Below are 42600 nucleotides of genomic sequence, written 5' to 3' on the forward strand. Positions count from 1 at the left end.
GGCTGAGGACAGACACGGCGGGCACGGCGGACGATGGGGCGGCACCGAGATCCGGTGCCGCCCCACCCGTACGCTCCGGTCAGCGCTCCGGGGGTTCGTGGTGACCGCGGGGGTGGCGCCAGTGCTCGTGGGGTTGCTCGCGGTCGGGCGCCGGCTCCTCCGGGGCGTCGGTCTCCTCGAAGCTCGGCCGGCGCACCTCGTCCGGCTCCGGCACGTCCACCGGGCGGGCGCCGGACTGCGGCGCGGGTTGGTACGCCACCGCCTCCCGCGCGCCGTGCGCGCCCTCGGCGCTGGGCGACTCGGGCGGGTGAGGCTCGCGGTGCAGCTCCTCGCGGAACTCCTGCGGTGGCCGGGTGGTCCGCTGTGGAAGGTCCCGGCCCAGGTCGGCGACGAGCTGGCCGTACTTGGCGTCGAAGGCCGGGCGCTCGGAACGGATCCGGGGCATCCGGTCGAAGTTGCGCAGCGGCGGCGGGCAGGTGGTGGCCCACTCCAGGGAATTGCCGAAGCCCCACGGGTCGTCCACGGTCACCAGCGCGCCGTACCGCCAGGTCTTCCAGGCATTCCACATGAAGAACAGGGTGGAGGCGCCGAGCACGAACGAGAAGATGCTGGAGATCGTGTTCAGCGTGGTGAAGCCGTCGGTCGGCAGGTAGTCCACGTACCGCCGGGGGAACCCCTCGTTGCCCAGCCAGTGGTGCACCACGAAGGTGCCGTGGAAACCGATGAACATGGTCCAGAAATGCAGCTTGCCGAGCCGCTCGTCGAGCAGGCGGCCGGTCATCTTCGGCCACCAGAAGTAGAAGCCGGCGAAGAGCGCGAAGACCACGGTGCCGAAGACCACGTAGTGGAAGTGCGCCACCACGAAGTAGGTGTCGTGGGTGTGGAAATCTGCCGGCGGGCTGGCCAGCAGTACGCCGGTGAGCCCGCCGAGCAGGAAGGTCACCAGGAACCCGATGGAGAACAGCATCGGGGTCTCGAAGGTCAGCTGTCCCTTCCAGAGGGTGCCGATCCAGTTGAAGAACTTCACCCCGGTGGGTACGGCGATCAGGTAGCTGAGGATGCTGAAGAAGGGCAGCAGGACCTGCCCGGTGGCGAACATGTGGTGCGCCCAGACCGTCATCGACAGCACGGTGATCGCGATGGTGGCCAGCACCAGCCCGGTGTAGCCGAAGATCGGCTTGCGGGAGAAGACCGGGATGACCTCGGTGATGATGCCGAAGAACGGCAGCGCGATGATGTAGACCTCGGGGTGCCCGAAGAACCAGAACAGGTGCTGCCAGAGCATCGGCCCGCCGGTCGCCGGCTCGAACACCTGCGCGCCGAGCAGCCGGTCGGCGCTCAGCGCCAGCAGCGCGGCGGCCAGCAGCGGGAAGACCAGGATCACCAGCACGCTGGTGAACAGCATGTTCCAGGTGAAGATCGGCATCCGGAACATGGTCATGCCGGGCGCGCGCAGGGTCAGGATCGTGGTGATCAGGTTGACCGCACCGAGGATGGTGCCCAGACCCGAGATCACCAGGCCGACCACCCACATGTTCGCCCCGACGCCGGGGGAGTGCTCCGGGTTGCTCAGCGGTGTGTACGCGGTCCACCCGAAGTCGGCCGAACCCTGCGGGGTGAAGAACCCGCCGATCACCATCAGCCCACCGAACAGGTAGAGCCAGTACGCGAGGGCGTTCAGCCGGGGGAACGACACGTCCGGCGCGCCGATCTGGATCGGCACGATGTAGTTGCCGAATCCGAACGCCGCGGGCGTGGCGAACAGCAGCAGCATCACCGCGCCGTGCGAGGTGAACAGCTGGTTGTACTGCTCGGGCGAGAGGAATTGCAGGCCGGGCCGGGCCAGCTCGGCGCGCATCAGCATCGCCTCGATTCCGGCCACCAGGAAGAAGCCGAACGAGGTCATCAGGTAGAGCAGCCCGATCTGCTTGTGATCGGTGGTGGCCAGGAACTTGAGCAAGGTGCCGCCGCGGACGGGCTTGCGTACCGGGCCGGGGTAGCCGCCGAACCGGGCCGGCGCCAGGATGGCCGGCCCGCGGTCCTGTCCGGGTTCGGTGGTTACCCGCTTGGGCATGAGTCTCACCCCGCTGACGACGGAAAGGACGGGCGTAGCCACCCGCCCCGCCGACCATGTAACCAGGCGAGAGGGGGAATTTCGGTCAATTCGCGGGTAGTGTGGCCCAGACGGCCTTCCCGTCGCCGGCCGGCGCGCTGCCCCAGCGCTCGGCCAGCTGACGTACCAGCAGCAGGCCCCGGCCGCCCTCGTCACGCTGGTCCGCCTCGCCGGGCTGGGCCGCCGCCCGGCTGCCGTCGAGCACGGTCAGGTGCAGCCACGGCCGGCGCAGCGTCACGGTGACCTGCATCGGGGTGCCGGCGTGCCGGACCACGTTGCCGACCAGTTCGCTGAGCACCACCGAGGCCGGGCCGACCGCCTCGGGCAGGTTCCACCGGGCGCAGGCGTCGGCGACCAGTTCCCGGGCCCGCCGGCAGGCCGTCGCCACCGGCTCCAGGCGTACCCGCAGCCGGGGCACGGCCCAGGCGACCGCGACCCGGGTCGCCTCGGCGCGGGTACGGCGCACCGGCACCAACCGGCACGCGGTCGATCCGGCCAGTGCGGCGGCCACCTCCGGGTGCGGTGCGGAGAGCACCATCGGCACCACCGGCCAGTCGGTGGCCCGTCGGGCCGCGGCGGCGAAGACCGACAGCGCGAGCTGGTCCCGCACGGCCAGCTCGGCCAGGTCCACCACCAGCGCGTCGGGCTGGCCGGCCAGGGACCGGTCCAGGACCGCGTAGACCTGGCGCATGGTGGTCACGTCGAGGGCGCCGGCGAGCCGTACGACGGTGATCGGTGCCCCGTCGCGTACCTGGCAGGTGATCCGGCTCGTCATCTCCGCCCTCGTCTCGCCGGCTTCGCGGAGCCTGCCAACTACCCCGGCCCTGACCCGGCGAAACCGCACCGTGACGGCCCCGACAGCCGGGCACCGGGGGTCATGCCGCCTGGAGCGTGGGGGCGGTGCTGCGGCGACGCAACTGGTCGTAGAGGGCGACGTAACGTCGGGCCATCACGGCCGGGGTGAACCGGGCGGCGGCCTCCCGGCGGCACTCGTCGGGCTCCACCAGGTCGGCGGCGAGCACGAGGTCACCCAGTTCCTCCTCGTCGGCGGTGAGCAGCCCGGTGCGGCCGTGCTCGACCAGCTCGGGCAGGCAGCCCCGGGCGATTGCCACCACCGGCGTGCCCAGCGCCAGCGACTCCACCACCGCCGTGCCGCCGGGCTCCTCCCAGCGCAGTGGGAACAGCGTGGCCCGGGCCCCGGCCAGGAGCTCGTCGCGGTCCCGGCCGGCCACCGTGCCGACCCACCGCACCCGGTCGCCGTCGACGTACCGGGCCACCTCGTCGTGGAAGAACCGCACGTCCGGGTTGAGCCGTGCGTCGTCGCCGGCCGCCGCGAGGTCCGCCGGCCGGTGGTACGGGCCGACCGGCCCGGCCAGCACGAGCGGGAACCCGACCCGCTGGGCCAGCCGGGCCGCCAGGTCCTGCCCCTTGCCGGGGGTGATCCGGCCCAGCACCAGCACGTGTTCGCCCTTGGCCACGCCGGGGCGCCGGTGCGCGTCGATCGCCAGCGGGGTGGCCAGGTGCACGTGCCCGACCGAGTGCTCCCGCAGCGCCTTCGGTGCCCGGGCCAGCTGCGCGGCGGAGACCCCGTTGACCCGGACCCGGTCCCCGCCGTCGAGACCGCCGTAGAGCTCTGGATGCTTGGCCAGGTCCCAGTGCAGGGTGTGCAGCACCGGCGGGGCGTCCGGGCCCATCGCGGTGAGGGTGGCCAGGCCGACCGCCTCCACGTGATCGTGTACCAGGTCGATGTCGTCCCGGGCGTGCAGCTCGCGGACCACGCCGGCCAGGTGCGCCTGGGAGATGCCGCAGACCTGGTTGTACGGCCGTTGCAGGGCGGCGAACTGGCCGTCGGCGAAGACCGAGATCCGCTCGTCCACCGGCAGCGTGCTGCTGCCCACCGAGGCGAGCACCACCCGGACGCCGAGGCGGCGCAACGCGGGCACCAGGGTGGCGACCACGTTCTCGATCCCGCCGTAACCGGGCGGCGGCACGGACAGCCAGGGGCCGGCGTTCATCAGGACGGTGAGACTCATCGTGTCGCGTCCCTCTCGTCGGCGAGCCGATGACCGGCCCGTACCCCGGTCGCCGGAGGCTCCGGCGACCCACCGGTCACGCCGCGGCCACCCGCCGGCGGGGCACCCGGTGCCGCAGCTCGGCCAACGGTGGCCGCTCCTCCACGGAGACGTCGCTGACCACGATCTCCCGGTCCAGGTTCGGCAGCGTGTCGGAGCCACCCCGACGGAACTGGGTCAGCAGGGCGGTGGGCAGCACGTCCTGGTTCGCCCAGCCCCGCCGCTGCAACCGGGACCAGGCGGTCAGCATGATCTGGGCGGACATCCGGCCCAGCGCGGCGGTGTCCTGGTGCCGGTGCTTGCGTTCGCCCAGGTCGACCTGGGCCAGCGCGTCCAGCCCGACGAGTTCGAGCAGGTCGATCATCATCGCGGTCTCGACGCCGTAGCCGGAGACGAACGGCACCTGCGCCAGCACGTCGCGGCGGCCGGCGTACTCACCGGCGAGGGGTTGCACGAAACCGGCCAGTTCCGGCCAGAACAGATTGAGCATCGGTCGGGCCATCAGCTCCGTCACCCGCCCGCCGCCGTCGGCCTCCACCCCGCTCGTGCTGACCAGCGGCCGGTGGTAGAACCCTTTCACGAAGTCGACCGACGGGTCGGTGAGCAACGGGCCGAGCAGCCCGGTGACGAAGTGCGGACGGAACTCCCGCAGGTCGGCGTCGACGAACGCCACCACGTCGCCCTCCGCCGCGGCCAGCCCGACCCACAGCGCGTCGCCCTTGCCGGTCAGCCGGGGCAGGCCGCGGGTCATCTCGTCCTGGCTGACCACCTCGGCGCCGGCCGCCCGGGCCACCCGCGCGGTCCGGTCCTCCGACCGCGAGTCGACCACGATCAGCTCGTCGACCAGCGGCACCCGGTCCATCAGGTGCTCGCGGATGGTCGACACGATCGCCCCGACGGTGGCTTCCTCGTTGCGTGCCGGCAGCACCACGCTGACCCGGCTGTCCCCCTTGGCCCGCAGCAACCGCCGCGTCGGCCAGTCGGCCGCCGAGGTGGTCCGATAGGTGGCCCAGGCCTCGACCACGGGCGAGACCAGAGATTCAGTGTTCCGCACAGGCACCCCCTGATCGCGGGAAGACCGGGAGATGGCTTTCCCCGCACCCCGCACGCTAACCGGATCCGTCCCCCCAGCTTGATCAGCACCGTGCGCCGGGCACGTTCCGGGGCGATGAACGTTTGGTTGCGCGCGGCCGGGGGAGGTGCCCAGACGCGACGGAGCGGGGGCGGAGAGGCTGGTTGGCATGCGGCTGTGCCGGGTGGGACTGGTGGGAGCCGGCGGGGTGGCCCGGCGGCACGCCGGGGTGCTGTCCGGGTTCGACGACGTCGAGCTGATCGGCGTGGTCGACGTGACCTCGGGGGCGGCGGCCGACCTGGCCGCGACGCACGGGGCCCGGTCCTTCGGCGCCATCGAGCAGCTGCTCGCGGCCGGCCCGGACGCGGTGTACGTCTGCGTGCCGCCGTTCGCCCACGGTCCGATCGAGGAGGCGATCGTCGCCGCCGGGGTGCCGATGTTCGTGGAGAAGCCGGTGGCCGTGGACCTGCCCACCGCCGAGCGGATCGCCGGCCTGGTGGCCGACCGGGGCCTGCTCACCGCGGTCGGCCACCACTGGCGCTACCTGCACGTCGTGGCGCAGGCCCGCGAACTGCTCGCCGGTCGGGCGGTGCGCCTGGTCACCGGCGTCTGGCTGGACCGGGTCCCGCCGGTGGACTGGTGGGCCCGGCGGGAGCGCTCCGGCGGTCCGGTGGTCGAGCAGGCCGCGCACGTGCTGGACCTGATCCGCCTGCTGGCCGGCGAGGTGACCGAGGTGACCGGGTACGGCGACGGCAGCCCGCCATCGGTCGACGGAGCCGACGTCGACTCGGTGACCGCGGCGACCCTGCGGTTCGCCGGTGGTGCCGTGGGCACCCTCAGCGCCGCCTGCGTACTGGGCTGGAAGCACCGGGCCGGGGTGGAGATCCTGGCCGACGGGGTGGCGCTCACCCTCACCGAGGACGCGCTGGTGGTGTGCGACGCCGACGGGCCGCGGCGCTTCGACGCCGACCCGGACGGTGCCCGGGCGGCCGTCGACCGGGCGTTCATCGACGCGGTACGCGGCATCGGTGACGACGTGCGGGTGCCGTACGCCGAGGCGCTCGGCACGCACCGGCTCGCCCTGGCGGTGGCCGAGTCCGTCCGCACCGGTGGCGCCGTCCGGCTGCCGGACCGGGCCCGCCACCCGATCCAGGGCGTCCCGGCGGACGTCGATGGCTGACCGGGTGCTGGTGGTCAGCGGGCCGGGTCGGGTGGAGCTGGTCGAACAGGACCCGCCGCCGCTGCCGGCCGGCGGCTTCCGGGTGCACACCCTGTTCAGCGGGGTCTCCGCCGGCACCGAGCTGAGCTACGTCAAGGGCACCAACCCGTACCTCACCGCCACCTGGAACGCCGACCTCGGCCTGTTCCAGCCCGGCGCGGCGAGCACCCCGTACCCGGTCCGGAGCCTCGGCTACATGCAGGTGGCCCGGGTGGTGGAGAGCGACACGCCGGCGGTGCCGGTCGGCGCGGTCGGTGCGATGACCTACGGCCACCGCACCGCCGCGGTGGCCGACCCGGTCGCCCAGCGCTTCGTGCCGCTGCCCGAGGACCTCGACCCGCTGCTCGGCGTCTACGTCGCCCACCTGGGGCCGATCTGCGCGAACGGGCTGCTGCACGCCGCCGCCGACCTGTACGGCGCCGGCGCACGCGAGCTCGCCGACGGGGTACGCGGCCGGCGGGTGGCGGTCGTCGGTGCGGGGGCGGTCGGCCTGCTCACCGCCCTGTTCGCCCGCCGGCACGGCGCCGCCTCGGTGGTGCTGCTCGACCCGACGCCGCAGCGCCGCGCGGTCGCCGGGGCGCTCGGGCTGGACCCCGTCGACCCGGGCGACGGCGACCCGGCCGTGCTGCTCAAGACCCGCTGGCCGCACGGTGCCGGGGACCGGGGCGCCGACGTGGTGTTCCAGTGCCGGGGGCAGGGCTGGGCGCTGCACCTGGCGCTGCGCCTGCTGCGCCCCCAGGGCACCGTGATCGACCTGGCCTTCTACCAGTCCGGCGCGGACGCGGTCCGGCTCGGCGAGGAGTTCCACCACAACGGGCTGTCGGTGCGCTGCGCGCAGATCGGCCGGGTGCCCCGGGGGCTCGCGCCGACCTGGGACCGGGAGCGGCTCTCCGCCGAGACGATCGACCTGCTGCGCGCCGACGGCGCGGCGATCCGTACCCATCTGGTGTCGGCGGTGGTCCCGTTCGCCCAGGCCCCGGCCCTCTTCGCCGACCTGGCCGCCGGCTGCCGCCAGGAGCTCCAGGTGGTGCTCACCGGCTGAGCGGACCGGGCGCCGGAGGCGGCTCGGGTGAAGGCATCCCGGCCGGGCCGCCACAACCGGCCTCCGGTCGCGTACCGTTGCCGCTCATGGGTGTGTCGCAACGGTTGAAGACCAGGTTCCGCCGGTTCCTCCAGCGCCCGGGGACCACGGTCGACCTGGCCCCGCTGGAGAAGCTGCTGCCGGCCATCGAGGCCCGCGCCGAGGAGATGTCGGCGCTCGACGACGCCGAACTCACCGAGGCGGCCGCCGCGGCGTCGAGCTATGAGGAAATCTGCGCGCTCGGCCGGGAGGCCGCCCGCCGCGGCCTCGATCAACGGCCGTACGACGTCCAGCTGCTCGGCGCGATGTCGCTGCTGTCCGGCAAGGTCGCCGAGATGGCCACCGGTGAGGGCAAGACCCTGACCGCCGCGATCGCCGCGTACGGGCACGTCCGGCTGGGCAACGGCCCGGTGCACGTGCTCACCGTCAACGACTACCTGGCGCGCCGCGACGCCCAGTGGATGGAGCCGGTCTACACCCTGCTCGGGCTCACCGTCGGGTGGGTCAACGAGGCGTCCACGCCGGTGGAGCGGCGCGCCGCGTACGCCTGCGATGTGACCTACGTCTCGGTCAGCGAGGCCGGCTTCGACTTCCTGCGCGACCAGCTCGTCACCGACGTCGAGGACCGGGTCCAGCCCGCGCTGCGCACCGCCATCGTCGACGAGGCCGACTCGATCCTGATCGACGAGGCCCGGGTGCCGATGGTCCTCGCCGGTTCGGTGCCCGGCGAGCAGGACCCGGTGCACGCCGCCGCCGCACTGGTGCGCGGCCTGCGCAAGGGCAAGCACTACACGGTCGCCGAGGACGGCCGGAGCGTGGCGTTCACCTCCGCCGGCCTGGCCGCCGTAGAGGCCAAGCTCGGCATCGACCTGTACGACGAGGAGAACGTCGAGCAGCTCTCCGCGGTGAACGTGGCGCTGCACGCGCACGCCCTGCTGCACCGGGACGTGGACTACATCGTCCGGGACGGCACGGTCGAGCTGATCGACGAGATGCGGGGCCGGGTCGCCCAACGCCGCCGCTGGCCCGACGGGCTCCAGGCGGCGGTCGAGGCCAAGGAGGGGCTGGACGCCACGGCCGAGGGCGAGGTGCTCGGCACCATCGCCGTGCAGGCGTACGTCGGCCTCTACCCGAAGGTGTGCGGCATGACCGCGACCGCGGTGCTGGTCGGCGACCAGCTGCGGGAGTTCTTCGGCCTGGAGGTCGCGGTGATCCCGCCGAACACCCCGTGCGTGCGGGTGGACGAGCCGGACCGCATCTACGCCACCCGGGCGGAGAAGGAGGAGGCGCTGATCGACGAGATCAAGCGCTGCCACGCCGACGGGCGGCCGGTGCTGGTGGGCACCCTGGACGTGAAGGAGTCCGAGCAGCTGGCGGCCGGGCTCAACGCGGCCGGCGTGCCGTGCGTGGTGCTCAACGCCAAGAACGACGACGAGGAGGCGTCGATCATCGCCGAGGCCGGCGCGTACGGCGCGGTGACCGTCTCCACCCAGATGGCCGGCCGGGGCGTGGACATCCGCCTCGGTGGCAGCGACCAGTCCGACCGGGACCGGGTGGCCGGGCTCGACGGCCTGTTCGTGATCGGCAGTGGTCGCAACGACAGCCGTCGGGTCGACGACCAGCTGCGCGGGCGGGCCGGCCGGCAGGGCGACCCGGGTGGGTCGGTCTTCCTCGTCAGCCTGGAGGACGACCTGGTGGCCCGGCACGCCGGTGACACCGTGCCGGCCTCGCCCCGGATGAACGCCGACGGCCTGGTCACCGACGCACAGGTGGACTACGCCGTCGAGCACGCCCAGCGGGTCGCCGAAGGGGTCAACCACGAGATCCACCGCAACACCTGGCGCTACAGCGTGGTCATCGAGCAGCAGCGCAAGGCGCTCGCCGAGCGCCGGGAGCGGCTGCTGACCAGCGACGTGGCGGCGCTGATGCTGCTGGACAAGCTGCCGGAGAAGGCCGGCGAGATGGACGAGGACCTGCTCGCCCGGGTGGCCCGGTCGATCGCGCTCTACCACCTCGACCGGCTGTGGGCCGCCCACCTGGCCGAGCTGTCCGAGGTCCGCGAGGGCGTGCACCTGCGGGCCCTGGGCCGGCTCGACCCGCTCGACGAGTTCCACCGGGCCGCGGTGCCGGCGTTCACCGACCTGGTTCCGGAGATCGAGGCGCGGACCCTGGCCACCTTCACCGACACCGAGTTCGACGAGGACTGGGAGCCGGACGAGGCCGAGCTGGTCCGCCCGAGCGCGACCTGGACGTACCTCGTGCACGACAACCCGTTCGGCTCCGAGCTGGACCGGCTGATCGCCTCGGTCGGCCGCCGCCTCGCCGGCTCCGGCGCCCGCTGAAAAAGTCCGGCAACAGGGCCGACCCTGTTGACGGTCTGGTTAAGCCGGGCACGCCCCTCCCAGCCGCACCCGTACCCTGGGAGGGGCCCCGGTTTGCGCCGTTTCGACCGTTGTCGGCGCGGGTAGTAGGGCGGGTCCGTGACGTCAGGGCCGCCGCTGAGCCGGGGCGCAAGCCGAGGAGGAGACAGGTGACGACGCTGGCCGGGCGTACGGGGGCTGGGAGCGCGTGAACCTGGAGACCACTCCACCGCTGACGGAAACTCTCGGCGTACTGGAGACGGCGGCCCTGCTGCGGGAGCTGACCGCCGGGCTGATCGCCCTGGACGACTTCGACGAGGCGCTGTCCGCGCTGGTACGGACCACCCGGGACGCTCTGGCCGGGGTGAGCTGGTGCGGCTTCACCGCGCTGCGGGCCGGCGAACCGGCCGGCGTGGCCGCCTCCGACGCCCGGCGCGGCGGCCTGGACGACCTGCGGTACGGCCCGGACACCCCGGCGATGGACGCGATCCGGCGGCGGGAGATGGTCGGCGCGGATGACCTGGCCGCGGAGCCGCGCTGGCCGGCCTGGACGCCCCAGGCCCGCGAGCTGGGGGTGCGCGGGGTGATCTCCGCCCCGGTGGACATCGACGACCAGGTGATCGGGGCGATCAATCTGTACGCCGGCGAGTCCGACGCGCTGACCACCGGCCACCAGTTGACCGCGATGCTGCTCGCCGAGCATGCCGGCCTGCTGCTGGCGGCCGTACGCGACCGCGAGCGGCGGGCCGCGCTGGCCGGGGAGCGGGACGCCTCGCTGCTCGGTGACGGCGTGATCGGTCACGCCGTCGGCGTGATCATGACGCAGCGCGGCTGCCCCGCGGAGGACGCGCTCGACGTGCTGCGCAGCGCGGCGTCGTCGCTGTCGATCCCGCTGCGCGAGGTGGCCGAGCGGCTGGTGAGCACGGTCTCCCGCCCCCGGGACAACTGACCGGGCGGGTCGTTTCGCCCGGCTGGCACCCGGGTAGCACCCTGGACTGACGGGCCAACCGACGCCAGGGGGACGCGATGCAGAGCCGGCTGCGGGTGCAGGGGCACCCGATCCAACCGATGCTGGTGACCTTCCCGTACGGGCTCTTCGTCTGCGCCACCATATTCGACCTCGCCGACGTGGCCGGCGGTCCGGCCTTCCTCGGCGAGGTCGGCTACTGGACGACGGTGGCCGCCCTGGTGGCGGCGGCGTTGACCGCGGTCGCCGGGATGGTCGACCTGTGGGACGTGCCGCCGGACCGCACCCGGCACACCGCGATCACCTTCAACCTCGTCAACGCGGGCATGGCCGGGCTGTTCCTGCTCGCCTGCCTGATCCGGGCCGACGGGCCGAACCGTGGCGCGTCACCGATCCTGCTGGTGACCGAGCTGGTCGCGCTCGCCGTCGGCGGGGTGGGCGTACGGCTCGGCGCGCGGCTCATGCGTCATTTCGAGGCCAGCCGCGCCGAGCCCACCAGCTTCGACGCTCTGCGTCGGGGCGGCGGCCCGACCGTGGAGGTCGTCCGGCCGGCCCCTAGCCGACGAGGCGTGCGGTCAGCAGGAGGTACTCCCAGTCCATGGTGAGCCTTCCGGGCCCGACGGCGTTGACCCGGGCCAACTCGACGAGGTCCCGGTCGAAGTCGGCGACCCGCGCGGCATCGTCGCCGAGGTTGCGGTAGGCCGCGACGACCGGGCCGTAGTTCTGCTTGAAGTAGTCGCGGAACTGCTCCGGCGTGGCGAACCGGTCCACTCGGACGGTACGCCGTTCGGCATGTACGGCGACGACTCGGTCGCCGAGCAGGGCACCGACGTGGTCCGGGTCGCCCCACAGTGGCGGGGGCTGGACGCCGGGCGGCGGTGGCGCGGCGTACGGCTTCATCGTCGCGAAGAGTTGGCCGATGAATCCGGCCGGGGTCCAGTTGAGTAGGCCGACGCGTCCGCCGGGCCGGCACACCCGGAGCAGTTCGTCGGCGCTGGCCTGGTGGTGGGGCGCGAACATGACTCCGACGCAGGACAACACGACGTCGAACTCGCCGTCGGCATAGGGCAGTGCTTCGGCGTCGCCCTCCGCCCAGCGTACGTCCACGCCGAGGGCGGCGGCGGCCTCGCGTCCCGCCGCCAGCAACTGCGGGGTCAGATCCAGGGCGGTTACCCGGGCACCCGCCAGCGCGGCGGGGATGGCGGCGTTGCCCGCTCCGGCCGCGACGTCCAGCACCCGTTCGTCCGGGACGATCGAACAGGCATCGACGAGTGTCTGACCCAGCTCGGCGATGAGTTCGGTGGCGACCGTCGGGTAGTCGCCCAGCGCCCACACGGCGCGGTGCCGGGTCTTCAGCGCATCCAGTTCGGCTGTCATTCGTTCTCGCCCTCCTTCAAGCGGATGGTCCGCTGGCACGCAATGCGGACAGCTAGGGCGACGGTAGGCGGGACGGTTGGCCGGCCACGAGTACACGATCTGTACTGCCCGGTTTCGTGCGGTTACGCTGCCCTGATGGGGGCCTCCTACCATCAGTTCTGCCCGGTCGCCAAGGCGATGGAGCTGCTCGACGAGCGGTGGACGATGCTGGTCCTGCGGGAGTTGGTCGCGGGCAGTCAGCGCTTCAACGACCTGCGGCGGGGCCTGCCGCAGATGTCGCCCACCCTGTTGTCCAAACGGCTGGGCCGGCTGGCTGCGGCAGGGGTTGTGCAACGGGTGGCCGTCGGTCAGGAGATTCGGTACACGCTCACTCCGGCGGGCGAGGAACTCGGCCCGATCATCGAGGCGCTCGGGGCCTGGGGGATCCGGTGGGTCGGCGAACTCGGTGACGCGGATCTCGACCCCAAGTTGCTGCTCTGGGACATGCGGCGCAACGTCGACCACGCCGCACTGCCGCCCGGCCGATCGGTGGTCCGGTTCACCTTCCCCGAGGCACCCGCCGCCAACCGCACCTGGTGGCTGGTGCTCACGCCCGAGGACGCCGACGCCTGCGACGACGACCCGGGCTTCCCGGTCACGGTCGCCGTCTCCGCCAGCCTCCGGGTGATGACCCAGATCTGGCGCGGCGACCTCGCCTGGGCCACGGCGCTACGCGCGCAGCAGATGCGCATCGAGGGGGCCTCGCACGCCCGGCGGAGCCTGCCGGGCTGGTTCCGGCTCTCGATGTTCGCCACCGTCCAGCGGCCGTGACGCCCGCGACTTGCGGGCCCACCGACGGAAACGCGTTGCCGGTCCGGTGCCGTCCGGGCACGCTCACCCGATGACGCGGGACGCGAGCTTCGAGGCACTGATCGCCGAGGGCGCCGCCGCCCCGGTCGACGGCTGGGCCTTCGACTGGCTCGCCGGCCGGGCCACCGAGGAGCGTCCACCCTGGGGGTACGCCCGCCTGGTGGCGGCGCGGATGGCGGCGGCCGATGCGGCGCTGGACGTCGACACCGGTGGGGGAGAGGTCCTCGCCGAGGTGTCCTGTCCGCCCCGGCTGCTGGTCGCGACCGAGGCGTGGCCGCCGAACGTGCCGGTGGCCCGGGCCAACCTGCGCCCGCTCGGGGCGAGCGTGCTGGCGGTGACCGCCGACGCGCCGCTGCCGTTCCGGGACGCCGCCTTCGACCTGGTGGTCAGCCGGCACCCGGTCCGCACCGACTGGCCGGAGGTCGCCCGGGTGTTGCGGCCGGGCGGGACGTTCCTGTCCCAGCAGATCGGGCCGGGGACCGTACGCGAACTCAGCGAGGCGATCCTGGGGCCGTTGCCGCCCCCGGCGCATCGGCACCCGGCGCAGGCGGTCGCCGCCGCCGGCTCGGCCGGTCTGACCGTGGTGCGCCTGCGGGAGGCGACGCTGCGGACCGTCTTCCACGACATCGGCGCGGTGGTCTGGTTCCTGCGCAAGGTGGTCTGGACCGTACCCGGGTTCACCGTGGCGGCGCACCGCCCGGCGCTGGCCCGACTACACGAGCGCATCCGGGCCGAGGGCCCGTTCGTCGCCCACGCCCGACGCTTCCTCATCGAGGCCGAGCGGTGACGGGAGGCCCGGTGCTCAGGCGCCGCGCAGCAGCGTGAGCATCTCGGGCAGGTCGAAGAACTCGGCGGTGTCCATCGCGGACGGGTTGCCGCCGGCGGGGTCGGCGCCGGCGGTGAGCAGCGCGCGTACCGCCTCGCCGCTGCTGCGGAACACCGCCGCGGCCAGCGCCGTCTGCCCCCTGTCGTTGACGCGGGAGTAGTCGGCGCCCCGGGCCAGCAGCGCGGCGACGGTCTCCGGGTGGGCGTGGTACGCCGCCAGGATCAGCAGGCTGTCGCCCTTCTCGTTGGTCAGGTTGACCGGTAGACCCGCGTCGACGTACCCGGCCAGTTCCGTGGTCGCGCCGTCGCGCGCCAGGTCGAACATCCGGTGCGCGAACTCCAGGGTCTCGGCGTCGAGTTCCTCGGTCACCGGATCAGGTTAGTTGGCGGCGGGACGCCGCTCGCGACCGCAGTCGATCTCGCCCGATTCGGGGCGTCCCAGCATGTAGGATTACCTACTAAACCTATAGGCTTTACCGCCTAAACTGGCGGGGACACCAGCCGTTGACCATCGTGAGGAACTCATGTCTGCCGCGTCCGTCACCGAGCCGGACCTGCTCGCCGTCGCCCGGCGGTGGGCCGCCGACCCGGCCAGCTGGCCGGTGCCCCTGCGCTTCGACCCCGCCAGCAGGTGGTACGCCCGGCTCGCCGTGGCCGACGGGCACGAGGTGTGGGCGCTGAGCTGGCTGCCCGGCCAGGGCACCGACCTGCACGACCACGGCGGCTCCTCCGGCGCCTTCCTGGTCGCCGCCGGCGTCCTCACCGAGGAGACGGTCAGCGGTGGCCGGCTGCGTCCGCACCTGCTCGCCGCCGGCTCCGGCCGCCGGTTCGGTGTGCGGCACGTGCACGTGGTGACCAACCGGCACGTCGAGCCGGCGGTCAGCGTCCACGTCTACCGTCCGGCACTGCGCCGGATGACCCGCTACCACCTCGCGGGCGGTCGGCTGCTTGTCGCCGACGTGGCCGAGGCCGGCGTGGCATGGTGATCTTGCCAGGCCACAGCTGCGTGCCCCGCCGAGCCGGCGCCCGGCGTGCCGCCCGAACCTTCCGGAAGGAACCGATGATGTCGCAGACCGACCCCGCCGCCGCCCACTGTCCGGCACCAGTGCCGCCCCCGGGCTCCCGGGGGATCGACGAGATCCTGGCCGCCGCCCGGACCCGGCTCGACCGGCTCGACCCCGAGCAGGCGCATCTGGCGTACCGGGCCGGTGCCCTGCTGGTCGACATCCGGCCCGCCGCCCAGCGCGCCGCGCACGGCACCGTGCCGGGCTCGCTCGCCGTCGAGCGCAACGTGCTGGAGTGGCGCTTCGACCCGCGTTGCCCGGCCCGGCTGCCCCAGGCGGTCGGCTACGACCTGCCCGTGGTGGTCCTCTGCCAGGAGGGCTACACCTCGTCGCTGGCCGCCGCCGCGTTGCAGGAGATCGGGCTGTTCCGGGCCACCGACGTGATCGGCGGCTTCGCCGCCTGGCGGATCGCCGGCCTGCCCGTACTCGGTCCCACTCCGCCGTCCCGCCCGTCCGTCCTCGCGCCCCCGGCGACCGCCGGCCGGGCGTCCCGCTGACCGCCACGCCCCACCCGGCGTGGCGGTAGTCCCCAGGAGGCCACCATGTCCGTCGTCGCCATCAGCCCCCGCAAGCACCCGCCCGGCCGCACCAACCGCACCCGGCTGGTGCGGCAGCGCACCGCGCCGACCCTGACCATCACCGTCGAGCTCGGCTCGGGGTCGGTGAGCCCCCGGCTGACCCGCCTGCTGGAGCTGTTGGGCGAGCTCGCCGAGTCGGGCGAGGGGCAGCTGTCGCACGACCTTGCCGACCGCCCCGAGGCGGAGCAGGACCCCCGGGCGGTACGCATCCTCACCGGGCCGCGGACGGTGCGCCAGGGCGACAGGGACGTCCCGCTGACCCGCATCGAGTACGACCTGCTGCTCTTCCTGGCCGAACGGCCCCGCCGGGTGTTCACCCGGCTCCAGCTGCTCAACTCCGTCTGGGGCTACGACCACGCGGTGGCCCGCACCGTCGACGTGCACGTCCGCCGGCTGCGCGCCAAGCTCGGCGTCGACACGCCGCTGCTGACCACCGTCCACGGTGTCGGGTACCGCCTCGCCGACGACGCCCGGGTGACCGTCGAACGCTGAGCCCGGCCGTCCGGCGCGGCGTGTCCCGGCGCGGGCACGCCGCGCCGTGCTGTCCCGCAGGCGTGACGGCGACGGTCGGCAACTCGGACGGTGACCCCCGTATCAGGTCAACTTGGCGACTCTGCTGTAATCATCTGGCCTCGTACGCAGAGCGAGCAGGCGGCTCCGATGTGTCGGTCAATTGTCACATTCATGCAACGCAGCCGCCCCTTGACCCTTGCACGGGCGCCGGGAAGCATCGATTGGGCGGCGTCCCGGGCCGTGGGGAGATACCCGGATCAGCCAAGGAGGACCATGTCGGTCAGCCCCGCTTCGTCGCGCGCAGGATGGCATGCGTCCCAACCCGCGGTTCCCGGTCGACCTCCCGGCGGTCAGCGGCGTCCCACCAGCACCGCCGCCCCGGTTCTCACGGTCACCCTCTCCATCCCGCTGGCGTGCGAGGAGTCGCTGACCCCGGCCGCGCGCCGGTTGCTGGAGGCGGCCCGGGAGATGCTGGAGCGGGGCGAGGGAACCATCTCCAGCGGCCCGGTGGTGCCCGAGCGTCGCACCGAGGTCGTGCCGGCCGGCCGGGCGCCGTCGCGGCAGCTCGCCCCGACCGTGCCCACCCTGCACATCCTGGCCTCCTCCCGGTCGGTGCTGCGCGACGGCGAGGCGCTGCCGCTGACCCGGCTGGAGTTCGACCTGCTGCTGCACCTGGTGGCGCACCCCCGGCGGGTGTTCACCCGGCTCCAGCTGCTCAACGCGGTCTGGGGCTACGAGCACGCGGGCGTGCGTACGGTGGACGTGCACGTGCGCCGGCTGCGCGGCAAGGTCGGGGTGGACGTACCCCTGGTCACCACCGTCTACGGCGTGGGCTACCGGCTGGCCGACGACGCCCGGGTCACCCTCGACCGCACCGGCTGACCCGTCCCGGGTCACCGCCCGCCGACAACTCCGGGCGCAGGCTCGCGGACCGGGTCGTCGCGACCGTCGCCCGGCCACCCGGCACGATGGTCGGATGCGCGTCCGTCCCATCTCACCGCAGCGACTGGTCGCCGATCTGGTCGAGCGGCTCGTCGGCGCCACGCCCGCCGGGCGGTTACGGGTCGCGCTGGACGGCGCCCCCGCCGCCGGCCCGGACGAGCTGGCCGCCGCCCTGGTCGACCCGCTACGCGCCGGTGGCCGTCCGGTGCTGCACGTACGGGCCGAGGACTTCCTGCGTCCCGCCTCGGTCCGCCTGGAACGGGGCCGGACCGACCCGGACGCGTACTACGAGGGCTGGGTCGACGAGGCCGGCCTACGTCGCGAGGTGCTGGACCCGGCGGGCCCGGCCGGCACCGGGCTGCTGCTGCCCTCGCTGTGGGACGCCCGGGTGGACCGGGCCAGCCGAGCCGCGTACGTCGAACTGCCACCCGGCGGGGTGGTCCTGGTCAGCGGCGCGTTCCTGCTCGGCGGCGGGCTGCCGTTCGACGTCACCGTGCACCTGGAGCTGTCCGCCGCCGCGCTGGGCCGGCGTACCGATCCCGAGTTGGCGTGGACGCTGCCGGCGTTCGCCCGGTACGCCGAGGAGGTCGCCCCGGCGAGCTTCGCGGACCTGGTGGTCCGGGCCGACGACCCCCGCCGTCCGGCGATCGTGGAATCCGCCGACGACCCGGTTTGATCCGCGGCAGGTGGGGGTATTCGCGGGGCTCACAGCGCCCGGATGGTCACCTCTGGGCGGTATGACCGGGTGGGGACGGCCCCGCCCGTGACGACGATGAAGCCCAGGAAAGGCGGCAGCCATGCTCGTCCACGACACGGTCGGCACGGGCCGATCCCAGGCGGAGATCGACCAGATCCGACTCTCCCTGCAGGCCCGGCACGACGAGCTGTCCGCGGAGTACGAGCAGGCCGTGCAGCAGAGCCAGGTGTTGCGGCTGGTCGAGGTCGGCGACACCGCGGGTGACGACCAGGCCGACAGCGGCACCAAGACCGCCGAGCGGGACACCGCGCAGTCCCTGCTGCGGACCATCCTCGACCGTCGCGCCCAGTACGAACACGCCCTGACCCGCCTTGAGGAGGGCACCTACGGCTTCTGCGAGGGCTGCTCCGCGCCCATCCCGGTGGAACGGCTGGAGATCTTCCCGTCGGCCACCACCTGCGTGGCCTGCAAACAGACCCGGGAGCGTCGGGCGGCCTGATCCGCTGCGGTTGCCGGTCGGTCCGGGACGAGGTGGACTTCCACCATGGGCGAGATCAGGGTCGGCACCGCGTCCTGGACCGACCGGACCCTGCTGGATTCCGGTTGGTACCCGCAGACGGCCGACACACCGGAGAAGCGGCTGGCCTACTACGCGCGGCAGTTCCCGCTGGTCGAGGTCGACGCCACCTACTACTCGCCGCCGGCCGAGCGCACCGCCCGGCTCTGGGCCGAGCGGACCCCGGCCGGCTTCACCTTCAACGTCAAGGCGTTCAGCCTGCTGACCGGCCACCCCACCAAGGTCAGCGCGATCTACAAGGATCTGCGGCCGGACACCGACAAGCGCAACCTCTACCCGGACGACCTGCCGGCGCAGGCGTACGAGGAAATCTGGACCCGCTTCCTCAGCGCGCTGGATCCGCTGGTCGAGGCGGGCAAGCTCGGCGCGCTGCTGTTCCAGTTCCCGCCCTGGTTCACCATCCGACGGGACAACAAGCAGTACCTGCTGGAGGTGACCCGGCGCTGCGCGCCGTTGCGGCCGGTCTTCGAGTTCCGGCACGCCTCCTGGTTCGACGGGGACAACGCCGAGGAGACCCTGGCCTTCCTGCGTGAGCACCGGCTGGCGTACGTCAGCGTGGACATGCCGCAGGGGCACCGCTCGTCGGTGCCGCCGGTGCTGGCCGCCACCTCGGACCTCGCCGTCGTCCGCTTCCACGGCCACAGCGACAAGTGGACCAGTCGGGACATTTATCAGAAGTTCGGCTATCACTACTCCGAGCGCGAACTCCGCGCCTGGGCCCCCAAGCTGCGCGAACTGGCCGAGGAAACCGAGCAGACGCACGTGCTGATGAACAACTGCTACCGCGACTATGCGCAGACCAACGCCCAGCAACTCCAGACGCTCCTCGCCGACGAGTCCTGACGGGCGTGCCTGACCTGGCACTGTGCGATGTCGCGGTGGTCGGCGTCCGGCGAATGTGTCCGGCCGATTGCGTCGGCGTTTCCGATCATGATCACGACCGTCAAACCGGGTGACAGATCGGCGTCGTTACCAAATGGAGATCAACGGCGTCTGTTCCGCTGGTCAGCAAGCATCTTGAATGTGAAGGAAGCATCAGTCCCTGGAGTGAATGAATCTTTGCAGACCCGAACCCCCGCCCAGAAGGGAAACCTCGTGGTCCACACTCAACCCTCCCGCCGGAGGCGTCGCCTGACGACGCTCGGCGCGGCACTCACCATCGGTCTGGCCAGCATCGTCGCACCGCCGACCGGGGCAGTCGCCGCCGCGGAGCCCTCCGCCCTGCCCAGCGGCAACACCGCGTACCGCACGCTGGCCGACTACGAGAACGACATGGCCACCCTCGCCGCGGATTACCCGACGCTGGTCAAGCCGCTCGAACTGCCGTACAAGACGACCTCGGGCCGGACCGTCCGGGGCATCGAGATCAGCAGGAACGTGCAGCTGAACGACGGCAAGCCGGTCTTCGTGAACGTCGCCATGCACCACGGCAACGAGTGGCCCAGCGGCGAGCTGACCATGGAGTTCGCCATCGACCTGGTCAAGAACGCCAAGGACCCGTACGTGGCGAACCTGCTCGACCGGGCCCGGCTCGTGGTCGTACCGGTGGTGAACGTGGACGGCTTCGTGCGTAACCGCCGCCAGACCGACACCAACACGGACATGAACCGCAACTACGGGATGGGCTGGCTGCCGATCTCGACCGGCGGCGTCGCCCCGTGGTCGGAGCCGGAGACCAAGAACATGGAGTGGCTGCTCTCCACCCGGCAGGCGACCGTCTTCAACACCCAGCACACCTGTATCCGGGTGGTGCTCTACCCGCCGCTGCAACTCGCCGCCGGACCGGCGCAGGACACCGAGCGCCTGCACCGGCTCGCCTCCGCCGTCGCCGCGCAGTACGGCCCGACGTACAACGCGCTGCCGTCGGCCGAGGACTACGAGACGACCGGTGAGGCCATCGACTGGGCGTACTACGCCACCCGTGGCCTGTCCATCACCACCGAGACCTGCCCCAACCCGGGCGTGGCCCGGAACTACCAGACGCAGGTCCTGGACACCTACGCCACGCACCGCAAGGCCATGTTCGAGGCGGTCGAGACCACCGCTGACCAGAGCGAGCACGCGATCATCGAGGGCAAGGCGCCCAAGGACGCGGTGCTGCGCATCACCAAGTCCTTCGACATGTACACCAGCCCGTACGCCCAGCCCGGCGGCGGTGTCCGGCCGACGTCGTTCACCACCACGCTCACCTCGGAGCTGGACATCGTCAACCCGAACGGCAAGTTCCAGTGGGCGGTCAACCCGTCGTACCGGCCCGTCCCGGCCTACCAGGCCGACGGCGTGCGCGGTAACCAGACCGGCTTCTACACCGAGCCGTGGATCCTCACCTGCGAGCGCCCCGACGGCACCGTGCTGCAGACCACCCCGGTCAACGTGGACCTGGGCAAGCGCGTCGAGGTCGACTTCAAGGAGTGCAAGCGGAAGTTCAACGGCAACGGCCCCAAGTAGCCGCAGACCGTCACTCGGGGTGCGGGGCGGCAGGCGCCATCTGCCGCCCCGCACCGCGTGAACGATTTCGCCGGTCTCATCCCGACGGGGTGAGGCCGGCTCACCCTTCTGGTGCAGAAAATGGGCGGAGTGCGGTCGGTCGGGGCGACCGTGCGTGCGACCGACACCACGGAGGTGGTTGGCGATGACGGCTCGGGTGGTGGCGCACCGGCGACACAACGCGATCGTGCACGTCGTCGGCGCGTCCGGACAGGCCAGACGGGTGCCACGCGCCGGGCGGGCCAGCCCGATCCGGCCACGGCGCGGCCCGGCGGGTCCGCCGCGACGTCACGACGACCGACGGTGGGAGACCGACCTACGGGGGTGGACAGATGGCTGAACAGTTCCAGTCGGCGGTCGAGTCCTCGGTGGACAAGACCAATTTGATCCTCAAGGACATCGAGCAGGCGTACGGGTGGCCGAAGGAGCAGCGGAACCAGTCGTACGCCGCGCTGCGCACCGTGCTGCACCTGCTGCGCGACCGGCTGCCGGTGCAGGAGAGCGTGGAGTTCTCCGCCCAGCTGCCGATGCTCGTGCGGGGCATCTACTTCGACGGGTGGCAGCCGCAGAACGTGCCGATCAAGCTCAACCGGGACGACTTCCTCCTGGAGGTCCGCCAGGGCTTCCCGTACGACGTGGAGGGCGGCCCGGAACGGGTGGTCCAGGTGGTGCTGGACACCCTGCGCCGGCACATCACCCAGGGCGAGTGGGACGAGGTGAAGGACACCATGCCGGCCGACCTCGCCCGGATGATGCCCTGACCCGGCAACTCTCTCGGCCCGTCCCACCTTCCGTGGGGCGGGCCGAAGCGTGCGGTGCCGGGCCCGCCCCGGCCTACCAGAGGTCGAAGTGGAACACCTCGAACGAGGTGCCGTAGCGCACGCCCAGCCGGGCCCCGACCGGGCGCGCGCCGCTCTCCAGGAACTCCTCGGCGTCGAAGCTGCCGTCACCCAACCCGGTGAGGTACGCCTCGTGCGCCAGCAGCGACGCCACACCCCGGGCGAACGTGTCGGTGGTGTCCACCCCGTGCGCCGAGCGGGGCGAGGAGGCCGCCCACACCTGGCGTACGCCGCCCCACGGCTCGACGCCACCGGTCAGCTGCTCCGGGAAGATCCACCGGTTGCCGGCGTCCCGGACCGCGTCCAGGGTGGCCCGGCCCACCGCGATGTGGTCGGCCTGGTTGAGGATGTCCGCCCCGTCCCAGGTCGCCCGGAAGTTGTTGGTGATCACGATCTCCGGCTGGTGCCGGCGTACCACCGCGGCCAGTTCCCGGCGCAGGGCCACGCCGTACTCCAACACCCCGTCGGGCAGGCCGAGGAACTCCACGGTGTCCACCCCGACCAGGGCCGCCGAGTCGCGCTGCTCCTGCTCGCGTACCTCCCGGGCCTGCGGGGGTGGCATCCCGTCGATGCCTGCCTCGCCGCTGGTGACCAGGCAGTAGACCACCTGTCTGCCCTGGTCGGTCCAGCGCGCGATGGCGGCGGCCGCACCGAACTCCAGGTCGTCCGGGTGCGCCACGATCGCCAGCGCACGGCGCCAGTCCTCGGTCACCGGCTGCAACGGCGTGGTCATCTACACCTCCGTCTGGTGGGGTCCGTCCATCCTGCCACCGCGACCCGGTTCGCGCCGGGGAGCCGCGGCGCGGTCGGAGTCGGGCGACGTGGCGAACGGGTCCTGTCGACCGGTTCGGGCGTCTACGGTGGGGTGCAGTGTGGTTAGAGAAGATCGGGCGCGGGGTACCACCCGCGGCACGACGCACCCGACCGACGGCGGGAGCGGGTCCATCCGAGGGAGCACGATGCCACTCAACGACGACGACATGCAGACCACCAGCGGCGGCGGGCTGGAGGGCCCGGCCGACGGCGGCGCGACCCCCGGCCAGCACGACGGTGGTGCGGACGGCAGCGCCGAGGGCCCGGCCGACGGCGGTGCCACTCCCGGCCAGCACGATGGCGGTGCCGACGGTAGCGCCGAGGGGCCCGCCGACGGGGGCGCGACGCCGGGCCAGCACGACGGTGGTGCGGACGGCAGTGCCGAGGGCCCGGCCGACGGCGGTGCCACCCCCGGCCAGCAGGACGGCGGGGCCGACGGCGGCGCCCGGTAACGGTCCGCCATGACGCATCTCGACCCGCCGGGCGGCCACGGCCGCTCGGCGGTCCCGGCTCCGCCCCCCACGGCGTCGGCCCACCGCGTCGGCGTGGCGCCACCGCCCGCCGGATCGAGCCGAACTTCCGCGGCGGCGCTGGCCCGCTGCGTCAGCGTGGAGCCGGCGAAGTTCGCCGCCGCCCACTGGGGACAGACGCCGCTGCTGTCCCGCGCCGCCGAGCTGCCCAACCCGGCCGGCTTCACCGATCTGCTCAGTCCCGCCGACGCCGACGAGCTGCTCAGCCGGCGCGGTCTGCGTACCCCGTTCCTGCGGGTGGCCAGGGACGGCCAGCTGCTGCCGGCGGCGCGCTACACCGGCGGCGGCGGTGCCGGCGCCGAGATCGGCGACCAGGTCCTCGACGAGAAGGTCCTGGAGTTGTACGCCGGCGGCGCCACCCTCGTCCTGCAGGGCCTGCACCGCAACTGGCCGGCGTTGATCGACTTCACCGGCGAGCTGAGCCGGGCCGTCGGCCAGCCGTTGCAGGTCAACGCCTACCTCACCCCGCCGGGCAGCCAGGGCTTCGCCACCCACTACGACACCCACGACGTGTTCGTGCTCCAGGTCGACGGTCGCAAGCACTGGCGGATCCACCCACCGGTGCTGCCCGACCCGCTGGAACGCCAACCGTGGGGCGGCCGGGCCGACGAGGTCGGCGCCACCGCGCAGGGCCCGGCGGCGCTGGACGTGGTGCTCGAACCGGGCGACGCGCTCTACCTGCCCCGAGGGTGGCTGCACAGCGCCCAGGCGCAGGAGTCCAGCTCGCTGCACCTGACCGTCGGCGTCCGCGCGCTCACCCGCTACGCGCTGGTCGAGGAGCTGCTCGGGTTGGCCGCCGAGGACCGACGACTACGGGCCACCCTGCCGTTCGGCACCGACCTGGCCGACCCGGACGCCATCGAGCCGGAGCTGACCGAGACCGTCGAGGCGCTGCGCGACTGGCTGCTGCGGGCCGACCCGGCCGCGGTCGCGGCCCGGCTGCGGCAGCGCGCCTGGCCGGCGTCCCGCCCGGCGCCGATCCGGCCGCTCGCCCAGGCCGCCGCGATCGCCGCACTGGACGCCGACAGCCGGGTCGGCGTCCGCCCCGGCCTGCGCTGGCAGCTGGCCGCGCAGGGGGATCGGGTCGCGCTGCGCCTCTTCGACCGCACGATCACCCTGCCCGCCGAGTGCGAGCCCGCGGTACGCGCCCTGCTCACCGGCGCGGTCACCCGGGTCGGTGAGCTGCCCGGCCTCGACGACGACGCCGACCGCCTCACCCTGACCCGCCGCCTCCTGCGCGAAGCCGTGCTCACCCCCGCCTGATCCCCGCCCGGGCTCTGCCGGATCAGGTGGCGATCAGGAGGAGGACGGTGGCGGCCAGGCCGGCGGCCACCACGACGAGGACCGGGCGGGGGCTGAGCAGCGCGTGCCGGCGGTCGGCGAGCACCCGGGCCGGGATCAGGCCCAGCACCGGGCCGAGCAGCGTCACCACCAGGGCCAGCACCGGCAGGCCGACGGCCAGCTCGCCGTCGGCGCGCAGGGCCAACGCCCGGGCACCGGCGCCCAGCGCGTACGCCACCACCGCCCCGGCCACCCCGCACAACGCCAGCAGCGGGTTGACGCCGCTCGGCAACTCGCCCCGCTGCCGGGTGCGGTACAGCAGGTCCCGCACCCCGTCCAGCAGCGGACCCGGGTCACCGGTGGCCTCCGGCGTGGGCGCCGGCGGCGTACCGGCCCGCCGCCCGCCACCGCCCAGCTGGGCGTTCAGCTCCTGCCACAGCACCGCGACCTCGGCGTCCACCCGCTCCTGCGCCTCCCGCGCCGCGACCACCTCCCGCTCGGCCCGGTTGACCTCGCCGGCGGACTCGGTCACCGCCAGGTCGGCCGCCGCGCACTGCTGCTCATACCAGGCCCGAGCCTCCGCACGCTGCTCGTGCACCCGCGCGGTCAGCTCGGCGAGCCGCCGGAGCTGGGCCGCGTACGTCTCGCTGGTCACCGGTTCGTTCATCGGGACGGACCGTACGGGATGATGGTCTGCCCGGTGCGGTGCACCGCCCGGTCGAAGAACAGCCCCCGCCACGGCCGGGGATACCAGTCCGGCCCGCCAGTGCCGGGGTACAGCGACGAGCCCAGCTCCCCGCCGTGGGTGTCCAGCGCCACCCAGGCGCCGATCTGATCGGTGCGGGCACCCGCGCCACCCAGGTCGGCGCGCATCCGGGCCACCCCGCGCCACCACGCCAGCACGTGCGTCCGCCGCTCCGGGCCGTCGTGCAGGATCCGGCGCAGGTGCGCCAGCCCGGTGGCGGGCCCGGCCTTCGTGGCGAGCGCGCCGGCCGCCGCGTCGACGGCGAACAGCAGCAGGTAGTGCGGGCCGCCGGTGGCCCCCGGCGCGCCGAGTCCGTCGGCCGTCTCGGCCACCAACTCGGCCACCGTCTCCTCGTCGTACCAGGCGGCGTCGTCGGCGAGGTCCTCGTACAGCGCCCGGGCCGCCGGGTCGGCGTCCGGGTCCAGGCAGGCGATGGAGAACCGGGCGCTGCCGGGGCGGTGCTGCCGGGCCAGCGACCGGGCCGCCGCGTCCAGCACCGCGCACGCCTCGTCGACCCGGGTGCCCAGCACGGCCAGGTTCCGCCCGGGCGCCCGGGGCAGCCGCAGCACCGCCGAGCGGGCCTGCACGTCGATGATCTCGCCGAGCAGCGCGACCGGGCCGCGCGGCGTGCCGACCTCCGGCGCCTGGAGGGCCCGGAAGTCCGGCGCGTCGGCCAGCCGGGGGATCGCGTCACCGTCGAAGAGCCGGGCCGGCGCCGCCTCGGCCGGCCGCATCCGCCACAGCCGGTGTTGCAGGTCGCTCCAGGTCTCCCAGTCGCCGGCCGACGGGATCCGGGCCACCTCGTTGCCCTCGGGCAGGCCCGACTCCGCGTTGACCACGGCGTGGAATTTCGGCAGCGACTGGGCGGCGTCGTTGCGCTCGGCGAGGATCCGCAGCGCCTTGGGCAGCGCGATCCGCAGGGTGAACTGGGCGACCAGTGCCGGCCGGCCCCACAGCGCCTCGATGCCGCGGACGTCCTGGGAGGCCAGCACCAGGTGGATGCCCTGCGACCGGCCCCGCCGTGCCAGGTCCTCCAGCAGGTCGGCCGCCTCCCGGGCCACCGCGTCCCGGCCGGCCAGCAGCATCTGGAACTCGTCGACCACCGCGACGATCCGCGGCCAGTGCCCGGTCGGGTCCACCGCGCGCAGCTCGGCCAGCTTGGTGACCTCGTGTTTCTTCGCCGCGTCGGCCCGCCGGCGCAGCTCCTCGGCGAGGAACCGCAGCAGCGCCAGGCCGAACTCGCGGTCGGTGTTGACGTTGATGCCGACCAGCCGCATGTGCGGCAGCCAGCTCGGGTCCCGCCGGCCCTGGGCGAACCGGGCGAAGGACACCCCCTCCTTGAAGTCGAGCAGGTAGAACTCCAGCTCGGCGGGGGAGTAGCGGGCCGCGAGGGCACCGATCCAGGCGAAGATCAGGTTGGTCTTGCCGGTGCCGGACGGTCCGCCGATCAGCGCGTGAGGCGGATAGTCGCCGAGGGTCAGCAGCACCGGCCGGCCCTGCGGCCCCTCGCCGATCGGCGCGGTCAGCCCGGTCGCCGAGTCCTCCCGCCACATCTGCTCCGGCGGCGGCAGCAGGTCGGTGAACGGGGTGGGTGCCGGGCCGGCACTGACCACCGAGGCGATCTGCCGGCAGGTCTCGGTGACCAGGGCGGCCGGTGGCGGCGGGTCGAGGTGCACCGGCAGGGTGCCGACCCGGGCACCGTCGGCGGTGACCACGATCCGGGTGACCGTCGGATCGTCGGGCAGCGGCACACCCCGCACGATCAGGTGTACCCCGCAGGCGGCGCCGGCCCGGACCACCCGGTCGAGTTGGCCGCGCTCGTGCCGGGACAGCTCGTCCCCGCCGAGCAGCACCGCCAGCCGCCACGGCTCCGGCCGGCGGCCGGTCGCGGCGGCCAGCTCGCGCAGCGAGGCGTGCTCGCCGGCGAGGACGGTCTCGTTGATCCGGCGGATCTGCTCCACCAGGTCGTCCAGCAGCCGGCCCAGGCCACCCGGCCCGACGAAGGTGAGCAGCCCGGCCGTACCCAGTGGAGCGAACCCGGCCAACGCGCCGCCCAACCGGTCCGGGTCGTAGCCGACCAGCCGTACGCTGCCCGGTGCGGCCCGGCCGAGGCCACGCAGCAGCAGCGCCGACACCACCGCCGCGCAGCCCTCCGGGTCCCCGTCGAGCGCCACGTGCCCGCCGTCGAGCAGTGACACCAGCGCCGGCACCGGTTCGGCGTCGGGCAGCCGGATCGTGCCGACCCGCGTCGCGCCCGGCGGTTCGGCCCGGTCGGCCGGGGTGGGACGCCACACCGGCCACTCCGCCGACCCCGCGCCAGGCGCCTCCCGGGTGGCGGCCTCCGCCGCCCGGCGGGCCAGCGTCGCCAGCCGCGACGCGTGCCGGGCGTCGATCTCGGCGAGCCGCCGGTCGCGTTCGGCACCCACCCGCTCCGGTACGCCGGCGGCGGCGCGCCGTACCCGGACCGACCGATCCCGGGCGGTGGCCAACGTCGCCTGGGCGGTGGCCGACCGGGTGCGGGACGCGCCGAGCGCCTCGGCGAGCAGCTCCCGGACCCGAGCGACCAGCTGACTACGCCGGTCAGCCATCGATCCCGTGCCCCGGCCGGCGGGCAGACCCGTTGGTCGAGGTGGGGCGCGTCGGCGGCCCGGCCCAGGGCGCGTCCCGCCGAGGTCCAGGCGGGGCCGTCGAGTGCGCCGCCCCGGGCTGGCCGCCCGGTCCGGTGCGCCGGCCGCCACCGGCCTTGTCGCCCGCCGGCCCGCCGGCCGCGCCACCGTTGGCGGAGCCGCCGCCGGCGGGCCGGCCCGGCTCGGCCGGCAGGTCGCGGCCCAGGCGGTCGAGCAGGACGCCGGTGAGCACCCCGGCGGTGACCGCCGGGTCGGCGGCGTGCGGCTGCTCGCCCTCGCCCCGTCGCGGCGGAGGCATCCGGCAGACCCGGGTGAGCAGCGTGTCCAGCACCGGGGCGGGCAGCCCGGGCAGCAGGTCCCGGACCCGGCCGTCCAGCTCACGGCGCAGCCGGGCCAAGTCGTCGCCGCGCGGCGGGTGGCCGAGCAGCTCGCCGGCGAGGTCGCGCAGCAGCGGCGGGGCCACCGCGGCCAGGCCCAACCCGACGTCGGCGTGTGCGCCGCGCAGGTCCCGGTGCAGCCGGTCCCGGTCGCCGGCGCGGACTCCGCGTACCACCCGGCGCAGCAGCTCCTGGGAGTCGGCGATCCGCTCGTCGGGCTCCTCGGGCGGGCCCTCCCGCCCGCCGGTCAGCTCCGCTACCCGCACCGACCACCAGCGGCGTAACCGCACCTCACCGGCGGGCTCGGGTGCGGCGGCCTCCGGCTCGGCCGTCCGGGGCGCGTCGTGGGCCGGCCGGCGCTCCGGTTCGGCGGCGGGCGGCGGCGCGCCGCCGTCGGGGGCCAGCCCGATCGCGGCCAGGTACGCGGTCAGCTGCTCCTGGGCCACCTGCAGCGCGTACCCGGCGGTCTCGGCGTGTTCGGTGGCCGCGGACAGTTCCGGCACGCCCATCGGATTGGCCGACTCCTGACGTACCCAGCGCAGCCGCTCGGCGGCCAGCCCGAACCGCTCCAGCGCCTGCGTCAGCAGGCCCAGCGGCAGCTCCTCGGCGGCGGCACGGACCTCCGCGCCGACCTCCTCGACGATGGACACGCCCGGCCCTACAGCGTCGAGACGTACTGCTGGGCCTGCTCGACCGCGACGAGCGTCGCGGCGAGGCACTCCTCCAACTCCTGACTGGCCTGGGTCAGCGACGCCTGCGCCGCCTCCACTGTGGTGTGGCCGCTGCCCTCCAGCGCGCCGGCGAGGGTCTGCTGTGCCTCGGCCAGTTTCTCGCCGGCGGCCTGCACGGCGCTCTGGCCGTCACCGATCTGCTGGAGCGCGACATCGATGGCTGCCTTGAGCTCGGCGACGCTCGCCACGCGGAACCTCCTGGGGGCGGGGAGGACTCCATTAGAGCCTATGCCGGTCGGGGATAGAACAAGCGCCCTGTCAGTGTTCCTGCCTTCCTGACCGGTTGTCGACCGCGGGCGCCGCGAGTCCGATTCGTGGGACCTGTGGGTGGCCGGTCACCGACCGCGATCATGGGCGGGTCAGCCGCGTAGCCAGCGAGGACCGTGCACCTCGGCGCCGAGCGCGGTGACCCGGTCCCGTAGCCCGCGGTCGGCGGTGACGACCAGGCGCCGGCGGTCCCCGGCGGCGGCGACCAGGTCGACCACCGTGTCGTCGCCGGAACCGGCGGCGGAGACCACCCGTACCCCGTCGACCCCGGGCACCCTGCGGGCGGCGCCCTCGACCACCAGCACCACCTCGACCGGCGGGGGCAGGTCCGGCGGCACCCCCTGCCCGCCCAGTGGCGCGAGAGCGTCCCGCAGCCGGGCGGTGGCGCCGGCCCGGTCGCGCCACCAGCCGTCCGGGCGGGACCCGACCACGTTGGCGGCGTCCACGATGAGCAGCGGTGTCGGATCCATCCGTCCAGCCTGCCATCCGACCGGTCGGCCCGCCCGGCCCGCCGACGCCGCGCACGCCCCGTGGCGGCCCCCGACCCGCCGTGCCGACCGGTGGCGTTTGTCCGGCCTAGGGCCGGGTAGCCCGTGCCGACCGTCTCGCGCCCGACCGCGGAGGACAGAGATGATTGGACCTGGCGACTTCGGTTCGGACCCGTGGGACGAGTTCCTGGCCCGGTACTTCGGCCGAGGCGAGGGCGGGCGCCGGCCGGCGCACCGGGTCGACATCACCCGGCTGATGACCGCCGACGCCCGGGAGATGCTGGCCGACGCCGCGCGCCGGGCCGCCCAGAAGAAGAGCAACGACCTGGACACCGACCACCTGCTGTGGGCGGCGTTGCAGCGTGAGCCGCTGCGTGACCTGGTACGCCGAGCGGGCGCGGATCCGGACACCCTGGTCAACGCGTTGGGCGGCCGAGGCGACGGCGCCCCGCACGGCGAGGTCCCGGCGAATCTGTCGCTCACCCCGGCGGCCAAGCGGGCGCTGCTCGACGCCCACCAACTGTCCCGGGCGATGGGCGCGAACTACATCGGCCCCGAGCACATCCTGATGGCGCTGCCGCTGAACCCCGAGTCGCCGGCCGGCCGGATGCTCGCCGCCGGCCGGATCCAGCCGGAGTCGTTGCAGGCCGCCAACGCCGAACGCGGACCGGGCACCACCCCCCGGCCGGACCGGGGCACGCCGACGCTCGACCAGTACGGCCAGGACCTCACCGAGCTGGCCCGCAACGACCAGATCGACCCGGTCATCGGGCGTGCCGACGAGATCGAGCAGGCGGTGGAGATCCTGTCCCGGCGGACCAAGAACAACCCGGTGCTGATCGGCGAGGCCGGCGTCGGCAAGACCGCGATCGTGGAGGGCCTGGCCGAGCGGATCTGCGACGGCGACGTGCCGCAGACGCTGCTCGGCAAGCGGGTGGTCCAGCTCGACCTGGCCGGGCTGGTCGCCGGCACCCGCTACCGGGGCGACTTCGAGGAACGGCTGAAGAAGGTGATCGACGAGATCCGGGCGCACCGCGATGAGCTGATCATCTTCCTGGACGAGATCCACACCCTGGTCGGCGCGGGTGGCGCGGGCAGCGAGGGCGGCATGGACGCGTCCAACATGCTCAAGCCGGCGCTGGCCCGTGGTGAACTGCGGGTGATCGGCGCGACCACCCTCGACGAGTACCGCCGCAGCATCGAGAAGGACGCCGCGCTGGCCCGGCGGTTCCAGCCGGTGTTCGTACCCGAGCCCACCGTCGAGGACACTGTGGCCATCCTGCGTGGCCTGCGGGACCGCTACGAGGCCCACCACCAGGTGCGTTTCACCGACGAGGCGCTGGTCGCCGCCGCCGAGTTGTCCGACCGGTACGTCACCGACCGCTACCTGCCGGACAAGGCGATCGACCTGATCGACCAGGCCGGCGCCCGGGTGCGGCTGCGGACCCGGACCCCCGCCGCCGACGTGCGGGACCTGGAACAGCAGCTCGACGAGGTACGCCGGGACAAGGAGCAGGCGGTCGCCGACGAGCAGTACGAACGCGCCTCCACACTGCGCGACCGGGTCTCCGACCTGGAGGATCAGGTCCGCCGGGCGCGCGGCGACGACGGCAGCGGCACCCAGGTGCCCGAGGTGGGGCCGGACGAGATCGCCGAGGTGGTCTCCCGGGCCACCGGCATCCCGGCCAGCCAGCTCACCGAGGAGGAGCGGGACCGGCTGCTGCGGCTGGAGGGCCAGCTGCACGAGAAGGTCGTCGGGCAGGACGACGCGGTCCAGGCGGTGGCCGAGGCGGTGCGCCGCTCCCGCACCGGGCTGGCCGACCCGAACCGCCCGATGGGCAGTTTCCTGTTCCTCGGCCCCACCGGCGTGGGCAAGACCGAGCTGGCCCGGGCCCTGGCCGAGGCGCTGTTCGGCGAGGCGGACCGGATGGTCCGGGTGGACATGAGCGAGTTCCAGGAGCGGCATACGGTCAGCCGCCTGGTCGGCGCGCCACCGGGCTACGTCGGGTACGAGGAGGCCGGCCAGCTCACCGAGGCGGTGCGCCGCCGCCCGTACGCGGTGGTGCTGCTCGACGAGATCGAAAAGGCCCATCCCGACGTGTTCAACATCCTGTTGCAGGTGCTCGACGACGGGCGGCTCACCGACAGCCAGGGCCGTACGGTCAACTTCAAGAACACCGTCCTGATCATGACCAGCAACCTCGGCTCGGAGCTGATCACCGGCACCCAGCGCGCGGTCGGCTTCGGCGCCGGCGCGCCCGGCAGCGAACAGGAGAGCGACGAACTGCGGGAACGGCTGATGCGCCGGCTACAGGAGAACTTCCGGCCGGAGTTCCTGAACCGCATCGACGAAGTGATCATCTTCCGCCGGCTGGAGGCCGAGCAGCTGCGGCAGATCACCGAGCTGCTGCTGGAGGAGACCCGCCGCCGGCTGCACGCCCAGGACATCGAGGTGGACTTCACCACCGCCGGGACCGACTGGCTCGCCGAGCACGGCTACCAGCCGGAGTTCGGCGCCCGGCCGCTGCGCCGGGTGATCCAGCGGGAGGTGGACAACCACCTGTCCCGGATGCTGCTGGAGCAGCAGCTTTCCCCGGGCCAGCGGGTCACCGTCGACGCCCAGGACGGGCAGCTCACCTTCGACGTGACGGCCGGCGCGCGGGGCCACGCGGCGGCCACGACCTCGCATCCCCGCTGACCGGAAGGGTACCGATGACCGAACCGGAGGAGACCCGGGACGACGACGAACGCACCGACCCGATCGTCGCCCCGCCGACGGCGAACCCCGCCCGGGTGCAGGTGCCGGCGGAGGGCCTGGGCGGGGCGACCGACGAGGGGCACCCGGAGCACTCCGGGTCGCCGCCCGGAGAGGAGGGCTGATGGTACGAGAGCAGCGGCTCGAACCCGAGGTGGAAGTGCTGTGGGACGACTTCCATGCCGAGGTCAACGTGCCGTCCGAGCAACTACGGCAGTCGCTGCTGACCCGGGGCTCCGGCGAGGAGGCGTTCGGCCCGAACCCGGACCTGGACCTGCCGGAGCCGGGCCGGCAGATCCTCGCCGTACTGCGTAAACGCAAGGTCGACCTGACACCCGAGGACATCGAGGTGATGCGCGACGCCGTCGACCGGATCCGGTCGCTGACGGCGGAGAAGCCGAGCCGGGGCAACGCCGACGACGAGTGGCGGCACTCCCTGCTCGACCTCGGGCACGACGTACTCGTCGAACGGTGACCGTCAGGCACCCGCGGCGCCGGTGGCGGCCCGCGGGTGCCCCGGACCGCTGCTGTGCCCCGACCGCTGCGGCGTCCCGGCCCCGGGAGGGCCGGGACGCCGCGCCGCGCTACTCCGTTTCCAGGCTGGCGATGGTCAGTCCAGCGGCGTCCGCGGCGGCCTGCCGGTCGGCGCGGGTCTGCTCCTCGCGGGTGATCAGGTTGGCGTACTCGGTCAGGTCGGCCGGGTCGGGCACCTCCGGCAATCGGCGCAGAAAGGTCTCCACGTCCCGAGCGGCGACGGTGTGCCGGGCGGCCGCCTCGCGCAGGACCTCACGGTCGTCGGCGGCGGGATAGAGGTCGGTCATGCCCCGCCCATTACCCGCCGTCAAGCGGTTCGCACCCCCCGGCCGGCCCACGCGGCCGCCGGCCGCCGCACCCCGAACGCCGGGTTGCGCAGCAGCCAGGCCAGGTACGCCGGGTGCGGGGCGAGGGCATCGGTGTACGCCGCCAGCGCCGTCTCCAGCACCAGGTCGGCCATCCGGGCGGCGGGGGACTCCGGGTGCCAGCCCAGCATCAGCCGCCACCGCAGCGGCGCGCCCACCAGCCGGCGGGTCACCAGGCCGGCCACCGGCCGGAAGGTGGCCTGGCACAACGCCACCGCCTCGCCGGCGTCGACCAGGTCGATGCAGCCGCGCACGTCGGCCTCGTACACCTTGCGCGGGGTGAAGCCGGCCCGCGCGCAGGCGGCGGCGAAACAGTCACCGAAGCAGCCGTCGCCCGGCGCGGCCACCCACTGCTCGTGCCGTAGGTCGGCCAGCGCCACCTCGTCCCGGCCGGACAGCGGGTGGATCTCGGGCAGCAGCACCATCACCGGGTCGACCGCGACCTCCCGCCAGCTCAGCCCGTAGTCCGCCGACGGGGTGGAGTCGCCGCACACGCCGGTCAGCGCGTAGTCCAGCCGACCACCGGCGACCAGCTGGGCCAGCTCGTCGACCGACCAGGAGGCGTACGTGGTGAGCTGGGCCTGCGGCTGCTCGGCGGCGAGCCGGTGCACCAGCCGGCCCAGGATCGGACTGTTCACCCCGCCGAACCGGTACCGGCGGGGGGCGTCGCCCGCGCCGGCCAGCCGGGCCGCCTCGTCCTGCAGGCCCTTCATCGCCGGCAGGAGCACCCGGGCCCGGGCGAGCACCAGCTCGCCGAGGGCGGTCGGCCGGGCACCGCGACGGTCCCGTTCGAACAGTGGCCCGCCCAGGGTCCGTTCGATGCGCTGGAGCTGGGCGGTCAGCGCCGGCTGGGCCAGGCCGAGCGTCGAGGCCGCCTTGGTCACGCTCCCCGTCTCCGCGATGGCGCAGACTACCCGCAGGTGGCGCAACTCCAGATTCATAGCGTGACGGTAGGGCCACCGGGCGGCCGGCGGAAGGGCCCGGACGGATCAACGACCATGAACGTGTGGCAGGTCGCTCAGCGCTGCGGCGGCTCGGTCACCTCACCCAGCTGCGTGTGCCGGCCGGTGAGCGCGTCGCGGACCTTGTCCACCAGGGCCACCGCCGGCTCGACGATCCGGTTCCACGGCGGGGTGTGCGGCAGGCTCGGGTGCGGTCGGGTCGGCGCGGCCTCCTCGGCGATCTCCAGCCGGTTCCCGAGCCGGATCAGCTCCTCCTCGGTGGCGGCGGCACACAGCCGCGTCACCAGGGCGTCGACCGCCACCACGTGCGCCTCGACCAGGCGGGCCACCACGGCGAGCCGGTCGTCGGTCAGCCCACGCAGCGCCATCAGCAGGGCGGCGTCACCCGCCAGCACCTCACCGACCGGCCCGTCGGCGTCGGTCAGGGCCTGACGGACGGCGGGCAGCAGGTACTGCTCCTCGGCCGACAGGTGCCGGGACAACGCGGCGATGAGGATCTCCCGGCCGTGCGCGGGATCCGGGCCCGGCTCGACCAGCCGCCGGGTCAGGTCCAGCAACTGCTGGTGTTCCTCGGCGATGGTGGCGGCGATGCTGCGCCCGGCGGGCTGGTAGCCGTCGCCGGGGGTGGGCGGCAGCGGCGGCAGGTGGACGGACACGGTCCCTCCTCGGCTGGCGGGCGGAGCGACGATGATATGGCAACCGGACGCGCGCGCAGTACCCGCACTCGTCCGCGCCGAAACCGCAGGCTGGTATGAAGGGGCGATGACGAGCGACGCCCTCTCCGCCTTCCCCGCGCCGACCGACGAGGTCGTCGACCTCTGCCGGGACCTGCTGCGGATCGACACCACCAACACGGGCGACAACGCCACCAGCGCGGGGGAACGGCGCGCCGCCGAGTACGTCGCGGAGAAGCTGGCCGAGGTCGGCGTCGAACCGGTGCTGCACGAGTCCGCCCCCGGCCGGGCCAACGTGATCGCCCGGATCCCCGGCACCGACCCGAGCCGAGGCGCCCTGCTCGTGCACGGTCACCTGGACGTCGTACCGGCCGACCCGGACGAGTGGTCGGTGGACCCGTTCTCCGGTGAGCTGCGCGACGGCTACCTGTGGGGCCGGGGCGCCATCGACATGAAGGACTTCGACGCGATGGTCCTCGCGGTGGTGCGGCACTGGCAGCGCACCGGCGTCCGGCCGCCGCGGGACATCGTGCTCGCGTACACCGCCGACGAGGAGGCGGGCAGCGAGTACGGCGCGCACTTCCTCGCCACCCGGCACCGCGACCTGTTCGACGGCTGCACCGAGGGCATCGGCGAGGTCGGCGGTTTCTCGTACACGGTCGACGAGTCGCAGCGGCTCTACCTGATCGAGACCGCGCAGAAGGGCATCGACTGGTTGCGGCTGCACGCCAAGGGCCGGCCCGGGCACGGCTCGATGGTGCACGGCGACAACGCGGTCACCGCGCTGGCCGAGGCGGTGGCCCGGATCGGCGCGCACCGCTTCCCGGTGGTGGTCACCGACACCGTACGCGCCTTCCTCGAGGAGGTCGGCGAGGTGCTCGGCATCGAGGTGGACCCGGACGACCCGGAGATCGCCATCGCCAAGCTCGGTCCGATCGCCAACATCATCGGCGCCACCATCCGGAACACCGCCAACCCCACCCGGCTCGACGCCGGCTACAAGGACAACGTCATCCCCGGCCGGGCCAGCGCCACCATCGACTGCCGCAGCCTGCCCGGCCAGTCCGAGCTGCTGGAGCGGCAGCTGCGCGAGCTGGTCGGCCCGGACATCGACATCGAGTACATCCAGCGCCAGCCGGCGTTGGAGACCACCTTCGACGGTGATCTGGTCGAGGCGATGTCCGCCGCGCTGCGGGCCGAGGACCCGGGGGCGCGGCCGGTGCCGTACATGCTCTCCGGCGGCACCGACGCCAAGGCGTTCTCGCAGTTGGGCATCCGCTGCTTCGGGTTCGCGCCGCTGCGGCTGCCGGCCGACCTGAACTTCTCGGCGCTGTTCCATGGCATCGACGAGCGGGTTCCGGTGGACGGACTACAGTTCGGCGTGCGGGTTCTCGACCGGTTCCTGCGTACCTGCTAGTCCGCGTCCGGACGGACGCGGCACCTCGGATTCCTCGGAGAAAAGGACGCCTTCATGACCGACCAGAACGGTGAGCTGGACGCCGCCCTCGAGCGCGTGATCGAAGCGGCCCGCCACCACCTGGCCGCCGTCCGCGCCGCGCAGGGCCGGATCGACGACGACGACGTCTGGCAGGCGTACGTGGCGTTGAACAACGCGTCGTTCGCCTACGACGAGCAACTCATGGACGCCTTCGGCGAGGTCACGCCGTGGGACGTCGAGTCGATCGACCCGGACGAGGCCGACCAGCGCTTCGGCGGTGCCGAGGGGGTCGAGCCGACCGACCCGCACCCCCAGGTGATCTCGGTGCGCCAGCGGCGCGACTACCGGGTGCCCAGCGTCTCCGCCCTGATCCGCATCGCGGAGGCGGCCCGCCGGGAGGGCATCCCGGCCGACGAGGAAGTGCCGCCGGTGGAGGGCGTCGGCGAGGCGGTGCTGGAGCTGCTGCAGAGCGGCGACGGCTCGCTCGGCGCGCTCGACGTGCCGGAGCTGGAACCGCTCGACGGCGTGGTGATGGTCAGCGAGGTCGGCACTCCGGTCGACCTGGAGTCCTTCGACGACGACGACCCGGTGGGCCCGTTCCAGCCGGCGGCCGACGACCGGCTGGTCGGCCGGCTCGACGAGCACCCGTTCCTGGATCTCGACGGCGAGCACGACCACGTGCACTGACCGCCGGCGCCCCGCAGGGGGCGCGGCGGTCACCGCCCCCGGGCCCGGCCGGCAACGGCCGGGCCCGGGGCTCGTACCAGGCTCAGTACGACAGGCCCGGCTGCGGCGCGTTCACCCGACGGCGGCGCAGCATCACCTGGCGCGTACCGTCGCGGAACAGCCGTACCCGGGCCAGCTCCCAACCGGAGAACTCCGCCTGGATCGCCAGCTGCGCCGCGGCGGTTCCCCCCGAACGTCGCCCCGTTGACCGCCGCCGATCAGCCGTCGCGCTCCGGGTAGCCGACCTCCAGCGCCGAGACGTCGTCCAGCGCCGTGGTGATCTCGTCGGGCAGGGTCATCCGCTCCACCTGGAGCGCGCCGAGCAGCTGCCCGGCGGTGCGCGCGCCGAGGATCGGCGCGGTCACCCCGGGCCGGTCCCGGATCCAGGCCAGCGCCACCTCCAGCGGGGAGACGCCGAGCCCGCCCGCGGCGGTGGCCACCGCCTCCACGATGCTGGAGCAGCGCGGCTCCAGATAGGTGGCGACGAAACGCTCGAAATGGGGCGACACCGCCCGGGAGTCCGCCGGCCGCCCGTGCCGGTACTTGCCGGTGAGCACCCCCCGACCCAGCGGCGACCAGGGCAGCACGCCCAACCCGAGCGCCTCGCACGCCGGCAGCACCTCGCGCTCCACGCCCCGCTCCAGCAGCGAGTACTCCACCTGCGCGGCCACCACCGGCGCCCGGCCCGGCCAGGCCGCCTGCCAGGCCGCCGCCCGGGCCGTCTGCCAGCCGGAGAAGTTCGACACGCCGACGTAGCGCACCCGGCCGCTGGCCACCGCGTGGTCCAGCGCGGCCAGGGTCTCCTCCAGCGGCGTCTGCGGGTCGTAGCCGTGCACCTGGAACAGGTCGACGTAGTCGGTGCCCAGCCGCTGCAACGAGGCGTCCAGGGTACGCAGCAGGTGCCCCCGGGAGCCGTCCCGGCGGCGGTTGCCGCCCGGTCGCAGCCCGGCCTTGGTGGCGATCAGCAGCTCGTCGCGGGGCACCAGGGAGCCCAGCAGCGAGCCGATCACCGACTCGGCGTCGCCGTCGCCGTACACGTCGGCGGTGTCGACCAGGTTGCCGCCGGCATCGAGATAACTCTTCAGTTGCGCGGCCGCGTCGTCGGCGTCGGTGTCCCGGCCCCAGGTCATGGTGCCGAGCGCGAGCCGGGAAACCGCCAGCCCGCTTCGGCCGAGCGGTCGCTGCTGCATGGGTGAACCTTATTTCGAACCAGGGCCGGACCGATATCCTCGCTCCCGTCGAGTCTGCCCGCCAGTTCGTGTTTCCGCTCGTCCGGGTCGCCGGCAACGGCCCGTACCGTCGGCCGTCCGGCTCGCTGTGGGCCGGTGCGGTCCGGCGGGCGATTCGGGGTGAGCCGGTGATCGTCCCTGCCGCCGCCATTGCGTAACCTGATGCGACTGCGGATGGGGGAGGACTCTGTGCGACTCGGGCTAAGCCTCGGATACCAGACAGCGTGGAGCACACCGGCCGATCATCTGGCCCTGGCCCAGGAGGCGGACCGGCTCGGCTACTCGGTGGTGTGGGCGGCGGAGGCGTACGGCTCCGACTCGCCGAGCATGCTCGCCTGGATGGCCGGGCAGACCGAGCGGATCGACATCGGCAGCGCGGTGATGCAGATCCCCGGCCGTACGCCCGCGATGACCGCGATGACCGCGGCCACCCTCGACGCGCTGTCCGGCGGCCGGTTCCGCCTCGGTCTGGGGGTCTCCGGCCCGCAGGTCTCCGAAGGGTGGCACGGCGTACGGTTCGGCAAGCCCCTCGCGCGCACCCGGGAGTACGTTGACATCGTGAAACTGGCGGTGGCCCGCAAGGAGGTCGCGTACGACGGCGAGTTCTACACGCTGCCGCTGCCCGACGGCCCCGGCAAGGCGCTGCGGTTGGGTTTCCACCCGCCGCGCGAGCACATCCCGATCTACCTCGCCGCGGTGGGCCCGAAGAACCTGGAGCTGGCCGGCGAGATCGCCGACGGCTGGCTGGCCGTCTTCTACGCCCCCGAGTTCGCCGAGGAGCAGCTCGCGGCGGTGCGCGCCGGCCGGGCCAAGGCCGGCAAGGAACTGGCCGGCTTCGACGTGGTGCCGTCCGTGCCCGTCGTGGTCGGCGACGACATCGAGTCCTGCGCGGCGCTGGTCCGCTGGTACGCGGCCCTGTACGTCGGCGGCATGGGCAGCCGGCAGCAGAACTTCTACAACCAACTGGCCACCCGGATGGGGTACGGCGACGCCGCCCGCGAGGTGCAGGACCTCTACCTGGCCAAGCGGCAGCGGGACGCGGCCGCCGCGGTGCCGCTGGAGTTCATCGACCGGACCTCGTTGCTCGGGCCGAAGGAACGCATCGCCGAGCGGATGCGCCAGTTCGCCGAGGCGGGGGTGACCACCCTCTCGGTGACCCTGTTCGCCGCCGACCGCGACACCGGGGTACGGACCCTGCGGACCGTCGCCGAGGCGCTCGACCTCTCGGGAGTCGGGGAGTGACCTGGGTCGAAGCCATCGTCCTGGGCATCGTCCAGGGCCTGACCGAGTTCCTGCCGGTCAGCTCGTCGGGGCACCTGCGGATCACCTCGGCGATCTTCTTCGAGCGGGACGCCGGGGCGTCGTTCACCGCGGTCACCCAGTTGGGCACCGAGGCGGCCGTGCTGCTCTACTTCGCCAAGGACATCTGGCGAATCGGCCGAACCTGGGTCGTCGGCATCTGGGACAAGTCCGTCCGTTCCAGCCTCGACTACCGGATGGGCTGGTACGTGATCATCGGCTCGATCCCGATCGGGTTCTTCGGCTACCTGTTCAAGGACCAGATCCGGGAGACCGCCCGCAACCTGTGGGTGGTGGCCACCACCCTGATCGTGTTCGCCTTCATCCTCGCGTTCGCCGAGTACTGGGGCCGACAGACCCGGACCCTGAAGAACTTCCGAATGAAGGACGGCGTGGTGATGGGTTTCGCCCAGGCGCTGGCGCTGATCCCCGGTGTGTCGCGGTCCGGGGCCACCCTCACCTTCGGCCTGTTCCTGAACCTGACCCGGGAGACGGCGGCCCGTTACTCGTTCCTGCTGGCCATCCCCGCCGTGGTGATGTCCGGCATCTTCAGCCTGGGCGACGTATTCGAGCCGGCGGCACCGGGCACCTCGGTTCCGACCGTCGCGCAGATGGTCGTCGCCACGCTGATCGCGTTCGGGGTGGGCTACGCGGCCATCGCCTGGCTGCTGCGCTACGTCGCGCACCACACCCTCTACGTCTTCGTCCTCTACCGGGTCGCCGTCGGCACCCTGGTCCTCGCCCTCCTGCTAACCGGCACCATCACCGCCACCTGAGGTGCAAGGACGGGCACCTTCTTAACGCCTGGCGTAGAGGAAGGGCCCCGTATTAACAACCAACCGGTCGAGACAGCGACTGGCCGGCACCCCGTCGGGGTGCCGGCCAGTCGAATAGTGAACGTGTGTCAGCTGGTCCAGTGCTGGGCGACCAGGTCAGCGGCCTGCTGCTCCCACTGGGCGTAGTGATCCGGGTACGCCGACACCTGAACCTTCTGCGCGGCGGCGGTCAGCGGCATGTCCTTCCACCCGTCGACCTGCTTCAGGCCCTTCAGGAACGCGGTGGTGGAGTACTCGGGGTCGGTGATCTGCTCGACCGTGCCCCACCCACTGGACGGGCGCTGCTGGAACAGGCCCTGCGAGTCGTGGTCGTTGCGGTCACCGAGGTGACCCAGGTTCTCCAGCTTCGACTCCTGCAGAGCCGTCGCGATGGACACCACCGCGGCACGCTCGTCCATGCCGGTCTTCTTGGTCGCGGCGATGATCGCCTTGACGTTGGCGGTCTGCTCACCGTTGAGGTCGATGCGGGACTGGGCGCCCTGCACACCGTTCGGGATCAGCTTGCTGGTGTCCGGCTTGTCGGCCTGCACCGCCGCGACCGGCTTACCAGCGGTCACCGCAGCAGCGTCCGCATGCGCGATCGGACCGGCGAACACACCACCAGCGAAGGCCAGACCAGCGATACCGAGAACGCTCTTACGCAGCATCGAGTTCATGATCAAAACTCCATTCGGGGGTAGACACGCGCACCACAAAGGGGGGAAACGGCACACGCGGTCAGCGCCCACAGGGCGCGAAGACCAAAAGGGGAAGAAGAGTTCCGCGTTTCAGGCGGGGGGTCGAGCCATCAGGCGACCCACCCCGCCGGCGGAACCATGTTCAACGACCGACCGGCCACCAACATTCCCGGGGCCGGGGGTCCGGCGCGGAGCGCGACTGCCTCGCGGCGCCGGGACCATCTCCAACGACCGGCCGGGCCGGATCATTCCGGCGAACCGCCGGCCACGCTCACACCCACAAGGGCGGGCGGCCCTGCTCGATCAGTCAGGGATTACAACGCCACCCGCCCGCCCGGGATTCCGCCCCCGGGCCGGCCAACGATCCCGACATAGCGGACAGGCGCCCCAGGTCGGTCGCTGTCTCTTGATGCAGGGCTGTTGCCCGCCCGGTCTGGGTACGTTTCGTGTCGCCCGAGCAGCAAGAAACGTACCCACCACCTCAGCCCGGCGAGCAACGACCTTCGGTCCGGGCGAGCGGCCCGCCTCCGGTCCCGGGTCGGCAGCCACAGCCTGGGCGGTCCCGGACAGCAAACCCCGCGTGGGATGAACCGGACGCGGCGACGACTATGTCCGTGACCGGCCGAACCGGGACTCGCGGCGAGGCGTGTCGTGGTGGCGGGACCTGATGGCGGGACGGCCGAGATGGGCGGTACGAGGGCCTAGGGTGGTCCGCGTGGCGACACTTCTGCTCCTGCGGCACGGACGTACCACCGCCAACGCCGACGGCGGCCTGGCCGGGCGGCAACCGGTCGAGCTGGACGAGACCGGCCGGAGCCAGGCCACCGCCGTGGGTGAGCGGCTGCGGGCCGTGCCGCTGGCGGCCGTCGTGACCAGCTCGCTGATCCGCTGCCGGCAGACCCTCGAACTGGCCCTGCCGCAGGCGTCGCCGGTGGTCGAGGAAGGGCTGATCGAGTGTGGGTACGGCAGCTGGGAGGGGCAGCCACTGAAGAAGCTGGCCAAGGAGCCGCTCTGGTCGGTGGTACAGCAGCATCCCAGCGCGGTGGTCTTCCCCGAGGGCGAGGCGATGGCGCAGATGGCGGCCCGCGCGGTCGCGGCGGTACGCGCCTGGGACGCCCGGGTCACCGCCGAGCACGGGCCCGAGGCGGTCTGGCTGGCATGCAGCCACGGCGACGTGATCAAGGCGATCGTCGCGGACGCGCTCGGCGTACATCTGGATCTCTTCCAGCGGATCGTGGTGGACCCGGCGTCGGTTACCGCGATCCGCTACACCCCGTTGCGTCCCTTCCTGGTCCGGCTCAACGACATCGGGGGCGACCTGGGCGGGCTGGTCTCGCCGCCGCGCAAGCGGCGCCGGCGGGCCAGCCGGCCGACCGACTCGGACGCCGCGGTCGGCGGCGGCACGGGAGCGTCCCGGTGAGGCACCCCGACCCGCCCGGCGGACGGGCCGCCACCCAGGCGGGCGGAGGGGCCGCGATCCCGGCTTGCGGAGGGGCCGCCACCCCGGCGGGCGGACGGGCTGCCATCCCGGCTTGCGGACGGGCTGCCACCCCGGCGGGCGGAAGGGCCGCCATCCCGGCGGGCGGAGGGGCCGCGATCCCGGCGGGCGGAAGG

Annotated in this window: 43 protein-coding genes and 1 pseudogene; 26 read left to right on the top strand and 18 right to left on the bottom strand. The window is 73.4% G+C overall.

Features of this window, described 5'->3' with window-relative positions; genetic code table 11:
* Nucleotides 1-79: 79 nt before the first annotated feature.
* From ctaD to C1I95_RS06355, 4 genes are all read right to left on the bottom strand, one after another.
* Nucleotides 80-2074 carry an aa3-type cytochrome oxidase subunit I gene (ctaD, locus tag C1I95_RS06340; protein ID WP_111212825.1) on the bottom strand — a complete coding sequence of 665 codons (1995 nt, stop codon included), beginning with the start codon at nt 2072-2074 and terminating at the stop codon, nt 80-82.
* 85 nt (nt 2075-2159) lie between these two features.
* Nucleotides 2160-2888 carry an ATP-binding protein gene (locus C1I95_RS06345; RefSeq protein WP_111212826.1) on the bottom strand — a complete coding sequence of 243 codons (729 nt, stop codon included), beginning with the start codon at nt 2886-2888 and terminating at the stop codon, nt 2160-2162.
* 100 nt (nt 2889-2988) lie between these two features.
* Nucleotides 2989-4146, bottom strand: a complete 1158-nt coding sequence (locus tag C1I95_RS06350) for a glycosyltransferase (RefSeq protein ID WP_111212827.1) — start codon at nt 4144-4146, stop codon at nt 2989-2991.
* A gap of 76 nt (nt 4147-4222) precedes the next feature.
* Nucleotides 4223-5149, bottom strand: coding sequence for a glucosyl-3-phosphoglycerate synthase (locus C1I95_RS06355; RefSeq protein WP_233513396.1), 927 nt, complete (start codon nt 5147-5149; stop codon nt 4223-4225).
* Between the two features lie 277 nt (nt 5150-5426).
* Between C1I95_RS06355 and C1I95_RS06360 the strand changes: the two genes are divergently transcribed.
* The 5 genes from C1I95_RS06360 to C1I95_RS06380 all read left to right on the top strand — a co-directional run bounded on the left by C1I95_RS06360 (nt 5427) and on the right by C1I95_RS06380 (nt 11489).
* Nucleotides 5427-6437 carry a Gfo/Idh/MocA family protein gene (locus tag C1I95_RS06360; protein WP_111212829.1) on the top strand — a complete coding sequence of 337 codons (1011 nt, stop codon included), beginning with the start codon at nt 5427-5429 and terminating at the stop codon, nt 6435-6437.
* Complete coding sequence (locus C1I95_RS06365; protein ID WP_111212864.1) at nt 6430-7518, top strand: zinc-binding dehydrogenase; 1089 nt, start codon at nt 6430-6432, stop codon at nt 7516-7518. The genes C1I95_RS06360 and C1I95_RS06365 overlap by 8 nt, the downstream gene beginning before the upstream one ends.
* Nucleotides 7519-7604: 86 nt before the next feature.
* Nucleotides 7605-9899, top strand: coding sequence for an accessory Sec system translocase SecA2 (gene secA2, locus C1I95_RS06370; RefSeq protein ID WP_111212830.1), 2295 nt, complete (start codon nt 7605-7607; stop codon nt 9897-9899).
* A 226-nt stretch (nt 9900-10125) separates the two neighbouring features.
* Nucleotides 10126-10866, top strand: a complete 741-nt coding sequence (locus C1I95_RS06375; RefSeq protein ID WP_111212831.1) for a GAF and ANTAR domain-containing protein — start codon at nt 10126-10128, stop codon at nt 10864-10866.
* A gap of 77 nt (nt 10867-10943) precedes the next feature.
* Nucleotides 10944-11489 carry a DUF2231 domain-containing protein gene (locus C1I95_RS06380; protein WP_111212832.1) on the top strand — a complete coding sequence of 182 codons (546 nt, stop codon included), beginning with the start codon at nt 10944-10946 and terminating at the stop codon, nt 11487-11489.
* Here the strand turns inward: C1I95_RS06380 and C1I95_RS06385 are convergent.
* On the bottom strand, nt 11440-12261 hold the full coding sequence (locus C1I95_RS06385; RefSeq protein WP_111212833.1) for a class I SAM-dependent methyltransferase: 822 nt from the start codon (nt 12259-12261) through the stop codon (nt 11440-11442). The two genes, C1I95_RS06380 and C1I95_RS06385, sit on opposite strands and share 50 nt — an antisense overlap.
* Nucleotides 12262-12396: 135 nt before the next feature.
* Between C1I95_RS06385 and C1I95_RS06390 the strand changes: the two genes are divergently transcribed.
* Complete coding sequence (locus C1I95_RS06390; RefSeq protein ID WP_111212834.1) at nt 12397-13071, top strand: winged helix-turn-helix transcriptional regulator; 675 nt, start codon at nt 12397-12399, stop codon at nt 13069-13071.
* Between the two features lie 70 nt (nt 13072-13141).
* Nucleotides 13142-13897: a class I SAM-dependent methyltransferase gene (locus C1I95_RS06395; RefSeq protein ID WP_111212835.1), complete on the top strand. Its 756-nt coding sequence runs from the start codon at nt 13142-13144 to the stop codon at nt 13895-13897.
* A gap of 15 nt (nt 13898-13912) precedes the next feature.
* On the opposite strand, the gene C1I95_RS06400 is transcribed toward C1I95_RS06395, so the two are convergent.
* Nucleotides 13913-14305, bottom strand: a complete 393-nt coding sequence (locus C1I95_RS06400) for an ankyrin repeat domain-containing protein (RefSeq protein WP_111212836.1) — start codon at nt 14303-14305, stop codon at nt 13913-13915.
* 154 nt (nt 14306-14459) lie between these two features.
* Here C1I95_RS06400 and C1I95_RS06405 point away from each other — a divergent pair, with 154 nt between their 5' ends.
* The 9 genes from C1I95_RS06405 (at nt 14460) to C1I95_RS06450 (ending at nt 21554) form a co-directional block, all read left to right on the top strand.
* On the top strand, nt 14460-14921 hold the full coding sequence (locus tag C1I95_RS06405; RefSeq protein WP_111212837.1) for a cysteine dioxygenase: 462 nt from the start codon (nt 14460-14462) through the stop codon (nt 14919-14921).
* Nucleotides 14922-14995: 74 nt separating this feature from the next.
* Entirely contained in the window at nt 14996-15496 is a 501-nt protein-coding gene (locus C1I95_RS06410) for a rhodanese-like domain-containing protein (protein WP_111212865.1), read from the top strand.
* A 45-nt stretch (nt 15497-15541) separates the two neighbouring features.
* Nucleotides 15542-16069, top strand: coding sequence for a winged helix-turn-helix domain-containing protein (locus tag C1I95_RS06415; RefSeq protein ID WP_111212838.1), 528 nt, complete (start codon nt 15542-15544; stop codon nt 16067-16069).
* A gap of 294 nt (nt 16070-16363) precedes the next feature.
* The gene (locus C1I95_RS06420; RefSeq protein WP_111212839.1) at nt 16364-16972 is read left to right on the top strand and encodes a winged helix-turn-helix domain-containing protein; all 609 of its coding nucleotides are present in this window, start codon (nt 16364-16366) and stop codon (nt 16970-16972) included.
* A gap of 94 nt (nt 16973-17066) precedes the next feature.
* Entirely contained in the window at nt 17067-17708 is a 642-nt protein-coding gene (locus C1I95_RS06425; protein WP_111212840.1) for a nucleoside/nucleotide kinase family protein, read from the top strand.
* A gap of 121 nt (nt 17709-17829) precedes the next feature.
* Nucleotides 17830-18228, top strand: coding sequence for a TraR/DksA family transcriptional regulator (locus C1I95_RS06430; protein ID WP_111212841.1), 399 nt, complete (start codon nt 17830-17832; stop codon nt 18226-18228).
* A gap of 45 nt (nt 18229-18273) precedes the next feature.
* Nucleotides 18274-19149, top strand: coding sequence for a DUF72 domain-containing protein (locus C1I95_RS06435; protein ID WP_111212842.1), 876 nt, complete (start codon nt 18274-18276; stop codon nt 19147-19149).
* Nucleotides 19150-19401: 252 nt separating this feature from the next.
* Nucleotides 19402-20754: a M14 family zinc carboxypeptidase gene (locus C1I95_RS06440; protein ID WP_158566307.1), complete on the top strand. Its 1353-nt coding sequence runs from the start codon at nt 19402-19404 to the stop codon at nt 20752-20754.
* Nucleotides 20755-21125: 371 nt separating this feature from the next.
* Entirely contained in the window at nt 21126-21554 is a 429-nt protein-coding gene (locus C1I95_RS06450) for a DUF2267 domain-containing protein (protein WP_111212845.1), read from the top strand.
* 73 nt (nt 21555-21627) lie between these two features.
* Here the strand turns inward: C1I95_RS06450 and C1I95_RS06455 are convergent, their stop codons facing one another.
* Complete coding sequence (locus tag C1I95_RS06455) at nt 21628-22365, bottom strand: PIG-L deacetylase family protein (protein ID WP_111212846.1); 738 nt, start codon at nt 22363-22365, stop codon at nt 21628-21630.
* Nucleotides 22366-22591: 226 nt separating this feature from the next.
* On the opposite strand from C1I95_RS06455, the gene C1I95_RS06460 reads away from it, so the two are divergent.
* Together C1I95_RS06460 and C1I95_RS06465 are read left to right on the top strand one after the other, a co-directional pair.
* Complete coding sequence (locus C1I95_RS06460; RefSeq protein WP_111212847.1) at nt 22592-22897, top strand: hypothetical protein; 306 nt, start codon at nt 22592-22594, stop codon at nt 22895-22897.
* A gap of 9 nt (nt 22898-22906) precedes the next feature.
* Nucleotides 22907-24238, top strand: coding sequence for a cupin domain-containing protein (locus C1I95_RS06465; protein WP_111212848.1), 1332 nt, complete (start codon nt 22907-22909; stop codon nt 24236-24238).
* 22 nt (nt 24239-24260) lie between these two features.
* On the opposite strand, the gene C1I95_RS06470 is transcribed toward C1I95_RS06465, so the two are convergent.
* The 5 genes from C1I95_RS06470 to C1I95_RS06490 all read right to left on the bottom strand — a co-directional run bounded on the left by C1I95_RS06470 (nt 24261) and on the right by C1I95_RS06490 (nt 29473).
* Nucleotides 24261-24923: a hypothetical protein gene (locus tag C1I95_RS06470; RefSeq protein ID WP_111212849.1), complete on the bottom strand. Its 663-nt coding sequence runs from the start codon at nt 24921-24923 to the stop codon at nt 24261-24263.
* Nucleotides 24920-27589: an FtsK/SpoIIIE domain-containing protein gene (locus C1I95_RS06475; protein WP_111212850.1), complete on the bottom strand. Its 2670-nt coding sequence runs from the start codon at nt 27587-27589 to the stop codon at nt 24920-24922. The genes C1I95_RS06470 and C1I95_RS06475 overlap by 4 nt, the downstream gene beginning before the upstream one ends.
* The gene (locus C1I95_RS06480) at nt 27582-28655 is read right to left on the bottom strand and encodes a hypothetical protein (RefSeq protein WP_111212851.1); all 1074 of its coding nucleotides are present in this window, start codon (nt 28653-28655) and stop codon (nt 27582-27584) included. Before C1I95_RS06480 ends, C1I95_RS06475 begins: the two co-directional genes overlap by 8 nt.
* Nucleotides 28656-28663: 8 nt before the next feature.
* On the bottom strand, nt 28664-28924 hold the full coding sequence (locus C1I95_RS06485; RefSeq protein ID WP_092379879.1) for a hypothetical protein: 261 nt from the start codon (nt 28922-28924) through the stop codon (nt 28664-28666).
* A gap of 171 nt (nt 28925-29095) precedes the next feature.
* Nucleotides 29096-29473, bottom strand: coding sequence for a hypothetical protein (locus C1I95_RS06490; RefSeq protein WP_111212852.1), 378 nt, complete (start codon nt 29471-29473; stop codon nt 29096-29098).
* 160 nt (nt 29474-29633) lie between these two features.
* Between C1I95_RS06490 and C1I95_RS06495 the strand changes: the two genes are divergently transcribed.
* Genes C1I95_RS06495 through C1I95_RS06500 form a run of 3 tightly spaced genes read left to right on the top strand, consistent with a single transcriptional unit; the run spans nt 29634 to nt 32721 of the window.
* Complete coding sequence (locus tag C1I95_RS06495) at nt 29634-32189, top strand: ATP-dependent Clp protease ATP-binding subunit (protein WP_111212853.1); 2556 nt, start codon at nt 29634-29636, stop codon at nt 32187-32189.
* A 14-nt stretch (nt 32190-32203) separates the two neighbouring features.
* Nucleotides 32204-32371 (top strand): hypothetical protein, encoded by a 168-nt coding sequence (locus C1I95_RS35150; protein WP_158566309.1) that lies wholly within the window; start codon nt 32204-32206, stop codon nt 32369-32371.
* Entirely contained in the window at nt 32371-32721 is a 351-nt protein-coding gene (locus C1I95_RS06500; protein WP_111212854.1) for a DUF3140 domain-containing protein, read from the top strand. Before C1I95_RS35150 ends, C1I95_RS06500 begins: the two co-directional genes overlap by 1 nt.
* A gap of 109 nt (nt 32722-32830) precedes the next feature.
* Here the strand turns inward: C1I95_RS06500 and C1I95_RS06505 are convergent, their stop codons facing one another.
* From C1I95_RS06505 to C1I95_RS06515, 3 genes are all read right to left on the bottom strand, one after another.
* Nucleotides 32831-33067 carry a hypothetical protein gene (locus C1I95_RS06505; RefSeq protein ID WP_111212855.1) on the bottom strand — a complete coding sequence of 79 codons (237 nt, stop codon included), beginning with the start codon at nt 33065-33067 and terminating at the stop codon, nt 32831-32833.
* Nucleotides 33068-33087: 20 nt separating this feature from the next.
* The gene (locus C1I95_RS06510) at nt 33088-34086 is read right to left on the bottom strand and encodes a LysR family transcriptional regulator (RefSeq protein WP_111212856.1); all 999 of its coding nucleotides are present in this window, start codon (nt 34084-34086) and stop codon (nt 33088-33090) included.
* A gap of 77 nt (nt 34087-34163) precedes the next feature.
* Nucleotides 34164-34763, bottom strand: a complete 600-nt coding sequence (locus tag C1I95_RS06515; protein WP_111212857.1) for a hemerythrin domain-containing protein — start codon at nt 34761-34763, stop codon at nt 34164-34166.
* A gap of 106 nt (nt 34764-34869) precedes the next feature.
* Here C1I95_RS06515 and C1I95_RS06520 point away from each other — a divergent pair, with 106 nt between their 5' ends.
* Together C1I95_RS06520 and C1I95_RS06525 are read left to right on the top strand one after the other, a co-directional pair.
* Nucleotides 34870-36198 (top strand): M20/M25/M40 family metallo-hydrolase, encoded by a 1329-nt coding sequence (locus C1I95_RS06520; protein WP_111212858.1) that lies wholly within the window; start codon nt 34870-34872, stop codon nt 36196-36198.
* 54 nt (nt 36199-36252) lie between these two features.
* The gene (locus C1I95_RS06525; RefSeq protein WP_111212859.1) at nt 36253-36906 is read left to right on the top strand and encodes a hypothetical protein; all 654 of its coding nucleotides are present in this window, start codon (nt 36253-36255) and stop codon (nt 36904-36906) included.
* Between the two features lie 82 nt (nt 36907-36988).
* On the opposite strand, the pseudogene C1I95_RS36215 reads toward C1I95_RS06525, so the two are convergent.
* Together C1I95_RS36215 and C1I95_RS06530 are read right to left on the bottom strand one after the other, a co-directional pair.
* Nucleotides 36989-37129 (bottom strand): annotated as a pseudogene (locus C1I95_RS36215) (DUF5703 family protein); the annotation flags it as partial.
* Between the two features lie 34 nt (nt 37130-37163).
* The gene (locus C1I95_RS06530; protein WP_111212860.1) at nt 37164-38135 is read right to left on the bottom strand and encodes an aldo/keto reductase; all 972 of its coding nucleotides are present in this window, start codon (nt 38133-38135) and stop codon (nt 37164-37166) included.
* 228 nt (nt 38136-38363) lie between these two features.
* On the opposite strand from C1I95_RS06530, the gene C1I95_RS06535 reads away from it, so the two are divergent.
* Together C1I95_RS06535 and C1I95_RS06540 are read left to right on the top strand one after the other, a co-directional pair.
* Nucleotides 38364-39416, top strand: a complete 1053-nt coding sequence (locus tag C1I95_RS06535) for an LLM class F420-dependent oxidoreductase (protein ID WP_111212866.1) — start codon at nt 38364-38366, stop codon at nt 39414-39416.
* Nucleotides 39413-40249 carry an undecaprenyl-diphosphate phosphatase gene (locus C1I95_RS06540; protein WP_111212861.1) on the top strand — a complete coding sequence of 279 codons (837 nt, stop codon included), beginning with the start codon at nt 39413-39415 and terminating at the stop codon, nt 40247-40249. The genes C1I95_RS06535 and C1I95_RS06540 overlap by 4 nt, the downstream gene beginning before the upstream one ends.
* Nucleotides 40250-40377: 128 nt before the next feature.
* On the opposite strand, the gene C1I95_RS06545 is transcribed toward C1I95_RS06540, so the two are convergent.
* Complete coding sequence (locus C1I95_RS06545; RefSeq protein ID WP_111212862.1) at nt 40378-40965, bottom strand: hypothetical protein; 588 nt, start codon at nt 40963-40965, stop codon at nt 40378-40380.
* Between the two features lie 727 nt (nt 40966-41692).
* On the opposite strand from C1I95_RS06545, the gene C1I95_RS06550 reads away from it, so the two are divergent.
* The gene (locus C1I95_RS06550) at nt 41693-42406 is read left to right on the top strand and encodes an MSMEG_4193 family putative phosphomutase (RefSeq protein ID WP_111212863.1); all 714 of its coding nucleotides are present in this window, start codon (nt 41693-41695) and stop codon (nt 42404-42406) included.
* Nucleotides 42407-42600: the final 194 nt, after the last annotated feature.

The sequence above is a fragment of the Micromonospora craterilacus genome (assembly GCF_003236315.1).
In the GTDB taxonomy this organism is placed as follows: Bacteria; Actinomycetota; Actinomycetes; order Mycobacteriales; family Micromonosporaceae; genus Micromonospora; species Micromonospora craterilacus.

Coding starts and splice junctions, on each gene's coding strand:
- ctaD (WP_111212825.1), bottom strand. CDS start 2,074: ATGCCCAAGCGGGTAACCACCGAACCCGGACAGGACCGCGGGCCGGCC.
- C1I95_RS06345 (WP_111212826.1), bottom strand. CDS start 2,888: ATGACGAGCCGGATCACCTGCCAGGTACGCGACGGGGCACCGATCACC.
- C1I95_RS06350 (WP_111212827.1), bottom strand. CDS start 4,146: ATGAGTCTCACCGTCCTGATGAACGCCGGCCCCTGGCTGTCCGTGCCG.
- C1I95_RS06360 (WP_111212829.1), top strand. CDS start 5,427: ATGCGGCTGTGCCGGGTGGGACTGGTGGGAGCCGGCGGGGTGGCCCGG.
- C1I95_RS06365 (WP_111212864.1), top strand. CDS start 6,430: ATGGCTGACCGGGTGCTGGTGGTCAGCGGGCCGGGTCGGGTGGAGCTG.
- secA2 (WP_111212830.1), top strand. CDS start 7,605: ATGGGTGTGTCGCAACGGTTGAAGACCAGGTTCCGCCGGTTCCTCCAG.
- C1I95_RS06380 (WP_111212832.1), top strand. CDS start 10,944: ATGCAGAGCCGGCTGCGGGTGCAGGGGCACCCGATCCAACCGATGCTG.
- C1I95_RS06385 (WP_111212833.1), bottom strand. CDS start 12,261: ATGACAGCCGAACTGGATGCGCTGAAGACCCGGCACCGCGCCGTGTGG.
- C1I95_RS06390 (WP_111212834.1), top strand. CDS start 12,397: ATGGGGGCCTCCTACCATCAGTTCTGCCCGGTCGCCAAGGCGATGGAG.
- C1I95_RS06395 (WP_111212835.1), top strand. CDS start 13,142: ATGACGCGGGACGCGAGCTTCGAGGCACTGATCGCCGAGGGCGCCGCC.
- C1I95_RS06405 (WP_111212837.1), top strand. CDS start 14,460: ATGTCTGCCGCGTCCGTCACCGAGCCGGACCTGCTCGCCGTCGCCCGG.
- C1I95_RS06410 (WP_111212865.1), top strand. CDS start 14,996: ATGATGTCGCAGACCGACCCCGCCGCCGCCCACTGTCCGGCACCAGTG.
- C1I95_RS06415 (WP_111212838.1), top strand. CDS start 15,542: ATGTCCGTCGTCGCCATCAGCCCCCGCAAGCACCCGCCCGGCCGCACC.
- C1I95_RS06420 (WP_111212839.1), top strand. CDS start 16,364: ATGTCGGTCAGCCCCGCTTCGTCGCGCGCAGGATGGCATGCGTCCCAA.
- C1I95_RS06425 (WP_111212840.1), top strand. CDS start 17,067: ATGCGCGTCCGTCCCATCTCACCGCAGCGACTGGTCGCCGATCTGGTC.
- C1I95_RS06430 (WP_111212841.1), top strand. CDS start 17,830: ATGCTCGTCCACGACACGGTCGGCACGGGCCGATCCCAGGCGGAGATC.
- C1I95_RS06435 (WP_111212842.1), top strand. CDS start 18,274: ATGGGCGAGATCAGGGTCGGCACCGCGTCCTGGACCGACCGGACCCTG.
- C1I95_RS06450 (WP_111212845.1), top strand. CDS start 21,126: ATGGCTGAACAGTTCCAGTCGGCGGTCGAGTCCTCGGTGGACAAGACC.
- C1I95_RS06455 (WP_111212846.1), bottom strand. CDS start 22,365: ATGACCACGCCGTTGCAGCCGGTGACCGAGGACTGGCGCCGTGCGCTG.
- C1I95_RS06460 (WP_111212847.1), top strand. CDS start 22,592: ATGCCACTCAACGACGACGACATGCAGACCACCAGCGGCGGCGGGCTG.
- C1I95_RS06465 (WP_111212848.1), top strand. CDS start 22,907: ATGACGCATCTCGACCCGCCGGGCGGCCACGGCCGCTCGGCGGTCCCG.
- C1I95_RS06470 (WP_111212849.1), bottom strand. CDS start 24,923: ATGAACGAACCGGTGACCAGCGAGACGTACGCGGCCCAGCTCCGGCGG.
- C1I95_RS06475 (WP_111212850.1), bottom strand. CDS start 27,589: ATGGCTGACCGGCGTAGTCAGCTGGTCGCTCGGGTCCGGGAGCTGCTC.
- C1I95_RS06490 (WP_111212852.1), bottom strand. CDS start 29,473: ATGGATCCGACACCGCTGCTCATCGTGGACGCCGCCAACGTGGTCGGG.
- C1I95_RS06495 (WP_111212853.1), top strand. CDS start 29,634: ATGATTGGACCTGGCGACTTCGGTTCGGACCCGTGGGACGAGTTCCTG.
- C1I95_RS35150 (WP_158566309.1), top strand. CDS start 32,204: ATGACCGAACCGGAGGAGACCCGGGACGACGACGAACGCACCGACCCG.
- C1I95_RS06500 (WP_111212854.1), top strand. CDS start 32,371: ATGGTACGAGAGCAGCGGCTCGAACCCGAGGTGGAAGTGCTGTGGGAC.
- C1I95_RS06505 (WP_111212855.1), bottom strand. CDS start 33,067: ATGACCGACCTCTATCCCGCCGCCGACGACCGTGAGGTCCTGCGCGAG.
- C1I95_RS06510 (WP_111212856.1), bottom strand. CDS start 34,086: ATGAATCTGGAGTTGCGCCACCTGCGGGTAGTCTGCGCCATCGCGGAG.
- C1I95_RS06520 (WP_111212858.1), top strand. CDS start 34,870: ATGACGAGCGACGCCCTCTCCGCCTTCCCCGCGCCGACCGACGAGGTC.
- C1I95_RS06525 (WP_111212859.1), top strand. CDS start 36,253: ATGACCGACCAGAACGGTGAGCTGGACGCCGCCCTCGAGCGCGTGATC.
- C1I95_RS06530 (WP_111212860.1), bottom strand. CDS start 38,135: ATGCAGCAGCGACCGCTCGGCCGAAGCGGGCTGGCGGTTTCCCGGCTC.
- C1I95_RS06545 (WP_111212862.1), bottom strand. CDS start 40,965: ATGAACTCGATGCTGCGTAAGAGCGTTCTCGGTATCGCTGGTCTGGCC.